Genomic DNA, 57,446 nt, shown 5'->3' with positions numbered 1-57,446 from the left:
CGTCGGTCATCAGGTCAGCGGCACTACTAACCAATGTGAGCGAACATAGAAGAAGCCCTAGCCAGAATTGCTTCATGGGCGCTCCACACCCAACTTACGCCACAGCACCTCGGGACAGATGTATTGCATTTCGCGGCGCGCGATATCAACTGCAACCTGGATGGTGTAGGCCCTGTTGATCTTCTGCCCAGTCAGTGCATCCGAAATCAGGTACTCAATCTTGAGGCGATTTTCCCACTCCACAATTTCGGCGCGAATGCGAACGCGCTGCCCATATTCGGTGGTCTTCACGTACTTGAGCCGCATGTCCACGATGGGCCAAGCAAAGCCCGAGTCGCGCATCTGCGGGTAGTCGTAATCGAACTTGGCCAACAATGCGCAGCGGGCCAATTCCAGATACTTCACATAATTGCCGTGCCAGACAATGTCCATGGGGTCCAGGTCATGGAAAGCTGGCGAGATTTCTATCGCATGGCTGAGGTCAGGGCGCATACAGGCTCCATGCTTCACCGCGTATCGCGTCCAAAAGCGCCAGCAGCTCCTTGTCCAACGCCCGATCTTCGACCACCAAGGGAATGCGCTCCGAAAGGTCGGCGTGCATACTTGCCAGTTGGGCTGGCAGGCTGGGGCCGTCATGATCCCGTTGGCGCAAAGCGACGCCTTGGCGCGCAGCGATCAGCATGGCTGCGATGACTTGCTCTGTCAGCTCCAGCACGCGCAAACAATCCCGCGCGGCAATGGTGCCCATGCTGACCTTGTCCTGGTTGTGGCATTCAGTCGAGCGGCTGAACACCGACGCAGGCATGGTCAGCTTCAAGGCTTCGGCAGTCCAGGCCGACACGCTGATCTGCAAGGCCTTCAACCCATGGTTGATGGCTGCACGCGGGCCAGTGGCACCCGACAGGTTGCTGGGCAAGCCGTGGTTGAAGCGCGTGTCGACCAAGAGAGCCAACTGGCGGTCCAGCAGATCCGCCACATTGGCCACCGCATTTTTCAGTCCATCCATGGCGAAGGCAATGTGACCGCCATAAAAGTGTCCACCATGCAGCACCCGCTCATTGTCCGCATCCACGATGGGATTGTCGTTGGCACTGTTGAGTTCGTTTTCAATTTGCGTTCTGAAGAATGGCAGTGCATCTTCCAAAACACCAATCACATGGGGCGCACAACGCAGCGAATACCGGTCTTGCAGGCGTTGCTCGTTTCGGCTGGGTTGGTCACTGGCGAGATCGGCCCGCACGCGCGCCGCAACGGCTTGCTGGCCTGCATGGGGTTTGACCGAGAAAAGCACCTCATCGAAGTGGTGGGCATTGCCAGCACTGGCCAATACGTTCAGCGCGGTTAGCCGGGTCGCCAACTTCGCAACATAGCTCGCGCGTTGCCAGGCCAGGCAGGCCAAGGCGGTCATTACAGCAGTGCCATTCATAATGGCCAGCCCCTCCTTGGGGCGCAACCGCAGGGGCGTGATATGCAACTCCTTCAGCACGTCGGCTGCAGGGCGTACCTTGCCGTCAAACAAGACCTCACGTTCACCACACAGGGCAGCGGCGAGGTAGGACAGCGGAGTCAGATCCCCGCTGGCACCGACCGATCCTTCGGCCGGAATCAATGGCAGCACATCGTGGCGCAGCAGCGCTTCGATCTGCTCCAACAAGCCTATGCTGACACCGGACATGCCGCGCGCCAACGACACCAGGCGTACCGTCAACACGGCACGCGTTTCCTGCGGCGTCAGCACTCGGCCAAGGCCGCAGCCGTGGTAGGCGTAGAGGTGGTGCGGCAGCTCATTGACCAAGGCCGGCGGAATACTGACGGTGCAGGAATCGCCATAGCCTGTCGTGACACCGTAGATGACACCATCTTCGGCCAACAGGCGGTCCAGGAACTCTGCGCCCCGCGCAATTCCGGTGCGGAACGCGGGCTGGGTTGACAGATGGGCCGAGCGATTGCGCTGCGCCAGGGCCACAACGTCTTCTATGCATAGACGGCTGCCGTCAAAAACTACGGTATCAGGCTTGGAGAGGGACATGGGTAGAGGAAGGAGTTTGATCCCAAAAAGGGAAGAAATTGAACCAGTCGTAAGGTGACTGCACCAGCAACTCTGTCAAGGTATCGACATAGCCCTGGGCATAAGCAGCCAACGCCGTATCCCGGTCCCGCCTGGGAAGGTGTACACGTTGCGCGAGTTGCTTGAAGTGCAGGTGGTACCCGTTTGCGGTGTGGATACAGCCCAACACGTAGACAGGGCATTGCAGCAAGTGGGCCAATACATAGGGGCCGATCGGCAACGGGGCGCGGTGCCCAAGGAAGCTCGCGTTCACCGTTTTACTGGCAAATACCGGCACCCTGTCACCCGCAATGGCGATGAACTCACCTGCCGCCACTTTTTCCGCCAGCAGAACAGCAGTAGCGGGGCCAACCTCTGTCACCTCGATCAATTGCAGATCATTACCAGGATTCAGTCGCTTGAGCACGCGGTTGAACTGCTCGGCGTGCCGTGTGTGGACCAGAACATTCAAGCGTATCAGCCCCTGCCCTTGCTCAAGGTTGCGACAAAGCTCCAGACACCCCATATGGGCAGTCACGATCAAGCCACCTTGACCTCGTTTCGCGTCCGCATAGACTGCCTCGCGGCCGGAGCTCATCACCTGATCCGCCGGATAGCGCCCCGATGCAGCCACCAGCTTGTCCAGCATGGTTTCAGCAAACAGTGCCAAATGTCGAATGCCATCGCGCCAATCAGGTTGTCGACCCAGGGCGCCGGTGTGCGTTTGCAGACGCGCCAAGTACTGCTGCGATGATTTGCGAACCAAGGCCCGCGTGAACCAATGGACCGCGACGACGGGATAGATACATATGCGAAACGGCCAACGCCCGAATAACCGGTGAATCCAGTAAAGGAGCCAAATACCGACAACAAAGGTGCTTTCGCCCATTTCGGCCCAATGGCGAGAGCTCTTTTCAGCCGCGGTTGTCATGCGCGCACCTTCCGCCAAAGCAGGACGGGCAGGCGCACCAGCATGCCGAAGAACAGCTTGGCATGCATGCGAGAGATCAATACGTTGTCCAACCAAACCCGGAAGTGGGATACGCCATCGCTGGGATAACTCACACGCGTGGGTTGGTTCACGACCCGAATGCCGCGCCAATACAACCGCACCAGTATTTCGACGTCGAAGTCCATGCGCCGCCCGATGGAAGTCGCGTCTATCAGCGCCACGGTGGGGAGCAGCGGGTACACCCTGAAACCGCACATGGAATCCCGTATGGCCAATGACAGGGTATTGATCCACACCCAGACATGCGTGAGGTAGCGGCCATATAGACGCCCCTTGGGCACGCTGTCGTCGTACACCGGGCAGCCGCAAATCACGCTGTCGGGATGCGCTTGAGCACTTGCCAAAAAAGCCGGGATGTCCTGCGCATTGTGCTGGCCATCTGCATCAATCTGCAGCGCATGGCTATATCCCCGCTGGAGGGCCAAGCGCAGTCCGGCCATCATGGCCCCCCCCTTGCCTTGGTTCACGGGCAAGCGGGTCAGGACAACGCGCTCGGGGTTGGCAGCGGCAATGCCTACCAGCACCTGCGCGCACCCAGCATCGCTGCCATCGTCAACCAAGACACATGGCAGGTCATTGGCGAGCAAGGCCTGCACGACGGCACCGACCGCCGCACCATGGTTGTAAACGGGAATCACCGCACAAATCTTCACAGCGCTGGCCCCAAAATGAAGCGGCCACTGGCATGTGCACCGGTTGCGGACCGCAGGGCAAAGCCCAGACGCCCACGCTCGGCGTCAAATTTCAGGGTCATTTCAACCGCCATGCCCGGCTTGATGACTTGCTGAAATTTGACAGTTTCCAAACCTAAAAATGTCGGTGGCAACTCAAAAAACTCACGTCCGAATAGCACCACCCAATCCAGTTGGGCGACACCCGGCAAAATCGGGGCTTCGGCGAAATGGCCGTCGAAGTAGGGAGACTTGCTTTCGATGTCGATCTGCAGAGTGACAGCATCTGTTGAGCGCGCAAGCACGCGCGCGTTGGGCCGCTTGGAGTCGAACAGCGCGAGTAGCGCAACCTCGGTGGTTTTGCCTTGGGTGTTGACCGGTAACGACGAGGGATACCGCCAGCGCCTGGGCAAGGCACTGGACTCCAGCATAGGCTCCAGCACGGCGCGTAGCTGCGCATTCAGCGAAAGCTTACCTCCTGGTTGGTTCAACAAAGCCATCCCCTGAGCGTTGGGAACCGCAACCACGAGTAATTGGGTACGTTGCACCACTTGCACCAGCACGCGCACCTCGGTGAGCAGACCAGACGCCAGCAGTGTGTGCTCGACCGCATTCAGTGAAACGCGTTTTTCCTCAATCTTGACGATGCGGTCGGATCGGCCCAGTAGCTCAAACCCATGTTCGACCAGACGCACCCGATCCGACATGCTTTGCCATCCCTGGGCATCGGTATGCGCCGAGCAGACCTGCAAAATTTCCTCACTCACTTTGATCGCCACGCCAGGAAGCGCTTGCCAGGCCCATGCACTTTCCGTCTGCCGTTGGCGCCAAGCCACGCCCCCGGTTTCCGAACTCCCGTAGACTTCAATCGGCACTTGACCCAAGGATTGCTGGCACAAAGGCAAAGCATCGTCAGGCAAAGGACCTCCCGAAGAGAAGACTGCGCGCAGCGCAGCTTTGTGCGCGGCCAAGGCCGAGTCGGAATCTGGCAGGCGCTTGAGATGAGCCGGACTCGCGATCAAGACCCGAGGCAAACCGTGGGCCAACTCTGCGGCAATGTCTTCCACAAATGCCAAGCGGCGGCGGGAAAAAGGGAGCCCGCACGCCAATGGCAGTAGGACCGCGAACAACAAACCATAAATGTGTTGGTGAGAGACCGTCGCACACACGCCGGCCTCACCAAAACGGTCGCCAAAACATTGCGCCAGCGCAACGACCTCGTCAAACAACTGGGACAACCGCTTGGGTATGGCGACCGGCGCCCCGCTGGAGCCGGATGTGTACACCACCAACTGCTGGGCTTGCCGATCGAGCTTCTGCCAAACGGGAACCTCAGCGCCAACGATGGGCTGCACGCAAGTAGCACCGGGGACGTCCCCCGCAAAGCCGTCAACCACCGATTCGGACTGCAGCTTTGCAATATTCGCTGGCAAAGCATCGGCCAGCAAAACCACAGTCTTTCGCGCCTGCCATGCCCCGAACAAGGCGGTCGCAAAGACATAGCTGTCCTGAAAATAGAACCCAAAGCCAGAACCACGGTGCATGGCAAACGCGCCATGCCACGCGGCTACATCCCGCTCGAATGTGCAGAAATCGACCGCCGCTAAACCGTCTAAAGCCACTGGGCACGCGCTCGCCCGCCCCTGGCGCAGCAAGTTGGCAAGGTCCAGAAACTCAAGCATGCGACGCCTTCGCCTTCACCCGCTTGCGAAGCAGCCATTCACCAACAAAAAGCGTTCCCATCAAGAGGTAACTGATCATGCCGTTGTAGATAGCCCAACCGGCATCCGATGCCCACACGGCTGTCATCAGCGAAACGCTGCCATTGAAGACGAAGAATCCACACCATACCTGCGTTACACGCCGCGTATAGGCCACTCCGGCCGCTGGCAAGTCTGGCTCATGCAAACGCGCCAAGCGTTCTATCACGGTCGGCGGATAGACGAGACTGATAGAAAACACGCACAGCAATGTGACACTGACAAGCACCGGGTACAGCTTCAACGGCATAGCTTGGTTGCCCCAAAAACTGAATGCTGCCAGCACCAAGGCCCCTGCGGCAGCGGCCATCCACACACGTTCGCGTCCAAAGGCTGCGCGCGTCAACGCCATGGCAACCAATAGCAAGGCCAACCATCGGGGTTCGATTCTTTGCCCCAAGCCGAAGTACACCAACACCGGGTAGGCTAATGTCAACAGTGTGAGCCCGAATGCCCGCATACGGATAGCTTAGGCTGAGGTCGCGCCATCCAACAAACCATGCACCGCATCGACTACATCCTGGAGTGTGCGAACCGATTTGAAGGCGTCGGGCTGCATGCGTTTGCCGACAATTGGTTTGAGCTTCACCAGCAGATCGACCGCGTCTATGCTGTCAATGTCAAGATCCTCGTACAGCCGTGATTCGGGTTTGATGCTGTCGCGATCGATATCAAAGGTATCTTGAAGGATAACGGCCAGGTGGTCGAATAATTCTTGCTTGGTCATAGTTGTGCTCTGGGGCGATGGATGACACCGGTTCAGTGTCGGTGAGTTGTATTCCTGGCTCTTCTTATTTGGTTCGCGCCGCGCCGACAAATGCAGCCAGTGCGCGTACGCTGGAGAAATGACGGCGCGTCTCCTGGGAATCGGCCGACATGCTGACACCGTAGCGCTTTTGCAAGGCGAGCCCCAACTCCAAAGCATCGATGGAATCCAAGCCCAACCCGTCCACAAACAAGGCCGCTTCAGGGTCAATGTCTGCGGGGTTGACGTCCTCCAAATTCAGCGACTCGATGACGAGTACGGTGATTTCCTGCTCAAGTGCCTGCATGGGACAAAGTCTCCGTTGAAAAATAGTGTTGAAGGTATTGGGTCAGATGGCGGGCCGCGATCGCTGCTTCACCATGCGCGCGCTCAATGAATGGGCCGACCTGTATCGCCTCTTGCACCGAGATCGTGAAATACATGCGTTTGTGCGGGACCCTCCACCAGGGCAGTCCTTTGGTCAAACTCAAGGGTTTACAGCTGATGGTGACGGGAGTGATGTCACAGGCGCCTCGCACGGCGATATTAGCGGCCCCGCGCTGCAATTTCATAGGCCCGTCGACGGGTGTGCGGGTCCCCTCAGGGAAGATGACCAAGCTATTGCCCAACTTGACGGATGCGATGCAATCCTGGATCAGATCGGCTCCCTCGTCATTGCAGATGTAATTTGTGGCACGTACTGGGCCGCGCGTAAAGGGGTTGCGCGCCAGACTGGACTTGACGACGCAGTCCGCATTGGGCAGCAAGGCGATCAAGAACACGACATCAATCAGGGTCGGATGGTTGGCCAATACCAGTTGCCCCTTGCCTCCCAGCCTCTCCAACCCATCAATACGGTAGCGCAATATCCCCAGAACCCGCATCAATTCAATGAAAGCGCGAAAAGCGTAATGGATGATCAGCCTGGCGTACCGAATGCGGCGAGTACGGTCTCGTACACAAAGCCCCAGCAGAGGAAATGCAATGACGCGCAACATCACACCGCCCACACCAAAGACACTGAAAGCAATGGCTGTTGCGACAATGCGCCAGCAACGGTCTACGCATTCAAGCATGGCGACTCCATTCCCAGCGCCGAGCGCCAACTGTGTGCACGTAGCAGTCATCGTTACTCGAAACCAGGAAGTTGAGGGCCGCGAGATCTGGAGGAAGAATCTCAGCGCTCTGCACTCCTTCCTCCTCCGTTGCCGGACCGGGCTCCAAGCTATAGCCGCCGTTCTCCGCCACACGCAAGCGGTAGGCCATAGCGCGCGCAAACTCCAAACCCTGGTGAAACACATCGTAAGGAGCAGGCAGGGGCTCGTCGTAAACCACAACCAGAACTTCGGACTCGCCATCCGCCAATAGCGCGAGTGCCTCCACAAAGGCTGCCTCAACGGTCTCTTCGCCTGCGGCAACGGCGGTGTAGGCCTCAGTGTGAACGTTGGCAATGGAATACAAGGCTCCAATGGCGTTGTGCACTGAGGTACTGAAAGCAGCGGGCGACAGAGGCTCTCCGGCAGCAAGCTGGCGCAGCAATTGAAGGGATCGATGGATATCACCGCGGCGCGATGCAAAGACAATCGGACACTGGGCACCATCACCTCGGCCCCAATAGGTTGCCTGCAGCGCCACTCGCCCCAGACGTTCCACTCGGCGCCGTATCATGGCGGGCATCTCGAGCAGGAGTGGTTCATCCTGCTGCGAGATAGCACAAGGCTGACGCAGCCATGCGCGCCATGCATCGTGGTCATTCAGACCCGGAGCCCAAGCAGCCCAATGTTCAACGGAAAACCGAATGGTCATGATTCGCGCAAATTGGAAAAATATAGTCAGCGCGAAGGGCATTGAAACCCGACCCGGGGCTCAAACCTACAGACACCTCACCTCGTATGTATGTCCCCTCAGACTAAGGGGCATTCTAGCAAATCGGTGTTGCACCGCACGCTTGGGTTACCGCTCTACACAGAGGGATGCGAGTGTGCTATCCATGAACTGATCGAGTTCTAAGGACATACGACCAAAGCAGATGCTTTGGCAGAAATCAATGGTCGGGGCGAAAGGATTCGAACCTTCGACCCTCTGGTCCCAAACCAGATGCGCTACCAGGCTGCGCTACACCCCGACAGCTAGTATTCTAACCGCATCAGAGCGTCGTCCTTTTCTGATCCGTAATATATTTGCTTTCCATTCCATTGGATACCCTCACAGCCATTCGCGATGTCCAACCCGCCCCCTACCTTGCCCTGGCTGGAGCCGGGCGATCCGTTTCCACAGGTCGCATCTGCCTGGGGGCAGGGGTCCGACGCACCGGGCCTGTTGGCAGCCGGTGGTGACTTGTCCGTTCATACCCTACGGGAGGCCTACGCCCACGGGATCTTTCCTTGGTTCAGCGAAGGCCAACCTAATTTGTGGTGGAGCCCCGACCCGCGCATGGTCCTACAGGTCGCGAACTTTCGCCTGCATCGCTCGTTGCGAAAGACCCTGAGCCGATTCAGCAAGGACTATCGATGTGAAGTGCGCTTTGACACCGCTTTTGCTAGCGTCATCGGGGCCTGCGCCAACACTCCGCGCAACGGCCAGCCTGGCACCTGGATTCTGCCCGGTATGGTTGCTGCCTACATCCAATTGCATATGGCGGGGTTCGCGCACAGTGTGGAAACCTGGGTGAACGGCAAGTTGGTTGGGGGCCTGTACTGTGTGGCACAAGGGCGCGCGGTATTTGGAGAATCCATGTTTGCGCACGCGCCGGATGCCTCCAAGATCGCGCTGGCAGCCCTTATCGGTTTTAGCCGCCATCAGGGCGTTGAACTCATCGACTGCCAGCAAAACACCGCGCACCTGGCATCCTTGGGCGCAGCCGAGGTACCACGTGCGGCATTTTTGACGCATATCCGCCGCGCCCAGACCGCGCCCGCATTGGATTGGCGCTTTGCCCCCCTATACTGGAATCACGTTTTGTCCGCCTGATGCACCCACCACCGTGACAGACCTCAAAGATTTCCCGCTTCAAACGCTGCAGTTTTATGCAACGGCACCCTATGACTGCAGCTACCTGCCCGACCGCCAGGCGCGCTCCCAGGTCGCAACACCCAGTCATCTGATCAACAACTCCACCTATTCAGAACTCGTCAGCAAAGGCTTCCGCCGCAGCGGCATGTTCACCTATCGCCCCTATTGCGATGGCTGCCAGGCCTGCACCCCCTTGCGTGTAATGTCCGATCGCTTCAAGCCCAATCGCAGCCAAAGGCGCGCGTGGAACAAACACCGTGACTTGCATGTACGGGTACTCAAATTGGGTTTTGTATCCGAACACTACGCCCTGTACCTTCGGTACCAAAACAGCCGGCATGCGGGCGGCGGCATGGACGAAGACAGTGTGGACCAATACACCCAATTCCTACTGCAAAGCAGGGTCAACTCTCGGCTGGTGGAGTTCAGGGAGTCCTCCTCAGATGGTAGCCCTGGAGCCTTGAAGATGGTCTCGATTCTGGATGTGCTGGACGACGGCCTGTCTGCGGTTTATACATTCTTTGAGCCCGACGAAGCCGCAAGTTTCGGCACATTCAATGTGTTGTGGCAGATCCAGCAAGCCCGACAGCTAGGACTAGCCTTTGTCTACTTGGGCTATTGGATACAAGACAGCCCAAAAATGAGCTACAAGGCGCGATTTGCGCCCATGCAGGTGTTACTGAATGGTAATTGGTGCGAGTTTGAGGTGATGCCGCGCGATAAGATAGCAGATTAAACCCGCACCATGACAAAACCCATTTCCGACATTCCCAGCAAGCCCACGGTCCAAGTCATTGAGCGCATGTTCACGCTCATTGACGTCCTGGCCTCGCGTGAGGACGCCATGAGTCTCAAAGACATCAGCGAAAAGGCTGGCCTGCACCCATCCACCGCGCACAGAATCTTGAATGACTTGGCGACCGGCCGCTTCGTAGACCGCACCCAGCCCGGAAGTTACCGGTTGGGTATGCGCTTGCTTGAGCTGGGCAATCTGGTCAAGGGGCGCCTGAATGTGCGCGATGCCGCCGTTGTGCCCATGCGCGAGCTGCACAAGCTGACTCAGCAACCGGTGAATCTGAGCGTGCGGCAGGGCGATGAGATTGTGTATGTTGAGCGCGCTTTCAGTGAGCGCTCAGGCATGCAGGTGGTCCGGGCCATTGGTGGGCGGGCCCCGCTGCATTTAACGTCGGTAGGCAAACTTTTTTTAGCGGCCGATGACCCACAGCGCATACGTGCCTATGCAGCGCGCACCGGCCTGCAGGGCCACACCAAGAACAGCTTGACGCAGTTGGAAACGCTGGAGCGGGAGTTGTCCAAAGTCCGCCAGTATGGCCAAGCTAGCGACAATGAAGAACTTGAGTTGGGCGTGCGCTGCATGGCAGCGGGCATCTACGACGACCAGGACAAATTGATCGCAGGCTTGTCCATATCCGCACCTTCGGAGCGCATGGAAGACAACTGGCTGCCCAAGCTGAAGGAAACCGCCCGACAAATTTCGGAAACGCTAGGACACAAACCCAGCGTCTGATAAAAAGCTGGGCTACCTTTGCTTTAGTTGGTGGCCACCCGCTGGTCCAAAACGGTGCTGGCTACCGGTGTGGCTTTTGGCACCGCTGCTGGAATGGACTCCACCCAGCGCCGGACACGTTCGGCATCCCCGATGCGACTCAATTTACCCGCCGAATCCAGAAACACCATAATGAGCTTGCGACCCGCCACTTTGGCTTGCATCACCAGGCACTGACCTGCCTCCGAGATATAGCCCGTCTTTTGCAGACCGATATCCCAAGCCGGGTTCTTCACCAGACGGTTGGTATTGTTGTACTGCAAGGTGCGCCGCCCCACCGCAACCTGATAACCCGTGGACGTGGACAACTCGCGCAGCGTAGGATCACCATAGGCAAAGTTCACCAAGGTTGCCAAATCACGGGCGCTGGATTGGTTCTTGCTGGAAAGACCTGTGGGCTCCACATAGTTGGTATCCATCATGCCCAGCGATTTGGCCCGTGCGTTCATCTTGCTGACAAACACCGGCAGACCACCGGGATAGCTGCGTCCCAGCGCATTGGCAGCGCGATTTTCACTGGACATCAGTGCCAAATGCAACAACTCACCGCGGCTCAACTCGGTGCCCACCTTCAACCGGGAAGAGCTGCCTTTTTCCTGATCGACATCGTCTTGGGTGATGGTGACCATTTCATCCATTGGTAGCTTGGCTTCACTGATCAGCAACCCGGTCATCAGCTTCGTGATAGAGGCAATCGGCAGCACAGCCAATTCGTTTTTGCGGAACAGCACCTCTTGGGTGTCTTGGTCGACCACCAGGGCCACGCTGGACTTCAGGTCCAAGGCGTCGTGCGCTCCATGCAAACCTGCCAATTGGCCGAATGATGGGGTCTTTGGCACGACAACTGCCGCTGCCCGGAAGGTGGCGTGCTTGCGAACCGCCTTGCCCTTGGAGGCCGCTTTCTTCGTGTGTTTGGTGGCAGAGGGGTGTTGAGCGACTTCCGCATGAGCCGACAAAAGCGCCAGCGACGACAAGATGGCAAGTACGCCAAAGCGGAAAAATAGTCTTTTCATGGTGTATCCCAACGGCAGCCCCTTGTGAGCGAATTAATTAGCTAATTCGATAGCCTGCAGATGGGAGTTTATACAAAAAAGTCGCGCAAGATCAAGTACTTGCGCGACAAACTTCAAGAAATAGATGGCTTATTGGGGCTTTCCCTAAGCTTAACCCTGCGCTGCGATGCTTTCAGCTTTGCTGTGCAGCTTGTTCAGCGCACTCAAATAGGCTTTGGCGGAAGCCACCACGATATCCGGGTCAGCCCCAACCCCATTGACAACGCGTCCGCTGTTTTGCAGCCGAACTGTGACCTCCCCCTGACTTTCTGTGGAGCCGCTGATGGCATTGACTGAGTACAGCACCATCTCGGCGCCGCTTTTGACATGCTGTTCGATGGCCTTCAGCGAGGCATCCACCGGCCCATTGCCGTCCGACGCGCCCGACACCTCCACGCCATCCACGGTGAACACGATGCTGGCATGCGGACGCTCACCGGTCTCGCTGTGCTGCGACAGGGACACAAAGGCGTACTGCTCCCTGACATGGCTGACGCTTTCGTCGCTGACCAGGGCTAGGATGTCTTCGTCAAAGATTTCACTCTTGCGGTCGGCCAGCTCCTTGAAGCGGGCAAACGCGGCGTTGACGTCCACTTCGCTTTCCAGTTGCACACCCAACTCCTGCAGGCGCTGCTTGAAGGCGTTGCGACCGCTCAGCTTGCCCAGCACGATCTTGTTGGCGGTCCAGCCCACGTCTTCGGCGCGCATGATTTCGTAGGTGTCGCGCGCCTTCAGCACGCCATCCTGGTGGATGCCGGAGGCGTGCGCAAAGGCATTGGCGCCAACGACCGCCTTGTTCGGTTGCACGACAAAACCGGTGGTCTGGCTGACCATGCGGCTGGCGGCCAAAATGTGCTGGGTGTCTATGCCCAGGTCCAACCCGAAATAGTCCTTGCGCGTCTTGACCGCCATGACGATTTCTTCCAGGCTGCAGTTGCCAGCCCGTTCGCCCAGGCCGTTGATCGTGCACTCCACCTGGCGTGCCCCACCAATCTTGACGCCGGCCAGCGAATTGGCCACCGCCATGCCCAGATCGTTGTGGCAGTGCACGGACCAGATTGCCTTGTCCGAATTGGGGATGCGCTCGCGCAGCGTCTTCATGAAGTTGCCATACAGCTCGGGAATCGCGTAGCCCACGGTGTCGGGCACATTGATGGTGGTCGCGCCCTCGTTGATGACGGCCTCCAGCACCCGGCACAAAAAGTCCACATCGCTGCGGTAACCGTCTTCAGGGCTGAACTCGATATCCTCCACCAAGTTGCGCGCGAAACGCACGGACTGCTTGGCCTGCTCAAACACCTGGTCCGGCGACATGCGCAGCTTCTTCTCCATGTGCAGCGCAGACGTGGCGATGAAGGTGTGGATGCGCGCGCGGTTGGCGCCCTTCAGGGCTTCAGCGGCCCGTGAAATGTCGCGGTCATTGGCGCGCGACAGCGAGCAAATCGTCGAATCCTTGATGTGGTTGGCAATGAGCTGCACCGCCTCAAAATCGCCGTTGGAGCTGGCAGCGAAACCTGCCTCGATCACGTCCACCTTCAGGCGTTCGAGCTGGCGGGCGATGCGCAACTTTTCGTCACGGGTCATGGACGCACCGGGGGACTGCTCACCATCGCGCAGCGTGGTGTCAAAAATGATCAATTTGTCAGCCATGTCGTAACTCCTGTGGATCTCTGAAATTGGGGGGACGGCTATTTGTGCAGACCGCGCTCGTCGGGTTCGTCAGTGGATGTGCTGATCACACTGGTCTGCTGGCCACGCGCCTTGCGCCGTGCGTAGACGATGTAACCACTCATACCGTACAGCACAAAAATGCCGAACATCACGGTGGGCGGGTCAATGGTCACGACTGCAAAGCCCAGCACAATCAAAATGGTTACCGCAAAGGGTACGCTGCGCTTCATCTGGATGTCCTTGAAGCTGTAGAACGGCACATTGGTCACCATGGTCAACCCGGCGTACAGCGCCAGCGCGAACATGATCCACGGCACAGACAATGCAATAGGACCTAACTCCAGCGTGCTGGTTCCCTTCAAGCCGTTTTCGGTCAGCAGCCAGATGAAGCCTGCAATCAGTGCCGCAGCGGCAGGAGACGGCAGGCCCTGGAAATAGCGCTTGTCGACAACGGTGGTGTTTACATTGAACCGCGCCAGCCGCAGCGCGGCGCAGGCGCAGTAGACAAAGGAAGCAATCCAGCCCCAGCGGCCCAGGCCCTGCAAGGCCCACACATACGAGATCAGGGCTGGCGCCGCACCAAAAGACACCATGTCCGACAGCGAATCCATTTGCTCACCAAAGGCGCTCTGTGTGTTAGTCATGCGCGCTACACGGCCGTCCAGGCTGTCCAACACCATGGCGCAAAAAATGCCGACTGCTGCCTGGTCAAACCGGCCATTGATGGCCATCACGATCGCGTAAAAGCCGCCAAACAGAGCGGCCAGCGTGAACAGATTGGGCAAAATGTAAATGCCCTTACGGCGCTTGCGCACCAAGACATTCACGTCATCCGCCGATGCGGAATCCGCGCCATCATGCATAAATTCTCCTAGCAAGACTCAAGCTTACAAGTGTAAGCCAGCGATGGCGGAATTCACCGCCAAACGCCGTAGCCAAAAATACAAAAAGGCCACCGAAGTGGCCTTTCCGTGCAAACCGCAAATGCATCAATTACGGGACTGGTCCACCAGCTTGTTCTTTGCGATCCAGGGCATCATCGCGCGCAATTGGCTGCCGACCTTCTCGATGGAGTGGTCAGCGGTGTTGCGGCGGCGGGCTGTCATGCTGGGGTAGTTCAAGCGGCCTTCCTGGATGAACATCTTGGCGTATTCACCGTTCTGGATGCGCTTCAGGGCATTGCGCATGGCCACGCGGGACTGGTCGTTGATGACTTCAGGGCCGGTCACGTACTCACCGTACTCCGCATTGTTGGAGATGGAGTAGTTCATGTTGGCAATGCCGCCTTCGTAGATCAGGTCGACGATGAGCTTCAGCTCGTGCAGGCATTCGAAATACGCCATTTCAGGCGCGTAGCCGGCTTCGGTCAGGGTCTCGTAACCCATCTTGATCAGCTCAACCGCACCGCCACACAACACAGCCTGTTCGCCGAACAGATCGGTCTCGGTTTCTTCCTTGAAGTTGGTCTCGATGATGCCGGCCTTGCCGCCGCCATTGGCCATGGCGTAGCTCAGAGCCAAGTCACGGGCCTTGCCGGACTTGTCTTGGTGCACGGCGATCAGGTGGGGCACGCCACCGCCTTGGGTGTACGTATTGCGCACGGTATGGCCAGGGGCCTTGGGCGCGACCATCCACACGTCCAGATCGGCGCGGGGCACGACCTGGTTGTAGTGCACGTTGAAGCCGTGGGCGAACACCAGGGACGCGCCTTGCTTCAGGCTCGACTCGATCTCTTTGTAGACGCCAGCAATGTTTTCGTCCGGCAACAGGATCATGACCACGTCGGCGGAGGCGACTGCCTCGTTGACTTCAGCAACCTTGAGGCCGGCCTTGGCGACCTTGTCCCACGATGCGCCGCCTTTGCGCAAACCGACCACGACCTTGACGCCGCTGTCGTTCAGATTTTGCGCATGTGCGTGACCTTGGCTGCCGTAGCCAATGATGGCAACGGTCTTGCCTTTGATCAGGCTCAGGTCGCAATCCTTGTCGTAAAAAACTTTCATTTCAAATCTCCTAAAAAATGGTTTGGCGAAATGCCCATCGACAGGCTCAGGGCGAACGGTGACCGTTGATCGCCACTAGCCAAGGTCCGTTCGCGTTGAGCCTGTCGAAACGCGCGCTCGGACCTGGGGAAAATCAGACTCGCAATATACGCTCGCCGCGACCAATGCCACTGGAGCCGGTTCGCACCGTTTCCAGGATGGCGGCACGCTCCAAGGCCTCCAGGAAGGCATCGTTCTTGGACTGGTCGCCCGTCAATTCGATGGTGTAGCTCTTGTCGGTGACATCGATGATGCGGCCGCGGAAGATGTCCGCCATGCGCTTCATCTCCTCACGCTCCTTGCCCACCGCACGCACCTTGACCATCATCAGCTCGCGCTCGATGTAGGAGCCTTCGGTCAGGTCGACGACCTTGACAACTTCGATGAGGCGGTTCAGGTGCTTGGTGATTTGCTCGATGACGTCGTCCGAACCCGTGGTCTGTATCGTCATGCGCGACAGGCTGGGGTCTTCAGTGGGGGCCACAGTGAGCGACTCGATGTTGTAGCCACGGGCTGAAAACAACCCAACGACACGGGACAGGGCGCCCGGCTCGTTTTCCAAAAGAACTGCAATGATGTGTTTCATGGTGATGGATTCCTCTTTTCGCCGCCCTCCCCCGCAACCGGTAAGTTGCGGGCTTGGCGGACAATAGATTCGTCTACTAAAACGCTAGCTTTTTGATAGCTAGCTACGCTTGTGTTACGAGGGCTAGAGCCTCAATGGGCTAAAGGTCTTCGCTACCCAGCAGCATTTCCGTGATGCCCTTGCCGGCCTGGACCATGGGGAACACGTTTTCGGTCGGGTCGGTGCGGAAATCCATGAACACGGTGCGGTCCTTGAGCTTGCGGGCTTCGCGCAACGCCGGCTCCACGTCCTGCGGTTTCTCGATCAGCATACCGACATGGCCATAGGCCTCGGCCAGCTTGACGAAATTGGGCAGCGCGTCCATGTAGCTGTGGCTGTAGCGGCCTTCGTATTCGACCTCTTGCCACTGGCGCACCATGCCCAGGTAACGGTTGTTCAGCGACACAACCTTGATCGGCGTGTTGTACTGCAGGCAGGTCGACAGTTCCTGGATGCACATTTGCACCGAGCCTTCGCCAGTGATGCAAAACACTTCGCTGTCGGGCTTGGCCATCTTGATGCCCATGGCATAGGGAATGCCCACGCCCATGGTGCCCAGACCACCGGAGTTGATCCAGCGGCGTGGTTCGTTGAACTTGTAATACTGCGCCGCCCACATCTGGTGCTGACCGACGTCGGACGTGATGTAGGTGTCCGCGTCCTTGGTCATGTTCCACAGGGTTTCGACCACGTACTGGGGCTTGATGACATCGCCCTTGCCCATGCTGTACTTCATGCAGTCGCGCTTGCGCCAGTCCTCAATGGTCTCCCACCAGGCGCCCAAGGCGTTGGAATCGGGCTTAGCGGACCCTTCTTTGATCATCGCGATCATTTCTGTCAGCACGTCCTTGACGTCGCCAACGATGGGAATATCCACCTTGACGCGCTTGGAGATGCTGGACGGGTCGATATCAATGTGGATGATCTTGCGTTCGTTCTGCGCGAAGTGCTTCGGATTGCCGATGACGCGATCATCAAAGCGCGCACCCACGGCCAGCAGCACGTCGCAGTTCTGCATGGCGTTGTTGGCCTCCACCGTGCCGTGCATGCCCAGCATGCCCAGGAACTTGCGGTCGGTCGCGGGATAGGCGCCCAGACCCATCAGCGTGTTGGTGACGGGGTAGCCCAGCATATCCACCAGCGTGCGCAGTTCGTTGGAGGCATTGCTCAGCAACACGCCGCCGCCGGTGTAAATGTAGGGGCGCTTGGCCGTCAACAGCAGTTGCAAAGCCTTGCGGATCTGGCCGCCGTGGCCCTTGCGCACCGGGTTGTAGGAGCGCATTTCCACCGAGGTGGGGTAGCCGGTATACGGCACCTTCTTGAAGGAGACGTCCTTGGGGATGTCGACCACCACAGGGCCGGGGCGGCCGCTGCGTGCGATGTGGAAGGCTTTTTTCAGGGTCTCGGCCAGGTCGCGGGCGTCTTTGACGAGGAAATTGTGTTTGACGACCGGGCGGGTGATACCCACTGTGTCGCATTCCTGGAAGGCATCCAGGCCGATGGCGTGTGTAGGCACCTGGCCGGTGATGATCACCATGGGGATGCTGTCCATATAGGCGGTCGCAATACCGGTCACGGCATTGGTCACACCCGGACCGGAGGTCACCAGCGCCACGCCTACATTGCCAGTGGCGCGGGCATAACCGTCAGCTGCGTGCACGGCGCCTTGCTCGTGGCGCACCAAAACGTGCTGGATGGTGTCTTGCTTGTAGAACGCGTCGTAAATGTGCAGTACCGCGCCGCCGGGGTATCCCCAGACATACTTGACGCCTTCGGCCTGCAGGGCTTTGACCAAAACTTCCGCACCGCGGAGTTCGAGCGTGCCGGACGATGCCCCTTGGGACTTGCTGGAGTGGGATGCAGCCGACGCCGAAGCGATTTCAGCTTTTGAAATTTCCATGATGAACCTTTGTGAATTTCTCTAACGAAAAACCTTGGGTGCCCCTTCGCTCAACTCTTGTGAAGCCGCGTCAGGACTTAAGATTTTGGCCATGAGCGCATTGAATGCTGCGCCGAACCAAAACCCGTTTGCCTTTTGAATGCAGTCGCCATTATGGCACCGAGTGGGTGACATTTGGTGCATTCCGCACAAAAGTTGGAAATGTAAATGCCATAATTCGACGGTATCCGCCGAGCAGGCAGCCATTTTGGCGACCCGGCATCCTTATTTTTTATTCCTCGGCTTAAAACTCTTGGCCTCTGAACGCGAACTATCTGATTTCTTGAAGAGCGTAGAAAAACGCGCTTTCAAGCGGTCCGTCTACCACGTTCGCAACGACGAATCGGCGCTGGACATCGTTCAGGACAGCATGATGAAGTTGGCGGAACACTATGGACACAAGCCCGTCGAAGAGCTGCCCATGCTGTTTCAGCGCATCCTGTCCAATTGCACATTGGACTGGTTTAGGCGCCAAAAGACGCAAAAAGCGCTGTTTTCGACGATGAGCGACTTCGAGTCCGATGACGATGCCGAGGGTTTTGACCTGCTGGAAACCTTGCACGCATCCGGCGACGGGGAACAAAACGAGAGTGCCGAGACTCAGACCGAACGGGCACAAACCTTGCGTGAGATTGAAATTGAGGTTCAACAGCTACCGGCGCGTCAACGAGAAGCCTTCTTGATGCGTTACTGGGAGGAGATGGATGTTGCTGAGACCGCGGCGGCTATGGGTTGCTCGCAAGGGAGTGTCAAAACGCACTGTTCCCGAGCCGTCCAAGCCCTGGGCAAAGCCCTGAGCGCTAAAGGAATAAGACTATGACAACACGAGACCCCAACCAAAACCTCAGCCAACAGGACCGCCTGGGGCGCAACATTGCTGCACGCCTGTCAGATAGCACCCAGGGGTTGCCCAACGATATTTCCGAACGCCTGAAGGCCGCACGCATGCAAGCCTTGGCCAAACGCAAAGTTGTGGTCAAGCTGCAAACGGCCAGCAGCGTCAACGTGCAAGGCGGCGCCGCAACGCTGAACGCGGGTGACTTTGACGGTGGCCTGTGGAGCCGTTTGGGTGCCGTGATTCCCCTGCTGGCACTGATCGCCGGCCTGTTGACGATTACCGTCGTGCAAGAGCAACAGCGCGCCAGCGAAATCGCCGACGTGGATGTGGAATTGTTGGCCGACGAACTGCCTCCTGCCGCCTATACCGATCCGGGCTTTGTGCATTTCCTGAGCATCAACCGCCGCGACTAGTGTTTTTTTGAGACCCATGCCCGTTACTGACCTGTTCGCCTCCATTCGACAACGCCTCTCGCTTCGCCAGGCTATTCTTGGATGCGCGCTGATCGGTGCCGTGGGTCTTGCGGTCGGTCAAGCCGTCGGACAGGCGATGGCCCCGGCCACCAAGCCGTCTGCGCCTCCCTTGGTGACCAAGCCAGCAGGCCCCCAGTGGCAAGAATTGACTGCCGCGCAAAAGCAAATCCTGAAACCTTTGACTGCGACCTGGGACAGCCTGAGCGGTGGTCACAAGAGCAAATGGATTGCACTATCGCAAAACTATGCCACCCGTTCCACTGCCGAGCAGGAAAAAATGCAGAGCCGCATGGTGGAGTGGGCCAGTCTGACACCCAGCCAGCGCGAGCGGGCACGCCTGAATTTCGCCGAAACCAAAAAAGTGTCCCCTTCAGAGCGGGCTGCCGAGTGGGAAGCCTACCAAAACCTCAGCAAGCAAGAGAAGAGCAACCTTGCAAGCAAGAGCAAGACCAAGCCCACCGGTGCCGCGCTCGCGGTGACACCCGTTCCGTCGAGCAAGCTGACACCCGTACCCATTACGCGCCATACGTCGCCCGACGATGCGGCCGCGTCTGCGGTCAAGCCCCGCATTGATCCCAATACGCTGTTGCCCTTGCCGCCACCGCCCGCACCGGTAGCCGCTGCCCCTGCTCCAGCGCCTGTTGTCGCTCCGGCAGCGCCAAGCCCATCCGTGCCAGCGGTCAACGCCGACTCCATTTCTCCCAATTAAGCCGCGGCAGCACAATCCCCTGCGCCCTCGCAGGGCTTGCCGTAGTCTCACCGACCTACAATCGCCGTCGGTCTGATATCCCATCACCATGCACACTGAAATAAACACCCCGGGTTTGTGGCGCCGTATGGCGTGCTGGCTATACGAAGGCATGCTGATGTTTGGCGTCGTTTTCCTGGCCGGCTACTTGTTTGGCACGTTGAGCCAAACCCGCAACGCCATGGACAACCGTAACGCACTGCAAGCCTTCCTCTTTGTGATTTTTGGCATCTACTTTGTGTGGTTCTGGGCCAAGGGGCAAACCTTGGCCATGAAGACCTGGCACATCCGCATCGTGGACAAAGACGGCAAGGCCATTACCCAAGTCCGTGCGCTGGGCCGTTACGCGCTGAGTTGGATTTGGTTCTTGCCACCGCTGGCGGCCATGGCACCCTTTCAATTGGGTGGCGGTGAATCAGCCGTCATCATCATCGGCTGGATTGCCGTCTGGGCCCTGCTGAGCCGCTTCCACCCACAAGGCCAGTTCTGGCACGACGCCTGGGCCGGCACACGCCTGATCAGCTCACAGCCATTGAGCCGTTAAACCAGACCCAAAACCGTGAAATCCAATTCCCCTACCGCCATCGCTACCGTCAACCCGCAAAAAGACCGCAAAGGCCTGAACCGCGTCTGGCACGCTGCCGGCTACTCCATTGCCGGGCTGCGCGCGGGCTGGCAGGAGACCGCCTTCCGCCAGGAGGCGATCGCGGCCATCGTTTTGGTGCCACTGGCCTTTTTGCTGGGTAAAACATGGGTGGAGACGGCACTACTGGCGGCCAGCGTGGTGCTGGTGATGGTGGTGGAATTACTCAATACCGCGGTGGAAACAGCGATCGACCGCATTGGCCCCGAGTGGCACGACCTCTCCAAACGCGCCAAGGACATGGGCAGCGCGGCCGTGCTGCTAAGCCTGTTGGTTTGCGCAGGAATCTGGCTGACGGCACTGGCTCAACGCTTTCTGGCATGAGCGCCCCGGCCTTTTCACTCTGTGTCTACTGCGGCTCGCGCCCCGGTAGCAATCCCGCCTATATGGACGTGGCGCGCGAGGTCGGCCGCTGGATTGCGGGGCACGGCGGCCAGCTGGTCTATGGCGGTGGGCACAACGGCCTGATGGGTGCGGTGGCCAATGCCACGCTGCAGGACGGTGGCCGTGTGGTGGGCATCATCCCGCAGGCGCTGGTGGACAAGGAATGGGCGCACCAGGGATGTACCGAGCTGCATGTGGTCGACACCATGCACGACCGCAAGCGCATGATGGCTGAGCGAGCCGATGCCTTTCTGGCCCTGCCTGGCGGTATCGGTACGCTGGAGGAATTGTTTGAAGTCTGGACCTGGCGACAGTTGGGCTACCACGAAAAACCCGTCGGCCTGCTCAATACGGCGGGGTACTACCAGGGGCTGATGGACTTCATCGGCACCGCAACCACCCAGGGCTTTATGAGCGAGTGGCAAATGGGATTGGTTCGCATGGGCGACACGCCACAGATGCTCTTACCCGAACTGGTGCAGGCTGCGGGCCTGGTACCGGCCACACGCCTGGAGAATATCTAGGGCCTAGATGGCCGATTCGTCCTGCTCACCGGTGCGGATGCGCACGACGCGCTCCACGCTGGTGACAAAGATCTTGCCATCGCCGATCTTGCCAGTGTGTGCTGCCTTGACGATCGCGTCCACGCAGCGGTCCACGTCTTCGGTCTTCACGACCACTTCCACTTTGACCTTGGGCAGGAAGTCCACCACGTATTCAGCGCCGCGATACAGCTCGGTGTGCCCCTTTTGGCGGCCAAAGCCCTTGACCTCGGTCACGGTGAGCCCCGTCACACCACACTCGGCCAAGGCCTCGCGCACTTCTTCCAACTTGAACGGTTTGACGATGGCGGTGATTTGTTTCATGGTGGCTCCAATTGATCAGTTGAGGACAGAGCTTGCTTCGCTGCGGTCTGTCCCGCAAAGTCTCACGCTCTGAAGCGGTTGGTAATAGGATACCGCCAATCCTTGCCAAAGCTGCGGTGGGTCACTCTAATCCCGACCGGGGCCTGGCGGCGTTTGTATTCGTTGAGCTTGATCAGGCGCGTGACCTTCTCCACATCGGCCCGCTCAAACCCGGCGGCGATGATGGCCTCGATGCTCTGATCGTTCTCCATGTAGCGGTCGACGATGGCGTCCAGCACCTCGTAGGCCGGCAGGCTGTCCTGGTCCTTTTGGTCGGGGCGCAGTTCGGCGCTGGGGGGGCGGGTGATGATGCGCTCGGGTATCGGGTTCATACCCGTGCCATACGGATCGTTGGCATTGCGCCAATGCGCCATCTTGAACACCAGCGTCTTGGCCAGGTCCTTGATGACGGCAAAGCCGCCGGCCATGTCGCCGTACAGCGTGCAGTAGCCGGTGGCCATTTCGGATTTGTTTCCCGTGGTCAGCACGATGCTGCCAAACTTGTTGGACAGGGCCATCAGCAGCGTGCCGCGGATGCGGGCCTGGATGTTTTCTTCCGTCGTGTCTTCGGCACGCCCGGCAAAGTCGGCTGCCAAAGACGCCTTGAAGGCCTCGAACTGCGGCACGATGGAAATCTCGTCGTAGCGCACGCCCATGCGTTGTGCCATCTCACGGGCGTCCAGCCAGCTGATATCGGCTGTGTAGGGCGACGGCATCATCACCGCGCGCACTTTGTCGGCGCCCAGTGCATCGACCGCAATCGCCAGCACCAGCGCCGAATCGATACCACCGGACAAGCCCAGCAGTGCACCAGGGAAGCCGTTTTTGCCCACGTAGTCGCGCACGCCCAGCACCAAAGCGTCCCACAGGTCCTGCTCCGGTGTGCGAACGGGCTCCACGGTTGCTTCTATTTTGATAGCACCATATGTAGATTTCACGAGGGCTACTAAGCTATTTTCCTTGAAGCTAGGAGCGCGGCCGGCCAATGTACCGTCGGCATTCAACGCAAAAGAATGGCCTTCAAACACCACCTCGTCCTGCCCGCCCACGATGTGGGCATAGACCAACGGCAGGCCGGTCTCCTGCACACGCAGGCGCATGGTGTCTTCGCGTTCATAGCCTTTGCCCACATGGAAAGGCGACGCGTTGATGACGGCCAGCATCTGCGCACCGGCTTCCTTGGCCAGGCGTGCGGGCTCTTCAAACCAGGCGTCTTCGCAGATCAGCAAGCCCATACGGATGCGCTGACCCTCGGCACCCGCTTCGAACACGCATACGCCGTCACCGGGCGTGAAATAGCGCCGCTCATCAAACACCTGGTAATTGGGCAGTTCGCGCTTGGCATAGGTGGCAATCACCTGGCCTTCGCGCAGCACGCTGGCGGCATTGAAGCGCCGCTGCACCGCCGTGGACCGCGTGCGGCTGTCGCCCCCGGTGGGGTGGCCAACCACGACCGCCATGTCTTTTAACCCGGCCAGAGCATGGGCCACCTTTTTCACGGCATCATCACAGGCATGGATAAACGCCGGGCGCAGATACAGATCTTCGGCGGCATACCCGCAAATCGACAATTCGGGGGTCAGCAGCAGGCGCGCGCCATCGGCATAAGCGGCCTGAGCTGCGGTGATGATCTTTTGGGCATTACCCTCCAGATCACCGACGATGAAATTGAGTTGCGCGACGCACAGTTTGAGAGTCATGAACCAGGAATATTTTGTTAATTGCCGCCCCAGCGGAGCGCGCCCTGCGCACAAGGTGCGCCTTGGCTGAGGATTATGTCATTCGGGTGCTGAACACGCCGCAGGACGTGGGCGCCACGGCGTGGGATGCACTGCTGCAGACCCAGCCCAACCCCAGCCCCTTCATGCGCCATGCCTACCTGGCCGCACTGCACGCCAGCGGCAGCGCCGCGCCCGCCACAGGCTGGACGCCGCACTTCATCACGCTGAACATCGGCAACGAACTGGTTGCCGCCTGCGCCCTGTACGAAAAAATCCACTCCTACGGCGAGTATGTGTTCGACTGGGCCTGGGCCAATGCCTACGCCCAGCACGGCCTGCCCTACTACCCCAAGGCAGTAGCGGCCGTGCCCTTTACACCCGTGCCCGGTGCGCGGCTGATGGCACGCGACGCTGCGGCACGCGTGGCGCTGGTGCAGGCGATGGTGGCCTGGTGCGATCAACGTGGCATGTCATCCCTGCATCTGCTGTTTGCGAATGAAGACGACGCGGCGGCCTGTGAGCAGGCAGGCCTGATGCTGCGCCACACGGTGCAGTTCCATTGGAAGAATACCGAGCCTGGCTATGCGGACTTCGAAGCCTTTCTGGCCTCACTGTCGCAGGACAAACGCAAGAAGATCCGGCAAGAGCGCCGCAAGGTCGCTGATGCCGGCGTCAGCTTCCGCTGGTCCCTGGGGCGCGACATATCACTGTCCGACTGGAACTTCTTTTACCGCTGCTACGAGCGTACCTACCTCGAACACGGGAACGCGCCCTACCTGAGCCGCGACTTCTTCGCCCGCATGGCCAGCACCATGCCGGAACACTGGCTGCTGTTCATCGCTGAGCGCGATGGCAAGGCAATTGCTAGCAGTTTGATAGCACTAGACGAATATTCCACGAGGGCTAGCAGCGATATTCTCGAAGGAGACTGGGCGCCAGCGTGTTCTGCGCAGGTCAAGGAGGAGCCCGCACAGCGGGCGGGGCCAACGGATGTGGGGGAGCAGAAGACCCTGGCACCCAGTCTCCGAAGCGAAACCACCAAGGTAGCCTACGGCCGCTACTGGGGCGCCCTGGAGCGCGTGGACTGCCTGCACTTCGAAGCCTGCTATTACCAGCCGCTGCAATGGTGCATAGAACACGGCTACCAGCGTTTTGAAGGCGGCGCCCAAGGCGAACACAAGATGGCGCGCGCCCTGCTGCCCGTCAAGACCACCAGCGCCCACTGGCTGGCGCACCCAGCGTTTGCAGATGCAGTGGCGCGGTTTCTGGAGCGAGAGGACCAGGGCATCAGCAATTACCTGGAAGATTTGCGGCAACGTAGCCCGTTCCGGCAAGAACCCACGGGCTAAGCGCCTGGCACAGCCTTAGGCTTGGCGACGCGCCCATGCCGGCTGCACCATGCGGCCCCGACGCCAAGCCAGCAGCACCATCACGGCGCTGGCCAATACAACAAAGGCCAGGTCAACCGCCGAGCCCTCTACGCCGTAGGCCCCTCCGGTCAGCCAGTCCGGGCCGCCGAGTTCCGTCACCAACAAGCCCGTCTTTACCTGGTGCCCTGAAACCGCCAGCGAAAAGATGCCGTCCTGAAAGAAGTTCCATCCCGCGTGCAAGGCCGCACACAGCCACAGACGCCCCGTCAGCAAAAAGGCTGCGCCAAAAAACACCCCCGCCACCGCGGTGTCGGCAATGCCCAGCGCCGAGACATGGTCATTGAACATATGCATGGCACCAAACACCAGACCCGATGCCAGTAGCGCCAGCCAACTGCCAATCGATTCCTGCACGACCCGGAAGAAAATGCCTCGCATCGCCACTTCTTCGATCAACCCCACCGTGATATGCATGAGCAGCGGCAGGATGATGAGACCACTGCTGGGCGCGAATGACAAAGCGCGCAACCCACCCAGTGCCGCAATACCAACCAACGAGATGCAGACCATGAACCCGCCCAGCAAAAACCCTAGGCTGTACTCCTGCAAGGCACCTTTGAACGCCAGCTCAGACACCGCGCGTTTCTCCACCTTGATGACATAAAACGCATACGACAGGCAACCCATGCAGGCACCCAACAACTGCCCCATGCGCGAGAACAGCTTCTCGGTAAAAAAGTGGGTGGCGCCGGCCTGTATCAGCAGGAATGGCACCATAAAAAATACAAGGGCCAGCACGATACGGGTCAGTGGAAAGCGCAGGATGCGAAGCGATAGCGGCGCAGCCGCAGAGCCGCCTGGGTAAGTCGCAGTGGTCATGTTGTCTCTCAGTGAAAGGGGTGAAGATCGGGGTTCAGATGCAATCTGATGGGCGCGACTGTAGTGCCGCCCGCCCTAGTAGAACCAGAGCCATGCGACAGAGTGCAGGAGGCGGGGTATAGCCCGCAGATATTTACCCGCCCCAGTTTCCACGCACGGCGATCTCTACACCAGCTTTTCTCAACAGCAAGGTGAGACTCGGGTGAAAAAGCACCTCTTCCGATATGTAATGACCTTTTCCGCCTAGCGTGACGCCGTGCGCGACTCCACCAGACGCATTGATGCTATCAATGAAACGGCTGGTGCGAGGCCAAGGGTCTAGCTCGCCTTGGATTGCAAGAAACTCCAATCCCGATTGGGCCACCTCCACCTTGTGCGGTGCCTGCCCAGAGATAGCAACCGCAATACTTACCAACGGACCAAAACGGCTGACTACTTCGCACACACCCGAGCCACCCAAGCTATAGCCGATCAGCGCAAGCTGCCGTGGCCTTTTGGTCGTAGCCTCAATCAACAATGCAAGCCGGTCAGGGCTCCATTCGGTCTCGGCTTCGAGTTGCGGACAAATCACGGGGCAATTGACGGATGCTTCGGATCGTGCCAAAAGAGCAGGCAGACCATACCGCTTGACCAAGGACAGGTCCGCGCCGCGTTCACCGCTGCCATGCAGGTAAACCACGACCGCATCGGCTACTTGAGTAGCGCGCGGAAGAAACTCAAGAAAACGAAACCCCGATGCGGGATCCAGGCGGTGGTGCTCGAACATGTCGGCTAGCTTAGCCAATTTCTTCTGCACTTCACATTCAGCGCAGGAAACTGCGCGAACGACTGTTCTTGCAAAAGAGTCGCATCCAGGGCCCCAGGCCCCTGCTGGCAAAATCCCTCCCCATGCACGCCCCCACGCCGGACAGCCCCGCCCCCATCACCCACTACGAAAACTTTCCGGTTGCCTCCTGGTTGTGCCCCGCACACTTGCGCGCGCCTATTGCCGCCATTTACCACTTTGCCCGCACGGCGGATGACATTGCCGACGAGGGCGACGCTACTGCGCAGCAGCGGCTGGACGAGTTGCATGCCTACCGCCTAGACCTGGAAAGCACCTGCGTTGCTGCCGAGACCCCGAAAGCCGGCAACACACCAACCAGCACCCGCTGGCCCCAGGTCTTTGGCCCACTGCAGGTCGCGCTACGCGACCACCACCTGCCACCCCAACTGTTGCACGACCTGCTAGACGCCTTTGTGCAGGACACGCGCAAGTCCGCCGCGGCCGAGGGCTACGCCGACCAGGCCGAGCTGCTGGACTACTGCCGCCGCTCGGCTAACCCGGTGGGGCGCCTGCTGCTGCATCTTTACGGCGTGGTCGATACGCTGTCCCTGCAGCGCAGCGATGCCATCTGCAGCGCCCTGCAGCTCATCAACTTCTGGCAGGACCTGAGCGTGGACATTCCCCGCGGCCGCTACTACCTGCCGCACGAGGACTGCACGCGCTTCGGCGTGACGCAGGCCGACATCCTGGCACAGCGCCAAAACTCAAATGCTACGCAATTGATAGCACATTGCGTCCAATCGGCGAGGGCTAGCATGGTATTTGGCTCAAGCCTTGTCCACCAGATACCCGGTCGCGCGGGTTGGGAGTTGCGCCTGGTGGTGCAAGGCGGCCTGCGCATACTGGATCGCATAGAAGACCTGCACTACGCCACGCTGAACCAGCGGCCCACGCTGCGCTGGTGGGATTACCCAGTCATGCTGTGGCGCGCGATCTGGATGTAGCGCGCACCAACCGTGGGGCAGACGGTTCGATTCATAGAACTGTCTTATTGGACCTCTAGCATCGCGGCCAATCTTCAACGACAGGCCCCTTCGGGCCACACCCACGCCAGTCTGCCCAGCACATGCATCGCACTTTCTATCTGCTCCTGATCGTGCAATTCATCTCCACCATTGCAGACAATGCCTTCCTCATCGTCGCCATTGCCCGTGTCATCGAACTGGCCGCCGCGGACTGGGTCACGCCCATGCTCAAGATCGGCTTCACGGTGTTCTACGTGGTGCTGGCGCCCTTTGTCGGACCGCTGGCCGACGCCATCCCCAAGGGCCGTGTCATGCTGCTGGCCAATGCGCTCAAGGTGGGCTCGGTGGCCCTGCTGCTCATCGGCGTAGACCCCGTACTGGCCTTGCTGTTCGGCGGCCTGGGCGCCTCCATCTACGCGCCAGCCAAATACGGGCTGATCACTGAGCTGCTGCCCGCCCAAGACCTGGTGCGCGCCAACGGCTTCTTTGAAAGCACCACCGTCAGCGCCGTCATCTTTGGCACCGTGCTGGGTGGCCTGCTGATCAGCCCCCTGATGCCGCAGTGGGAGTGGCCTGCCTTGACCACGGCCTTAAACACGACACAGGGCACGCCCACGCGCCTGCTGGCGGGCATGCTGTGCCTGCTGGCCCTGCATGCGCTGGCGCTCGGCCTTACGCTGGGCGTGGCCGACAGCGGCAAGCGCTACCCCCACCACTCCTTCCACCCGGTGCAAGTGGTACGCCGCTTCTTCCAGGAGAACGCCACGCTGTGGCGTGACCCCATGGGTGGGGTCTCCATGTCGGTCACCACGCTGCTGTGGGGCGTAGGAGCCACGCTGCAACTCATCGTGCTGCGCTGGGCCAACGAGGCGCTGGGCCTGAGTCTGGCCCAGGGCGCCTACCTGCAGGGCGTGACGGCCTTCGGCGCCATTGCCGGTGCGGCCCTGGCCAGCCGCTATGTGGCCCTGCACCAAGCCATCCACGTGCTGCCCTTAGGCCTGGTCATGGGCCTGCTGTTTCCGGTGATGCTGGCCGTGCATTCGGTTGAGGTCGCAGTCGTGCTACTGATACTGCTGGGCACGCTGGCGGGTTTCTTCATCGTGCCCATGAATGCCTTGCTGCAGCACCGTGGCTGCAGCCTGCTGACGGCAGGGCGCTCCATTGCCGTGCAGGGCTTCAACGAAAACGCTGGCATGCTGGTGATGCTGGCCGTCTATGCGGCAGCCACTGCGGCGCAGCTGTCACTGCACACACTGATCTGGAGCTTTGGCCTGCTGGTAGCCGGCTGCATGGCCTTTGTAATAGCCAGCCAGTACCGCGCACAGTTTCACCGCCGAGCCACGCCAAGGTAAACCACGCTATATCTCGGGGGAGGCAACAAATCCGCGCCGGGCCGCCCCAAGCGGATTTAGCCCCTTGAGGGGGCAGCGACCCGCGCAGCGGTGGAGCGTGGGGGCTCATAGTCTTAAAAGTGTCAAGAAAGCATCATCAAACTGTTATCTGCGCTCGGTAGCCTCAGGGGCGTGAACCATCCAAACGAACTCCTGGTCGAATCCTTCGCCGAGCGCGCGCCCAGCCTGCGCATCGCCGTCGTGACCGAAACCTTCCCACCCGAGGTCAATGGCGTGGCCATGACACTGGGGCGTCTGGTCGATGGCCTGCTGCAGCGCGGGCATGCGGTGCAGGTGGTGCGACCGCGCCAGGCCAAGGAGAGCCCGCTATCCAACCGCGAAGGGCTGGACGAGGTGCTGTCGCGCGGCGTGCCGGTACCGGCTTATGGTGAGTTGCGCTTTGGCCTGCCGTCCAAAAACCGCCTGGTCAAGCTGTGGAGCGAAAAGCGCCCCGACATCGTGCACGTGGTCACCGAAGGCCCGCTGGGCTGGTCGGCCGTGGCGGCGGCACGTGCGCTGCACCTGCCGGTCACCAGTTCCTTCCACACCAATTTCCAAAGCTACTCACAGCACTACGGCATAGGCCTGTTCAAGAAGACGATTGAAGGTTATCTGCGCAAGCTACACAACCGCACCCAGGCCACACTGGTACCCACCACAGCCATGGTGTCGGAGTTGCAGGCCCGGGGTTATCACAATGTCAGCCTGATGTCGCGCGGCGTGGCCATCGACCAGTTCAGCCCGAGCAAGCGCTCGGCTGAGCTGCGCCGCAGTTGGGGTGTGGCGGACGATGCCTTGGTGCTGATGCATGTAGGCCGCCTGGCCAAGGAAAAGAACATTGCGCTGGTGGTGGCCGCCTTTCGCGCCATACGGGCACGGGTGCCCACCGCCAACATGGTGTTTGTCGGCGATGGCCCCTTGCGGAAGCAGTTGCAAGAGACCTGCCCCGAGGCGATCTTTGCCGGTGTGCGCAAGGGCGAAGACCTGGCGCAGCACTACGCCTCGGGCGATGTGTTTCTCTTCCCCAGCCTGACCGAAACCTTTGGCAATGTGGTGCCCGAGGCCATGGCCAGCGGCCTGGCAGTGCTGTCGTATGCGCATGCCGCCGCCAAGGAGCTGATCGTCAGCGGTAGCAATGGCGTGCTGGTGCAGAGCACCGAGGAGCTGGATTTCATCGATGCCGCCGTGGCCCTGGCGGCAGATGCCCAACTGGTGCAGCAGCTCAAGCAGGCCGCAGCCCCCAGCGTGGCCCATCTGGCCTGGGATGCCGTCTACGACAGTTTTGTAGAAACCTTGTCGGGCGTGTTGGAGCGCCACGGCCGCCAGTTTGGCCCGGCCCGCGCGCCCAAGGCGGTGGCCACTCCGCTCAAGCACTCCAGCGCATAAGGGCCTGGCCCATGCGCACGTGGTCCCCATCGGCCAGGCCCTCGCAGAGATCGAAACCCTTGGGCGCCAACACAATGATGGTGGAGCCATGCTGAAACCAGCCCATCTCCTGCCCCTTGCTGAAAGGCGCGTCGCAGGCCACGGTCTGGGGGCCTTGGTAGCGCAGGTGGAACAGCACATCCAGAAAGTGCAGTCGGATACTGGCCACCAGAATCGCCGCCACCGGCACCAGCGCCACGCGCTGGCCTGCACAGGGGCCGTCACCACCCAGCCGGGTGCGGATAAAGGCCCGCTCGTTTTTGCAAAACAGCTTTTCCACGCGGCGCAGTGCGATGGGGTTGACGTTCCAGGTGTCGCCGGAGAAGTAGCGCACCCGCTCCACCGTGCAGTCATAGGGCGCATGGAAGCGGTGGTACATGCTGGACGTCAGCCGCAGCGTCACAAAGCTGCCGTCACGCCAATCGTCAATCACCTCTTGCTCACCCAGCAGGTCTTGCAGCGTGTACGGAAAACCCTTGGCTTGGAAGATGCGCGTGCCCTCTATGGCCCCGTGCGCGCCAATGATGGCGTCCACCGGGCTGCTCATTACCTGCGGGTCCATGGCCAGCGGGCGCAAGCCGGGTTTGAGTTCGCGGGTGAAGCAGTCGTGCATGCTGGTGAAGCGGGGCTTTTGGGCCTCGCTCAAGTCCAGCGCCGAGAAAAACTTCCAGGTGGCAATGGACAGATCGCGCACCCAGGGCTGCTCGATCTTGCTGAACCAACCCATGAATTGCGTCAGCCAGCGCCGCGGCAGGCGGTTGGTCAGCAAAAAGTTGATGTCTTCCTGGCCCAGGATGGCCTGTATGCGCTGGCGCAGGCTCCTGCTATCGCTCTTCTTTTCTTGTCTTGCAATGTTTGTCATGAGAGGTGTTTCCTGTGGATGAATTGATAGGTTTGAATACAGTCTTGGTCTACGGCGTCAGCACCGCCGCCTTCGTGCTGGGTCTGCAGCGCATACGCCAGCGCGCCGAGTTGTCGCTGGCCAAGCACCGCTCGCTGGCGGGCCACCCGCGCATGGCGCGGCGCGTGGCGGCCCTGCTGCCCAGCTACCGCTATGGCGAAGACAAAGCCTTTGCGGTGGACGGCGCTCCGGCCGACGTGGTGGCCCAGCGGCGCAAGGCTTTTGACGCCCTGGTGGCCGAGATCGGCCAGCGCTTCCCCAAAAGCCTGCAGGTCAGTGCCGACGTGGCCGGCAGCCTGCCTGACCTGCAATTTGTCAGTGCCTACCGCATTCCATTTCAGTTCCGCGAACTGGTGGAGCGGGGCCTGAAGACGGGCTCGTTCGTGCAGTCCACCAGCGGCGTGACCATCACGGACCTGGACGGCAACCGCTTCTACGACCTGGCAGGCTCGTACGGCGTTAATCTGCTCGGCAACGACTTCTACAAAGCCTGCATCGCCCAGGGGGCTGAAACGGTGAAAGAACTGGGCCCCGTGCTGGGTGCCTACCACCCGGTGGTAGCCGACAACGTGGCACGGCTCAAACGCATCTCGGGCATGGACGAAGTGTCCTTCCACATGTCGGGCACCGAGGCCGTGATGCAGGCCGTGCGCCTGGCCCGCTACCACACGGGCCGCAACAAGATCGTGCGCTTTTGCGGCTCGTATCACGGCTGGTGGGGCGATGTACAACCGGGCATTGGCAACCCCGTCACCGAGCGCGATACCTTCACGCTGAAAGAGATGGGCGCCGCCACGCTGCGCGTGCTGCGCAAGCGCAAGGACATCGCCTGCGTGCTGGTCAACCCCTTGCAAGCCCTGCACCCCAATGCCGCAGCCCCCGGCGATTCGTCGCTGCTGAACAGCGCGCGCAAGGCCCACTTCGACCGTGCGGCCTATACAGCGTGGCTGCAAGAGCTGCGCGCCATTTGCGATGCAAAATCCATCGCGTTGATATTTGACGAGGTGTTTGTCGGCTTCCGCCTGGCACCGGGCGGCGCGCAAGAATACTTCGGCGTGCCCGCCGACATGGTCACCTATGGCAAAACCCTGGGCGGCGGCCTGCCCATTGGCGTGGTCTGCGGCAAGCGGGCCTGGATGCAGCGCTTCAACACAACGGCCCCGGCCGACATCTGCTTCGCGCGCGGCACCTTCAACTCGCACCCCTATGTGATGGGCGCGATGAACGCCTTCCTGCAAAGCCTCGACAAGCCGGAAATCCAGGCCTTGTATGCCAAGCTGGATGCCACGTGGGACGGCCGCGCCCAGGCGCTGAACCTGCGTTTGCAACAGGCCGGCGTGCCGGTGCAGGTGGCAAACCTGTCGTCGATCTGGACGGTTTTGTACACGCAGCCCGCCTGCTACAACTGGTTGTTTCAACACTATTTGCGCCTGGAAGGCTTGGCCTTGAGTTGGGTGGGCACGGGCAGGATCATCTTCAGCTTGAACTACACCGATGCAGACTTCGACGCAGTAGCCGATCGCTTTGTGCGTGCCGCCCAGAAGATGCAGCAAGACGGCTGGTGGTGGAGCGATGCGGCGTTGAGCAACCCCTCGATCCAGCGGCGCATACTGCGAGAGATGTGGAAGGCGAAGACGTCCTAGCAGACTTCGAAACAACGGCCCCGTACGAGGGCCGTTGCTGGTATTCACAGGATAGAAAAACTCAGGCCTGGTGAATGCCCTTGCGCGGCTCTATCAACTCGCCGCGCAGCAAGGCCAGCGGCGCCTTGTGGTACAGATAGATGTCGTGAAAAGGATCGGTCAGTATCTTGGTCATCCACACCAGGCCCGACATCACGTCCCTTAAAAAGAACAGGTGCACAGTACGGAACAGCAGGCCACCCACACCAATCCACAGCCAGACCATGCCGGTGTTGTGCAAAAAGCCGTCCACTCCAGTGCGAGCCTCCAGCAGGCCGAAGAAGCTGGGGTCCAGCATCAGCACCAGGGGACATGCCGCCCAGATGGCCAGCAGCATGATCTTGCGGCGCAGGTTGTAGCCCACCTTGATGGCCTCCTTGTGCTCTTGCGTGGCCTGGTTGACCTCGTCATAGCCCAAGGGTTCGAAAAAGAAGTGCCCGGACTGGCGGGTCGTCATGGACACCAGCCAGGCGATCAGCGCGGCCACGGCCGGGTCCTTGAACAGCATGGCGTAGGCCACGACGAAGCTGATGGCGCTGACCAGGTGCAAGGACTGGTTGATGCGGCTGTGGTGGTAATAGCGGTGGTCGTCCCAACGCTGGATGGCTAGTTGCTTGAAGAATTCAGACATAGATGGTTCGCTCCTCTGCGCGCCAATTTAGTGGCGCTATGTGGCGGTGATGTGACAAGGCAAGTGACACTTCCGTGAAACGTTGCCCCCACGCTCCACCGCTTCGCGGGTCGCTGCCCCCCAAGGGGGCGCGTTTGGCAAAACCCCAAGTCCAAACCTTGGGGCGGCCCGGCGGTGAAACCCCGTGCGGACTCCCAGCCCATGCTAGCGCCCAATGGCCAGGTATTCAATCCCCATGCCACGCACCAGTTGCGGGTCATAGAGGTTGCGGCCATCAAACACCACGGGCTGCTTCAGCGTGGCCTTGATGGCGTCGAAATCGGGGCTGCGGAACTCTTTCCACTCGGTGACGATGACCAGCGCATCGGCGCCGGCCAGACACTCGGTCTGCGACGTTGCGAAGCGCAGGTGGGGCTCGTTGCCATAGATGCGGCGTGTGGCGTCCATGGCAACCGGATCGTAGGCGGTGATGGTGGCCCCCGCTGCCAGCAAGTCGTTGATGACGGCCAAGCTACTGGCCTCGCGCATATCGTCGGTATTGGCCTTGAAAGCCAGGCCCCACAGCGCAAAGTGGCGGCCCTGCAGGTTGTTGCCAAAGCGCGCCTTGACCTTCTTGCCCAGCACATGTTTTTGCGCCTGGTTGGCCAACTCGACCGCGTTGAGCACCTTCAATTCGATATCCGCAGCGTGGGCCGCGGAGTGGATCAGGGCCTTCACATCCTTGGGGAAGCAAGACCCGCCATAGCCCGCACCCGCATACAAGAAGTCGTAGCCGATGCGAGGGTCACTGCCTATGCCCTTGCGCACGCTCTCGATGTCGGCGCCAATTTTCTCGGCCAGATTGGCCAGCTCGTTCATGAAGCTGATGCGCGTCGCCAGCATGGCATTGGCGGCGTACTTGGTCAGCTCGGCGCTGCGGATGTCCATCAGCACCATGCGCTCGTGGTGGCGCTGGAAAGGGGCGTACAAGGCGCGCATGTTCAACGCAGCCTGCTCGTCCTCATAACCCAGCACGATGCGGCCGGGGCGCATGAAGTCGTCAATGGCGGCGCCCTCTTTCAGAAACTCGGGATTGGAGACCACGCTGAAGGGCGTGTCTACACCGCGGGCCTTCAGCTCCTGCTGGATGGCGGCCTTGACGGCGTCGGCCGTGCCCACCGGCACCGTGCTTTTGTCGACCACCACCTTGTAGTCGTTCATATAGCGGCCGATATTGCGCGCGGCCTCCATCACATAGTGCACATCGGCGCTACCGTCTTCGCCCGGTGGCGTGCCCACGGCGATGAACTGCACGGTGCCAAAGTGCGTGGCGACCTGCACATCGCTGGTGAAGTGCAAGCGCCCGGCGCTGGCGTTACGGCGCACCATGTCCTGCAGGCCGGGCTCGTAGATGGGTATCTCGCCCTCCTGCAGGCGGCGGACCTTGTCGGCGTCGGTGTCAAAACACATCACGTCGTTGCCCACTTCGGACAAGCAGGTTCCGGTGACCAGGCCGACATAGCCCGTTCCGATGACAGAAATTTTCATATGCGTGGCTTCCTTGGAAAACCTTCCCAGTCTGTCCATGCATTGCGAAACTTTTGTGACGCCCCTGCTGTGTGAAAACTGTCTTGGATTTGTCACAAAAATGTCTTGCTCTGCGCGCAAGCTCAGTGCCTTTGCCACTCCGCAACGAGGCCGCCATGCCACTCGACACCCTGCCCCAACAGCAAGCCCACGAAGACCTGATACGCCGCATCCGTGAAGACGTCATGGATGGCTACGACGAAGAATTTGAGATGGAACTGGAGGACCGCAGCATCGAGGAACTGGCGGCCACCGGTGTGCGCAGCGATGCCGAGCGTCTGGCCCGGCGCCAGTACTTCAGGGATCTGTTTCGCCTGCAGGGCGAACTGGTCAAGCTGCAGGACTGGGTGGTGCATAGCCGCCACAAGGTGGTGATTCTGTTTGAAGGCCGCGACGCCGCGGGCAAAGGCGGCGTCATCAAGCGCATCACCCAGCGGCTCAACCCCCGCGTGGCCCGGGTGGCAGCCCTGCCCGCCCCCAATGACCGCGAGAAAACGCAGTGGTACTTCCAGCGCTATGTGTCGCACCTGCCGGCCGCGGGCGAGATCGTGCTGTTCGACCGCAGCTGGTACAACCGCGCCGGTGTGGAGCGGGTCATGGGCTTCTGCAACGACGACGAATACGAGGAGTTCTTCCGCACCGTGCCCGAGTTCGAAAAAATGCTGGTGCGCTCAGGCATACAGCTCATCAAATACTGGTTCTCCATCACAGACGAAGAGCAGCATTCGCGCTTTTTGGGCCGCATCCACGACCCGCTGAAGCAATGGAAACTCAGCCCCATGGACCTGGAATCCCGCGCCCGCTGGGAAGACTACACGCGGGCCAAGGAGGTCATGCTGGAGCGCACCCACATACCCGAGGCGCCCTGGTGGATCGTGCAGGCCGTGGACAAGAAGAAAGCCCGCCTGAACTGCATCCACCACCTGCTGGAGCAGATTCCCTACCAGGAGGTGGAGCAAGAATCAGTCGAACTGCCCCCGCGGGTGCGCCATGACGACTACATGCGCCGCCCCGTCCCCACCGAGATCATCGTGCCCGAGCGCTACTGAAAGCCATACCGACAGCCTGCCAAGGCTGACATTTACCGAAATATTTTTACTTTTGTAAACGGTATATATTGTTTATACCGTTGACAAAAACAGGGCATTAGGCGCAATATCGCGGCCTGATGTCGACCGAGCTTTTTCTGTGGTGGGTTTTGCTGTGTGGCGTGAGCTTGGTCAATGTGCTGGGCCTGTCTTTGTCGGCCCCAGCGCTGAAGAAGCGCCACCCCGCCCTGCCCCCCGATGTATACGCCAAGCGGCGGCTGCAATTCATCTTGTCGGCCGGCTACGTGCTGGGCTGCGCCTACCGTTCGGCGCTGCCGGTATATGACGTGCAGCGCCTGTGCCTGGTCGATTCGTGGATGTCCAGCGTCATCGTGGGCCGCAGCGTGGCCACACTGGCCGAGCTGTGCTTTGTCACGCAGTGGGCGCTGCTGCTGCACGAGACCGCGCAGGCCGCAGGCAGCAAGGCGGGCAAGGCCATCGCATGGGCCATCGTGCCGCTGATCGCGGTGGCCGAAACCTTCTCCTGGTACTCGGTGCTGACCACCTCCAACATCGGCCATGTGGTGGAGGAATCGCTGTGGGGCATCAGCGCCGCGCTGCTGGTGCTGGGCCTGGTTGCCATCTGGCCGCGCTGCACACGTGCCCTGCGCCCTTATCTCTTGCTGTGCGGCGTGACCGCGGTGGCCTATGTGGTGTTCATGTTCATGGTCGACGTGCCCATGTACTGGGCGCGCTGGGTGGCCGACGAGGCCAGTGGCCGCCACTACCTGAGCGTGCTGCAGGGCGTGGCCGATGCCTCTGGGCGCTGGGTGGTGTCGCACCGCTGGCAAGATTGGCAGAGCGAGATCGCCTGGATGACGCTGTATTTCAGTGTGGCCGTGTGGTTCAGCATTGGGCTGATCCACGCGCCGTTTTTGGACCGCTTCGCGGTGAACGGTTCGCGCCAAGCAGCCTGAACCCGTACCGCCGCGCAATCTGCCGGCCACCCTCGGAAAGCCGGGCCATGGATGTAACAATACAGGCCATGACCCCTGCGCAATACGTTCAAGACAAAGCCGCCGCATCCGGCAGCAGCTTTTACTACGCTTTTTTGTTTCTGCCCGCGCCCAAGCGCGCCGCCATCACTGCTTTTTATGCCTTCTGCCGTGAAGTGGACGACGTCGTGGACGACATGGTGGACGCCAGCGTGGCCCAGACCAAGCTGGCCTGGTGGCAATCCGAAGTAGCCAAGGCCTATGCCGGCCAGGCCAGCCACCCGGTCATGCAGGCGCTGATGCCGCTGGCCGCTGAATTCAAGATCGAGCAGCGCCACCTGCAAGCCGTCATCGAAGGCTGCCAGATGGACCTGCAACAGACCCGTTACCTGGACTACCCCGGCCTGCAGCGCTACTGCCACCTGGTGGCCGGCGTGGTGGGCGAGGTGGCGGCCGGCATCTTCGGCCAGACCCAGGCACAGACCACAGCCTACGCCCACAAGCTGGGCCAGGCCCTGCAGATGACCAACATCATCCGCGACGTGGGTGAAGACGCCATGCGCGGCCGCATCTACCTGCCGGTGAATGAGCTGCAGCAGTTTGACGTGAAGGCCCATGAAGTCCTGAAACGCACCTACTCCGACAAATTCACCGCGCTGATGCGCTTCCAGGCCCAACGTGCCCACAGCCTGTACGACGAGGCCCTGGCCCTGCTGCCCGCGGAAGACTTCCGCGCGCAAAAGCCGGGCCTGATGATGGCCAGCATCTACCGGGCGCTGTTGCGCGAGATCGAGGCCGACAACTTCCAGGTGCTGCACCAGCGCATTCGCCTCACGCCGCTGCGCAAGATGTGGCTGGCGTGGAAGATGCAAGCATTGGGCAGATTTTGAGAGTCGCGATCGTCGGCGCCGGTTGGGCCGGCATGGCCGCGGCCGTGGCCGCTTGTGCGCAAGGCCACACCGTCACCGTCTTCGAAGCCTCCCGCACACTGGGCGGCCGCGCACGGGCTTTGCAGGGCACGCTGCCAGACGGCACGCCGGTCACGCTGGACAACGGCCAGCACATTCTGATCGGTGCCTATACCGAGACACTGCGCCTGATGCGCCTGGTGGGCCTGGACCCGGACGCCCTGCTGCTGCGCCAAACCCTATCCCTGCCTTTCCCTGATGGCTCTGGTTTGCAAACGCCCGCCTACGCCAAGCACTGGCCCGCGCCATTCGACGCGATAGCAGCCATTGCCACGGCGCGAGGCTGGTCTTGGGGCGAGCGCTGGTCGCTGATACGGGCCTCGCTCGGCTGGCAGATCCGGGGCTTCGCCTGCGCGCCCGAGCTATCGGTCGCAGCTCTTTGCAAGGGCATGGCGCCCCGCGTGCTGCAAGAGCTGATCGAGCCGCTGTGCGTATCCGCGCTGAACACGCCTGCTGACCAAGCCAGTGCCCAGGTTTTCCTGCGGGTCATGAAGGACGCGCTGTTTGGCGTACGCGGTGGCTCCCATCTGCTGCTGCCCCGCACCGATTTGAGCGCGCTGTTCCCCGCCGCCGCCGCGCGGTGGATCGCAGGCCGCGGTGGCCAGGTCCACCTGGGGCAGCGCGTAGGCGGCCCGCGCTGGCAGGCGCCGCACTGGCTGCTGGACGGCGAGGCGTTTGACCGCGTCATCTGGGCAACGTCTTCGTCTCATGCGGCGCTAGCCCTCACAGAATCTACACAGGACGCTCCTGAATTCGTAGCAACCCAATTGCGAAGCTGGGTTGCCACCGCCTCAGCCTTGCGCTTTGAGGCCATCGCCACCGTCTACGCCTGGGCACCCCAGGCCCGTCTGCCCCATCCCATGCTGGCCCTGCATAGCACTGCCACCGCACCGGCCCAGTTTGTATTCGACCGCGGCCAGTTGGACGGCCCGCAAGGTCTGCTGGCCTTTGTGGTCAGCGCCAGCGATGGTGGCCGTGAAGAGCTGCAGGCCGCGGTGCTGCAGCAGGCCAAAGACCAACTCGCCGCCTTGGGCCTACCCGCGTTGCAGCCCGTGCAGACTGTGGTTGAAAAGCAGGCCACCTTTGCCTGCACACCGGGTCTGCAGCGACCAACCCAGCAAATTGCACCTGGCCTGCTGGCCGCCGGCGACTACGTGCAAGGCCCCTACCCGGCCACACTGGAAGGCGCAGTGCGCGGCGGCTGGGCGGCGGGATATTTGCCCTAGACCAAGCTTTGCGCTGACTATTTGCACGCATCGCACTGCGCACTGTGTCGGGCGGGCCCCGTTGTGGCAGCGCAATGCGCGTGCGCAGCGCCATCGTAAGGGGTATATGTTCGTTCGCCACGAAGTTAACGGGCTGGTGATACCGCAAGCCCGGTCATAATCTAATCACACAAATTGGTGAAGCTTTCAACCCCTATCGCGACCGCCTCAGCAGATGGTTCAGTCCAGCATGGTTTATCGGCCGCGGGAGGCGTTCTTGGTTTCTACGAGCATTGCAGCGCGGCGGACAAACGCTAATCGTTAGGCCTCACATGCCCAGTTCGAATCCTCCCTTCTTCTTTCCCGCAACACAAAGCGTAGACCGCAGGCTCGGCGACACCTTCGGTTTTATCTGGGCCAGCTATGCTGGGCTCCGAGAGCTCTGGTGGCAGGTGCGTGGATTCCAATCTCAGTTCCCAGACCAACACATTGACGACATCAAGTCAAAGTTCCTTTCCGGTTTAACCTTACCGGGGGGCATTGATCTGCGCCGAACATGCTTGGAAACCGATTGGGCTATCCACGAGGAAGAGTTTGCCAAGTGGATACTCTTTGAATCATGTACTCTCTACGAGAGTTGGGCGGAGAAGGTCTGTTCAGATCTTTTTACGCCAACTGCCGCAGACTCTCACGCAAAAGCACTTCAGTTCCCAACCGGAACGAACAAGAAAGGCCGAAGAACGGGTTTCCGCAATGCAGTTGATGCAGCGAACATTGCAACCTCGAGTCTAATGAAGACCGAATTCCTCCCAAAACTCAGTTCTTCAAAACTCAATCGTTGGACAACGATTGAAGAGCACTTGCTTGCGTATAGATACTTCAAGGAGTGCAGGAACTCCATCATTCACTCGGACGGCATCGCAGACCAAGATATGGTTGATCTCCACGCGACCTTGCTGGCCGCCCAATCAAGCAGTTCTACGCCCTTCCGAAAGCCATTCACTCTGCCACCACCAAACGTTGGGACTTCGATTCCGCTCCACGTCAAAGACTGCATCTTGTTCGCGACTGTGGTGAGACATTTGATCTGTACTTTTGACGCGGCTCTTTGCGTCGCGGCAGCGAATGAGCGGAGTCTGGAAGTGCGACTCAGGGCGGCTCGCGCGCTGAGCCCTGCACTTATGAATCTTCCTGGTGATCCCGTTAAACGCACGCAACGAGTCAGGAGACTGTTAGCGGCAGCACGAGTGCCGGAACCAGTCAGCATTGCAAACGTTGAAGCGTGGATGGTCATTCAGAGGGTAATCTGAACCGTGTGTGTGTGTGAGGCCAACCCCTTCGCTCAACCGAACTCACTCCGGTATGTGGCCAAAGGGACTGAATGAAATGGCAGGCCTTTGGCCAAATACTGCAACGATCAGGATAGCTCAAGCGTAAGGAAGCTTCGAAGTAGCACGAAGGTCGCCTTGTCGTCCAGAACCAGTATTGCACCTCCCCTCAAAGCACCCCACTCCAAGGCAAACGGCGTGGCGCGCTGGCCAACAAACCAGCCCTAAGTTGCTGCCGCGGCGACTCTAACCCCCTCCCCATTGCGTATCATTGGCCGTCCTCAGGAGTCGCCCTTCCATGCACATCGCCGTCAAAATCGCTGCCGCCACCGTCACCGCCGCCATCCTGGTCGTGGGGGGCGCGGCCGCTTGGCATATCCACACCAAACAACCGCAGCGCAGCGGCACGGTGGCGCTGAAGCAATTGCAGGCGCCCGTCAGCGTAGCGTATGACGAGCGCGGCGTGCCCCACATCAAGGCCAGCAACGAGATGGACCTGTACCGGGCACTGGGGTATGTGCATGCGCAAGACCGCCTGTTCCAGATGGAGATGGTGCGCCGCCTGGCCCGCGGCGAGCTGGCCGAGGTACTGGGGCCCAAGCTGCTGGATACCGACAAGCTGTTTCGCACCCTGGGCATTCGCGCCAAGGCCGATGAGATGGCCAGCAAGCTGAACCCCGCCAAGCCCGCCGACATGGCGCTGATTTCCTACCTGGACGGCATCAACCAGTTCCAGAACACGCACCCCGTGCCGCTGGAATTCGAAATCCTCAAGATACCGAAGCGCCCCTTTACGCCGCAAGACACCTTTGCGGTATCGGGCTACCTGGCCTACAGCTTTGCCCAGGCCTTCAAGGCCGAGCCGGCGCTGACCCATATCCGCGACGAGCTAGGCCCCGACTACCTACGCATCTTTGACCTGGACTGGCACCCTGAAGGTGTTGTGCAACCCCAGGCAAAGACCGCCACATTGACTAGGCCCGGCAACGCTTCCACCAAGCTGGCCTTGGACCGTAAGGACTGGGCCGGCCTGCAGCAACTGGCGCAACTGAGCCAGGACGCACTAGAGACCGCCGGCGTGCCCGCCTTTGAGGGCAGCAATGCCTGGGCCATATCGGGCAAGCGCACGGCCAGCGGCAAGCCGCTGTTGGCGGGCGACCCGCACATCGCGTTCTCCACGCCCTCGGTGTGGTACGAGGCGCACCTGACCGCACCCGGCTTTGACCTGTATGGCCACTACCAGGCGCTGAACCCCTTTGCGCTGCTGGGCCACAACGACAAGTTTGGCTGGAGCCTGACCATGTTCGAAAACGACGATGTGGACCTGGTGGCCGAGAAGCCCAACCCCGCCAACCCCAACCAGGTGGCCATCAAGGGGCAGTGGGTGGACCTGACCACCCGGACGGAGACCATCAAGGTCAAGGGCGAGGCCGATGTCACGCTGACACTGCGCCGCTCGCCGCACGGCCCCATCATCACCGACGCCTTCAAGGACAACTTTGGCAAGACCCCCATTGCCATGTGGTGGGCCTTTCTGGAAACCGAGAACCCGGTCATGGACGCCTTCTACGAGCTCAACCGCGCCGACACCCGCGACAAGGCCCGCCGCGCGGCCGAGAAGATCCACTCCCCTGGCCTCAACATCATGTGGGCCGCCGCCAGCGGCGATATTGGCTGGTGGGCCGCGGCCAAGCTGCCCATACGCCCCGCGGGCGTCAACCCCAGCTTCATCCTGGACGGCAGCACCGACCAAGCCGACAAGAACGGCTTCTACAACTTCAGTTTCAACCCCCAGGAAGAAAACCCGGCGCGCGGCTACATCGTGTCGGCCAACCACCAGCCCAAGCCCGCCAGCGGTGTGCCTGTGCCCGGCTACTACTGCCTGCCCGACCGTGTGCAGCGCTTGGATGGCGCGCTGAGCGACCCCGACAAGAAATGGGACTCTGCCGCCGCCCGCGCCCTGCAACTGGACAGTGGCAACGGCTATGGCCCGCGCGTGCTCAAGGACCTGATGCCCATACTCAAGGCCGTCACCACCGATCCGTATGAAAAGGCCTTTCTGGAGCCACTGGACCTGTGGGACGGTGACTACAGCCGCGAAAGCATGGCCGCGTTGCTGTTCACGCAGCTGATGTACGAGCTGGCCCATGCCGCCATGGCCGACGAGATGGGCGAAGTGCAGTTCAAGAACCTGCTGCGCACCTTTGCACTGGACAGCGCCCTGCCCCGCCTGGTGACCGACGCCAACTCTCCCTGGTGGGACAACGTGGACACCAAGAAAAAAGAGAACCGCTTCGAGACCGTGCGCATCGCCTGGGTCAACACCATCAAGCACCTGGAGTCTGTCTATGGCAAAGACCTGTTGAAGTGGAACTGGGGCACGGCCCACACGCTGACCCATGCCCACCCGCTGGGCCAGCAAAAGCCGCTGGACCGCATCTTCAACGTAGGCCCTTTCCGCGTACCCGGTGGCCGTGAGACGCCCAACAACCTCAACATCAACATGGGCCCTGCGCCGTGGGGCGTGCGCTCCGGCCCGTCCACCCGCCGCGTCATCGACTTCGCCCAGCCCGACAAGGCCGTGGGCATCAACCCCGTGGGCCAAAGCGGCGTGCTGTTCGATGCCCACTACGATGACCAGGCCGAGATGTTTGTGTCGGGCCTGTACCGGCCCATGCACCTCAGCCCGGCGGACGTGAAGGCCAGCACCAAGAGCACGCTGACGCTGACACCCTGATCGACTCTCCGTTTACCGACTACACGCACGTTCATCACCATGCCCTTTGCTGCCGAACCCCCATACAGCCACGGCCAGGCGCCCCGCACCGCCGTGCTGTATTGCAACCTGGGCACACCGGACGAGCCCACGCCCAAAGCCGTGCGCAGCTACCTGAAGGAGTTTTTGAGCGACCACCGCGTCGTGGAAATTCCCCGCCTGCTGTGGATGGCCATCCTGCATGGCTTCATCCTGCGCACGCGCCCCGCCAAGTCAGCCGCCAAATACGCCAGCATCTGGACGCCCGAGGGCTCGCCGCTGAAGCTGTGGACCGAGAAGCAATCCAAGCTCTTGCAAGGCTGGCTGGGCCAGCGCAACCATGCCGTCAAGGTGCGCTATGCCATGCGTTACGGCAGCACGTCCATCGCCTCGCAGCTGGATGCGCTCAAAGCCGATGGCGTGACCCGTGTGCTGGTTGTGCCCGCCTACCCGCAGTACAGCGGCACCACTACGGCCAGCGTGTTCGATGCCGTCTACGCCTGGGCCGCGCGCACCCGCGCCGTGCCTGAGTTGCGTTTCGTCAACCACTACCACGACCATCCGGACTACATCGGCGCGCTGGCCTCCAGCATCCAGCGCCACTGGAAGGAGCACGGGTGCCCCGAGCAATTGCTGATGAGCTTCCACGGCGTGCCCGCACGCACGCTGGCGCTGGGTGACCCCTACCACTGCGAGTGCATGAAGACCGCCCGACTGCTGGCAAGCAAGCTGGGCCTGACCAAGGAGCAATACAAGGTCAGCTTCCAGTCCCGCCTGGGCCGCGCCAAGTGGCTGGAGCCCTACACCGAGCCCACGCTGATCGCCATGGCCCGCGCCGGCGTCAAGCGTGTGGACGTGGTCTGCCCCGGCTTCACCAGCGACTGCCTGGAGACGCTGGAAGAAATCAGCATGGAAGCCCGCGCCGCCTTTCTACTGGCCGGCGGCAAGACCTTCCACTACATCCCCTGCCTGAACGACGACCCCGAGTGGATCACCGCGCTGTGCAACATCAGCGAGCGGCACCTGGCGGGTTGGGACACACAGGATGAGCCGGATGCGGCGGCAATGGCGACATCACGGATTGCGGCTTTGGGGATGGGGGCTAAGCAGTAAGTGCGATGCAGCAAGTACGATGCTATTGATTTGCTAGCTACATACACTTATTTGGTGAGGGCTAGTGGCCATTTTTTCGCAACGGCTCTGCTGAAAAACCCACTTTGGGTATAAATTAGCCTTTTATCCAAAGCACACCCGGTTACGCCCCATCTCCTTGGCCCGATACAGCAAATCATCGGCCTTGCTGAGCATGGCGTGCACGGTTCCGGCGGCCACGTCGGCGCACAAGCCCATGCTCATGGTCACGCGCAGGTCGGGGTGCACATTGGTCCACGGAAAGCTCTCGATCACCTGGCGCAGCTTGTCGCACAGCGCGGCGGCCTGGGGTAGCGGTGTCTCCGGCAGGACGAAGACGAACTCCTCACCGCCGTAGCGGGCCACCACGTCGGAGATGCGCATGTGGGTGCGCAGAATCTCGGCAATCTGCTTGAGCACCACATCACCAGTGGCGTGAGAATAGGTGTCATTGATGCGCTTGAAGAAGTCGATGTCGCCCATGACCACGGTCATCGGGTGGGCGTGGCGCACCGATTGCTCGAACAGCTGCTGCGCCTGCTCGTCGAAGTGGCGCCGGTTGTAGAGGTTGGTCAACGCGTCGCGGATGCTCATTTCCTTCAACTGGTTGGCCTGCTCCAGAATCGTTTGGTTGGACTGCTGCAGCGCCTCGTGGCTCTGGGCCAGCTCTTCGCTCATGGTGTTGAAGGCCGTGGCCAACGTGGCAATCTCGCCGCCACCACCCTGCACCGCCACCTTTTGCCGCAAGGCGCCCACGCGCATGGCCTTGACGGCGCCGGTCAGCTGCCGCAGCGCTGCGCTCAGGCCATTGCCCAGCAGCAGGCCCAGGCCCAGCGCCAGCACGGTGGCTGCGGCTGCGCCATAGGCCAGGGCTCCGCGCATGGCGGCCAGGTATTCCAGGTCTTGCTTGCCGGGGGCCAGCACGCCCTGGGGTGAGATGTAGGCCTCAACCTTGTCGTTGACGATGATTGGGATGGCATCGCGCTGCATCTCGGGCGGCGCGATGCTGTCGTGTGCATATTCACCGGCGCCCAGCAGGATGTGGTACTGACTGTCCATCAAGATGAAGCGAAACGGCGGATCGCCGCCGCCCCGCCGCGGACCGCCACCCTCGGGACCGCCATCAGGCCCGGGTGGTGGAGGCCGGTCATCTCCGGCCCGTCCCTCGGGACCCGGCCGACGGTCATCGCGTGGTGGTGGCGGGCGAGTGCCCTCTTGGTCGGGGGGGCCATCGGGACGCGGCGGCGGTTGCCAGTCCTGGCGCTGCGCTTGGGGGCGCTGCGCTTGGCCCTGCTGGCCATTGGGCCCCTGCTGCTCCATGAACTGGCGAAACGGCATCACCGCACTGGCGGCCTGCCAATTACCGTACTTGGTCAGGTATTCGGTGACGGCCGACTTGAAATGCATGCTAGCCTGCTGACGCCGCAGCGAATCGAACTTGTTGGTCAACTGCACATAGGCCACACCGCCCACCAGCGCCACCGAGGCCAAGCTGCTGAACAGCAGCGCCAGTACGAATTTGAGGCGTAAGGACATAGATCTCCCATTGTGGCGAAGACGCCGACAAGAGAATCAGCGTCTAGCCATTTTAGAGAGATGGTGGTGGGCGAAAGGCCCACTTTCAACAGAAAAGACGCAACCTGCGATGGCGTGAGATGATCAAGCAGACTGCGGCTTGAGGCTGCGGATGGGGCCAGCACGTTCCTCGATCTGGTGCTCCACCTCGGCACGCAGCCCCATCGCAAAGCCCACTTCAGCCACCACAAACAGCGGGCCGATGATCAGGCCCATCAGGTCATCCACGAAGGCCGGCTTGCGGCCCTCGTAGGCATGACCGACAAACTGAAACGCCCAGCCGACCACAAACATGCCGATGCCGCTGCCCAGCCAAACCGCGGTGCTCTGGGCGGCCATGGCATAGCCTGCCCACACAGACAGGGCCATCAGCACCGCCATGACCAGGCCAAAGCGCAGGTCCAGCAAAAAGTAGTACAGCACGGTGATGCCGGTCAGCACCAGGGCGGGGGTCAGCAGCACCCCGCCGATGTCCACGCCGGGGCGTGACAGCAGGATGGCGATGGAGACCACAATCATGGGGATGCCGACCAGGTGGGTGGCGATGTTGCGGCGGTCGCGGTGGTAGGTGGCGTATTGGGCCAGTTGGTCTACGAGCGTTTTCATGGTGGTGGCATCTCTTCCTTAAACGTGGACACCGAGATCATCCTTGGAAGCCCCGCCCAAAACTGTCGGGTAGCAGACACTCGGGCCTAAAACCCAGAGCCCGCCGCCTCCACCACCTGGCGCAGGCCATCGAAATCGACGATTTCGATGGCATTGCGCTGCAGGCGTATCAGGCCCTGCTGCTCCAGGTTCTTGAGGATCTGGTTGCTGGTCTGGCGGCTGATGGCCAGCAGGCGCGACAACTGCTCTTGCGACACATGCAGCACCCGCTTGCGCAGCGCCGCGTCGTGGCGGCCGCCATAGCCCTCGGCCATCCACAGCAGCCGGCGTGCCAGCCGCACGGGGGCCGGCAGCATGGCCGTCTCTTCCACCAGTGCGAACAGCAGGCGCAGTTTGTGGCTCATCAGCAGCGCCAGCTCGCGCCAGCAGGCCGGGTGCGCGTCCAGCAACTGCACCATGGCCGGCTGGGGCACCTGCAGCACCACGGTGGGGCCGTCGGCGGCCGCGTCGTGCGTGCGGCTTTGGCGGTCGAAGATGGCGATTTCGCCAAACCAATCCGGCGGCTCGATCAGGGTCAGCACGGCTTCTTTGGTGTTGTCCGCCGTGCCGCCCACGCCAGATACCTGCACCATGCCATCCAGCACGGCATACAGGCCGCAACACGGGTCACCGCGGGAGAACAGGCGTTCGCCAGCGGCGAGCTTGCGCACTACCGCCGCATCCAGCAACTGCTGCTGGAACAAGGGCGATATCTGCTGAAACCACTTGCCCTGCATCAGCAGCTTGGCGTAGGCCTGCGCGCCGCTGGGTGCGGGCGTGTCGGTGGTGGGCTTGCTGGGAAGGCTCACGACACAGCGCTACCAAATAGATAGCTGAATGCACTTATTCCACGGGGGCTAGCGGCATATTCTTCCAACTAGCCTTTCCATACAAACGGAAACTTGAGCTGCTTCACAAATCCATCGGGCACATAGTCGCCCAGCACGCCATAGCGCTCGGGCCACAGCTTGGTGCTCTTGACCGCCGTGCCAAACAGGTAGTCGATAAAGGCGAAGTGGGCGGCGTAGTTGCGGTCCAGCGCCTCCTGGTCCTGGCTGTGGTGCCAGTGGTGGAAATTGGGGGTGACAATCACATAGCGCAGCGGCCCCAGGCGCACGCTGACATTGGCATGGTTGAACACTGCCTGGAAGCCGACAATGACGATATAGGTGTCGATGACATCCTTGGAGAAACCCAGCACAAAAATCGGCGCCAGCACCAGCGTGCGGGTGATGATGAGCTCCAGAATGTGCTGGCGCGAGCCGGCCATCCAATCCATGTGCTTGGCGCTGTGGTGCACCGCGTGCAGCCGCCACAGCCAGGTCTCGTGGTAGGCGCGGTGCGTCCAATACTGCACCAGGTCCGCCACCAGCACGATCAGGAACACGGCCACGAAGAACGGCAGATCACGCACCCAGGCTTGTATGCCGTCTTTGGCGGCCCAACCAAACAGCTTGTGCACCAACAGGTTGGTGGCCAGCATGATGAAGCCCACGATCATGTGGTTGACGATGAAGTGGTTGAAGTCGGTCTGCCACTCGGGGCGGAACACAGGCTGGTCTTTACGCAGCGCAAACAGCTTTTCCACAAAGATAAAGATCAGCGATGAGCCCAGCAGGTCCAGGATGAACCAGTCCAGACCGATGTAGGGTGTGTTGTCGGCAAAGTCGTTGACCGGCACCTTGCTGCCACCCAAGATCGCCGTCAACACCACCAGCAGAAACGCAAAGCCGGACAACCACCGCGCGCGGTTGAACAGCACATTGACCAACGACATGCCACCCGCCAACACCATGGACACGAACATGATAGTGCGTATCACCTCCACGTCATAACTCTTGCGCAGCTCGGGCGTGGTCAGGTACTGCGGAAAGTGAAAGGCCAGCACGCCCAGGAAGCACAGGATGCCCAAAGAGAGTGCGATCACCCCGGTGATCAGGCCATTGCCCTTTTCGAGCCTGCCATGACTCTCGGTCAGGTCATTGAGTTTTTTCAGCATGGTTTCCTCCACCGTCGTTTTTTTGCAGATGGGCCGGAGTATCTCAAACTTAAGGGAGGCTGAAGCAAGGCCTTCGCCACGGGTAAGCCCTAATGTGCCCGCACCGACACCCGGGATTCGGCACCCCGGAAATAGCGATACTTGCTGCACTTTTCCACACTAGGCACCCTGCGCATGCGCTCCACCAAAAAGCTATTGTTCGTCGTGTTGTGTTCAGCATGGGCCGGCCTGATGGCCAGCGCCGCTGAACCGCTACCCAAATCCGCCGTGCCCGACCCGCTGAAGTCGTGGATTCCGTGGGTAATGCATGGGCAGGAGATGCTGGCCTGCCCCCAGGCCTACAACGACGAAGGTGCCCGGGCCTGCGTGTGGCCTTCACGTCTGGAGCTGAACACGACGCGCAGCGGCGCGCAGTTCCGCTTCGAGGTGCAGGTGTTTGGTGCCGCTGCCTTCGTGGACTTGCCAGGCGAACCCGGCAAGTGGCCGCAGATGTTGAAGACGAATGGCCAGACGTTGGCTGTGGGCAGCCGAGACGAGCGTCCGGTGGCCCTGTTGGCACCCGGCAGCCATGTGATCACCGGCACCCTGCCATGGACCGAGATGCCGGAAGACCTGCAACTGCCCCGCGAAACCGGCGCCCTGCAGTTGCGCATGGATGGCAAGCCGGTCCAGCGCGCGGCTGATACGGACGGACGCCTGTGGCTGCAGGCTGCCAAGGAGCAAACGCAGGCATCGGATGCGCTGACCATACGCACCGCGCGCCTGGTAGACGACGCCATTCCGCTGCGGGTCACCACCCACTACGACCTGGCCGTCTCTGGCAAGCCGCGCGAGATTCAGTTGCCCATGGCACTGTTGCCGGGCTTTGTGGCAGAGAGCCTGGACAGCGCTCTGCCCGCACGCCTGCACGAAGACGGACAACTGCGCCTGCAGGTTCGCCCCGGCAATTGGACGGTGGAAATCACCGCCCACCGCATGGCGCCCACCGCCGCACTGGCACTGCCCCCAGGTCTGCCCGACGAGATATGGTCCTTTGCCGCCCACAACGACCTGCGCGTGGTCAGTGTGGAGGGCGTTGGCACGATTGACCCCAAGCAAGCACCCATCCCTGACCCGTGGCGCAGCTTCCCGGCTTTTGCCATCAAGGCTGGGCAGGCCTTGAAGCTGGTGGAGTCGCGCCGTGGCAACCCCAACCCTGCGGCCGACAAGCTGACACTGGATCGCCAGATTTGGTTGGACTTTGACGGCAAGGGCTACACCATGCAAGACAGTTTTGCGGGCACGCTGTCGCGCACCTGGCGCCTGGAAATGGCCGCACCCGCCGTGCTGGGCCACGTGGCGGTGGACTCCGAGGACCAACCCGTCACGCGCCGTGCCGGTGCCCAAGGTGACGGAGTGGAGGTGCGCCGAGGCCAGGTCTCGATGCTGAAGGCCGATAGCCGCCTGGAAGGTGATGCCCGCACCCTGCCAGCAACCGGGTGGATGGTGGACGTGCAATCCGCGTCGGTCGACCTGAACCTGCCACCCGGTTGGCATTTGCTGCATGCCAGCGGCGTAGACCGCGCTGCTGGCTCTTGGGTGGATGGCTGGACGCTGTGGGATTTCTTCGTGGTCTTGCTGAGCACCTTGGCCGCCGCCAAATTGCTTGGGCCCAAAGTCGGGGCGATGATGGCCCTGGCCCTGGTTGCCACTGCCCATATGGACTGGGCACCCCGTGATACCTGGGTGGTTTTGCTCGCACTGCTGGCGCTGACACGCGTGTTGCCCCGGGGCAAGCTGCTGTCTTGGGCCACTTGGGGTAGCCGCGTTTGCGCGGTGGCCATCGCGCTGTGCTTGCTGCCGCATGCCATTGAGCAAATTCGTCTGTCGGTATATCCGGCTCTGTACCCCGCGTCTGTATCCATGCCCGAAGACCGTGTCACGGCACACGACACCATGCGCAAGAGAGCGCCGGAGGCCGTGGTGATCCAGGAAGCCATCGCCCCGCCACCCGCACCTGCGGCAGCACCTGCGCCCGCCGGTGTACCGATTGCGCCAAGGGTTGATGCCCCGCCCCCTCCTCCGCCTAAGCAAATCAAGCCAATGGAAAGAATGATGGGCGGTGTGTCCTCCACAGTCAGTGCGCCCAGCGTGGACCTCAACCAACCGGTGAACAACGCCACGCTCGGCGATGTTGACCCCAACGCCAAGGTACAAACCGGCCCCGGCCTGCCAACCTGGAACTGGGCATCGCACCACCTCAGTTGGCAGGGCCCTGTGCTGGCTACACAAAGCCTGAGCCTCTACCTGCTACCACCGGCGGGCGTTGTGGCGCTGCGCCTGGGCGGATTGGCCTTGCTACTGGCGGTCTTCTGGTTCGTGGTGAAGGCATTGCCTGCCAGACCTAAAGACGAGGCCGCGTCTGAGCCCTCCTCCACGGTGCCGGCCCACGCGCTGTCCCTACTTGTCGCAGCCGTGCTGACCGTCTTTGCAGCCAGCACGCCCACGGACGGCTGGGCCGCACCACCTGCGGAGCAAACGCCATCGGGCCAGGGCCTGCCCGACGCTACCTTGCTGAGCGAACTGCGCAGCAAGCTGACGCCTGCGCCCGCCTGTCTGCCCCAGTGCGCCGACATCGCACGCCTGCGCGTAGAAGCCCGCGGCGCGCAAGTGCAGTTGCGCTTGGATGCGCATGCCCTGGCCGACACCATGCTGCCGCTACCCGGCCAGGGTGGCAATTGGCGGCCTACCGTCATCACCAGCGACGGCAAGCCGGCCATCGTGCGGCGCGATGACAGTGGCGCACTGTGGCTGGCCGTGCGGGCCGGCGTTACACCCGTGGTTCTGGCGGCCGATGTGGGCGACGCCACGACTGTAGAAATTGCACTCCCCATGCCAGCACGTGAAGTGACTGCCGCAACCGAAGGCTGGACGCTCAGCGGTCTGGACGCGCGCGGCCTGTCATCCGGCGCCTTAAGCTTGTCGCGCAGCGCCGTGGGCACCAATGCATCCAAAGATGGCACGCAACGCGATGGTCTGCCCGCCTTCGTGCAAGTGCAGCGCAAGCTGCGCCTGGGCTTGCACTGGACGGTGAATACGCAAATCAGCCGACTGACCAGCAGCCATGCGCCGGTGCGCGTGAAGGTCCGCCTGCTGCCCGGAGAATCGGTCAACAACGAAACGGTGCGTGTGGAAGACGGCTATGCGCTGGTGCAATTGGGCTCCGAAGACTCGGCCGCATTCACCAGCAGCCTGAAGGAGAGCCCACGCCTGCAACTGACCAGCGGGCAAGAGAGCAACCAAGTCGAACGTTGGTTGCTGCAGCCATCCGCCCAGTGGCGCGTGCAATGGAGCGGCATAGCCCCCGTGCAATACCTCGACCCCGGCGCGCAAAGCCTGGCGCCGCAGTGGCAGCCGTGGCCTGGCGAGAGCGTGACGCTGGATATCACCAAACCGGTAGGCAGCGCAGGCCAGACTCTGACCATCGATAAGCAAAATATCAGCATGACGCCCGGCCTTCATGCCACCGAAGTGGTGGCCTCGGCCACGCTGCGCACCAGCCAAGGCGGCAACCACCGCATCCAGCTGCCAGCCGAAATTGAGTTCCAGGGCCTGAGCGTGGATGGCGTCAACCAACCCATACAACCCCAAGGCCGCCAACTCTCCATACCGCTGGCACCAGGGGCACATACCCTGCAGATCGATTGGCGCGAGCCGCGTGGCATTGGCTGGCGGTTTGTATCGACGCCATTGGCTCTGGGCGCTACCGGTGTCAATGCGTCCACAGAAATACACATGGGTCCTGAACGCGTGGTGCTGGCCGTGGGTGGGCCTCACATGGGGCCGGCTGTGCTGTTCTGGGGTGTGCTGGTGGCGCTACTGGGCGTGGCTGTGGCTTTGGGTAGGACACGGCACACGCCACTGGGTATTGGCGCCTGGTTTCTGTTGAGCGTGGGCTTGGCGCAAACAACGCTGTGGGGCGCCGTAGTCGTTGTGGCATTCTTCTTTGCGTTGGCGGCACGGCGTGTGCCGCGCCCACCCATTCCGCCAACCGCAGGCTGGTTGCGGCGCAATGCGTTCAACCTGGGTCAGGTCGCCCTGGTGGTGTGGGCCATCGTCTGCACATTCTTTGTGTTTGACGCCGTGCGGACCGGGCTATTGGGTTACCCCGACATGATGGTCAGCGGCAACGGCTCCAGCGCGGCCAGCCTGCTGTGGTACCAGGATCGCTTTGCTGTGCAGCCTGAAGCCACCTGGGTGCTGTCCATACCCGTTCTGGCCTATCGCCTGCTGATGCTGGTGTGGGCGCTGTGGCTAGCTGCATCGGTTGTCCGATGGGCCAAGTGGGCGTGGGAGTCGTTCAGCCTGGGGGGTTATTGGTGCAAGCGCCAGAGCGCGCCGCAAGAGTTGCAGGAGAGTGAGCAAGAAGAAGTGCCCGCCCAAAACTGAAGGTCTGGGCATGACACGTGCTGCGAAAGAAACTATGGCAAACTTTGCGATCGATCATCTCAACAGGAGGACTTTCCCATGGCTTTGCGCATCAACGACGTCGTTCCCAATTTCACCGCGGATACTGACCAGGGACCGATCACATTCCATGACTGGATCGGCTCGGGTTGGGCCATCTTGTTCTCCCACCCCAAGGATTTCACCCCCGTTTGCACCACCGAGTTTGGCGCGGTCGCCCAACTGGCCGATGAATGGGCCAAGCGCGGCACCAAGGTCATTGGCGTGTCGGTGGACGGCGTAGCAGCGCACCAGAAGTGGAAGACCGATATTGAAGGCTTCTGCGGTGCCAAGGCGGGTTTCCCCATCATCGCGGACGAAGGCCTCGCCGTATCCAAGGCTTTTGACATGCTGCCTGCTGAGGCCTATCTGCCGGATGGCCGCACCGCCGCCGACACCGCCACCGTGCGCTCGGTGTTCATCATCGGCCCAGACAAGAAGCTCAAGCTGTCCATGACCTACCCCATGTCGGTGGGCCGCAATTTCGCCGAAGTTCTGCGCGCGCTGGACGCCCTGCAACTGACCTTCAACGTACCCCTGGCCACACCCGCCAACTGGGCCGTGGGCCAGGACGTCATCGTTGCCTTGGCGCTGAACGATGACCAGGCGCGCGAGAAGTACGGCAGCATCGACATCAAGCTGCCGTATCTGCGCACGACCCGCGCCCCCCGGTAGTGCGCGCTTGCAGCCAGGAGGAGGAGGACGCACTCCGCGCGCTGGTGGATTTTGGCGAGCGCCATCCGCGCTTGCTGGTATTGACCGGCGCCGGCTGCAGTACGGAAGCGGGCATACCGGACTATCGCGATGCCAGCGGTGCGTGGAAGCGCAATGAGCCCATGCGCTACCAGGTGTTTGTGGCCGACGCGCTGGCCCGCAAGCGCTATTGGGCGCGCAGCATGCTGGGCTGGCGCACCATGCGCAATGCCCGCCCCGCGGCCGCCCACCGGGCGCTGGCGCGGCTGGAGGGCGCGGGCCGCATCGCACTGCTGGTGACGCAAAATGTGGACGGCCTGCACCATGCAGCGGGCAGCACCCAGGTGGTGGACCTGCATGGCCGCATAGACACCGTGTGCTGCCTGGCGTGCGGCGTGCGCTCACCGCGCCAAGCGCTGCAGGACGCGCTGGTTCAACGCAACCCAGAGTGGCTGGCACGTGATGCCGCCAGTGCCCCGGACGGTGACGCCGATCTCGAGGCGCAAGACTTTGCGCCATTTGATGTTCCCTCCTGCGCCCTGTGCGGCGGCATGCTGAAGCCCGACGTAGTGTTCTTTGGCGAGAGCGTGCCACCCGCGCGCGTAGCCACTGTGCGCACGGCGCTGGCCCAGGCCGATGCCCTGCTGGTGGCCGGATCGTCGTTGATGGTGTATTCCGGCTACCGCTTCGTCGAGGAAACCGTGGCTGCGGGCAAGCCGGTAGCAGTCGTCAACATCGGTCGCACCCGGGCCGACGCCGTGTTGACCCTCAAAGTGGAGCACGAGGTGGGGGCCGCGTTGGAAATGCTGGCCGCGCGGATGGGTGTTTGAAAGACGCAGTGCGGCTTGCTACTACTTAAATAGCAAATTATTAAGCACTGACGAGGGCTACAGGCCAATTTAACTCCGGGGTTCTTTCAAAATACCTGTATTGGGTATTTTTAACGCTCTGCCCCTTCAATAAACCCCGCCACACACTCCAACTGCGCCGCCACATTCAAGGCTGGCGCATGGCCGCAGTCGGGCACCTCCACTGTCTGCAAGCGCCCCGCGGCACCCGGGCCGCGGTGGCGCATGGCTTCAATGGTTTCGGGCAAGACCAAATCCGAGTCGACTCCGCGCAGGCTCAGTACCGGGATCTGCAGCGCGTCGTAGTGCTCCCAGATGCGATAGTCGTCCGGGTGGCTGATGAATTGCTGCACCATGGCCGGGTCGTAGTGCGGGGTCACGCGGCCGTCGGGCAGGCGGCGCGTCGACGTTTCGGTCAAGCGGCGCCACTGCGCGTCGCTCAGCCAGCCATAGGGTTGGTAAACCTGGCGGAAAAAGACTTCCAACTCCAGCACGCTGCCAAACGCCGGCGGGTTGCCGGCATAGGCGCGGATGCGGGCGATGGCCGGTGCGGCCAGCTCGGGTGCGTTGTCGTTCAGCGTCAGGCTGACGATGCGCTGGGCCATCGACGGCTGCTGCAGACCCGCCGCGCAAACGGTGCCAATGGCGCCGCCCATGGAGGTGCCTACCCAGTGCGCGCGGCCAATGCCCAGTTGGTCGAACAGATCGGTAGCAATGCGAGCGTAGTGCGCCAGGCAGTAGTCCCTATCGGGGTTGTTGCTCCACTGGCTAAAACCCCGGCCTATGGTGTCGGGGCAGATCACGCGGTAGCGCGGGCTCAGGTGCTCGGCCAGTTCATCCATGTCGCGGCAGGTGCGCGCCAAGCCATGCCAGGCGATGACGACAGGCGCATCGGCCGCGCCCCACTCTGTGTAGTGGATTTCTTGGCCGGCGCAGCGCAGGTAGTGGGACGAAAAGACCATAGGCTTGGGTGACAGTTGGTTTGACTAACTAACGGAGCAACTTCCCCGAGGCGCCGATGACGGTCACCTCCACAAAGCGGGAGCCCACGCGGTTGGTGCTGGAGTAGTTGACCCGCGTGCCACCCAGGTCGAAGTTGTCCATGCCCTCCAGGGCCCTGACCAGCTTGGCGCGGGTGGGTGCCGGGCCGGCACGGCGCAGGCCTTCGACCAGCACCTTGGCACCCAGAAACTCTTCAAAGCTGGTGTAGCTCAGCGGCTGGCCACCGCCGTACTTGCGCATCAATGTCTGGTACTCGCGCACCACCGGCTTGTTGGCGCCAAAGGGGTATGGCACCACCTGCGTAATGCCCAGGCCGTGCACGGCCTTGAGGCCAGCCAGCTTGACCAGTTCGGCCGGGTCCACCACCGAGATGTTGTACAACTGCCCGCCCCCACCCGCCGCGCGGTACTGCTTGGCAAAGGCGGCCGTGGAGCGATTCACCGAGACCATGATGGTGGCCTGGGGATCGGCGGCCTTGACCTTTTGCACGGCATCCTGCACATCATCGGTATTGCGCTCGTACGAGGCGGCCACAACCAGCTCCAGGTTGCGCTTGGCCACGGCGGCCTCTACCCCCGCCAGGCCGGCCTTGCCGAAGGCATCGTTCTGGTACATGACGGCGATGCGCTTCATGCCCAGCGTAGCCATCTGGTAGACCATGTGCTCGGTCTCATCCACGTAGCCCGCACGCACATGGAAGATGTAGGGGTTGAACGGGCTGCGCAGCGCCTCGCCCCCGGTGTAGGGCGCGACCAGCGGCGCACCGCCCACATCCAGAATGCCGTCCGACAACAGCTTGGACACATTGGCCGTGCCGGCAAAACCGAACAAGGCCACCACCTCGGGGTTGAGCAGCGCTTCTTGCGTCAGGCGCGCGGTCTCGTCGACCTTGTAGCCGTCGTCCAGCACGGTGTGCTTGATCTGGGCGCCGTGCACACCGCCGTGCGCATTGACCCAGTCGAAGTAGATTTTCCCGCCCAGCACCATTTGCTTGCCGGTACTGGCCAGCACGCCGGTAAGTGGTGCCACTTGCACCACGGTGATATCTGCCGCAGGGGCAGTTGGGGCCGCACACGCCAGGCTGCCGGTGCCCAAAAGCACCAACACCACCAGCGCGTGCTGCATCTGTCGAACCAGTCCGAAAGGGGTAAGCATGGTTGTACCTCAGTATGTTGCTTGTACTTAGTTGGGTACGTTCAGCGACGTGCCGGCAAAGCCGATCTGGTCCGCAGACGCGGGCGTCGCCGCTATGGCCGGCACATTGGCGGCCGTGATGGCGGGCGCCGCGCCGGGCGTGC

At 61.2% G+C, this 57,446-nt stretch carries 55 protein-coding genes and 1 tRNA gene (1 of these 56 running past the window's edge); 24 read left to right on the top strand and 32 right to left on the bottom strand.

Annotated features, from left to right (window positions below):
- From AC07OO_RS21390 to AC07OO_RS21335, 12 genes are all read right to left on the bottom strand, one after another.
- On the bottom strand, positions 1-10 hold the beginning of the coding sequence (locus AC07OO_RS21390) for an outer membrane lipoprotein carrier protein LolA (protein WP_495084173.1). 530 nt of this gene lie to the left of the window's left edge; only the first 10 of its 540 coding nucleotides appear in the window; its start codon is at positions 8-10; its stop codon lies off the left edge, out of view.
- A 62-nt stretch (positions 11-72) separates the two neighbouring features.
- Positions 73-492, bottom strand: coding sequence for an acyl-CoA thioesterase (locus AC07OO_RS21385; RefSeq protein ID WP_495084172.1), 420 nt, complete (start codon positions 490-492; stop codon positions 73-75).
- The gene (locus AC07OO_RS21380; RefSeq protein ID WP_495084171.1) at positions 482-2,029 is read right to left on the bottom strand and encodes an HAL/PAL/TAL family ammonia-lyase; all 1,548 of its coding nucleotides are present in this window, start codon (positions 2,027-2,029) and stop codon (positions 482-484) included. Before AC07OO_RS21380 ends, AC07OO_RS21385 begins: the two co-directional genes overlap by 11 nt.
- Positions 2,010-2,978: a lysophospholipid acyltransferase family protein gene (locus AC07OO_RS21375; protein ID WP_495084170.1), complete on the bottom strand. Its 969-nt coding sequence runs from the start codon at positions 2,976-2,978 to the stop codon at positions 2,010-2,012. Before AC07OO_RS21375 ends, AC07OO_RS21380 begins: the two co-directional genes overlap by 20 nt.
- Positions 2,975-3,697, bottom strand: coding sequence for a glycosyltransferase family 2 protein (locus AC07OO_RS21370; protein WP_495084169.1), 723 nt, complete (start codon positions 3,695-3,697; stop codon positions 2,975-2,977). The genes AC07OO_RS21375 and AC07OO_RS21370 overlap by 4 nt, the downstream gene beginning before the upstream one ends.
- A gap of 11 nt (positions 3,698-3,708) precedes the next feature.
- Positions 3,709-5,385 (bottom strand): ApeI family dehydratase, encoded by a 1,677-nt coding sequence (locus AC07OO_RS21365; RefSeq protein WP_495084168.1) that lies wholly within the window; start codon positions 5,383-5,385, stop codon positions 3,709-3,711.
- Between the two features lie 19 nt (positions 5,386-5,404).
- On the bottom strand, positions 5,405-5,926 hold the full coding sequence (locus AC07OO_RS21360) for a COG4648 family protein (protein WP_495084167.1): 522 nt from the start codon (positions 5,924-5,926) through the stop codon (positions 5,405-5,407).
- A 33-nt stretch (positions 5,927-5,959) separates the two neighbouring features.
- Positions 5,960-6,217 (bottom strand): acyl carrier protein, encoded by a 258-nt coding sequence (locus tag AC07OO_RS21355; protein WP_495084166.1) that lies wholly within the window; start codon positions 6,215-6,217, stop codon positions 5,960-5,962.
- A 64-nt stretch (positions 6,218-6,281) separates the two neighbouring features.
- Positions 6,282-6,542 carry a phosphopantetheine-binding protein gene (locus AC07OO_RS21350; protein WP_495084165.1) on the bottom strand — a complete coding sequence of 87 codons (261 nt, stop codon included), beginning with the start codon at positions 6,540-6,542 and terminating at the stop codon, positions 6,282-6,284.
- The gene (locus AC07OO_RS21345; protein WP_495084164.1) at positions 6,529-7,311 is read right to left on the bottom strand and encodes a lysophospholipid acyltransferase family protein; all 783 of its coding nucleotides are present in this window, start codon (positions 7,309-7,311) and stop codon (positions 6,529-6,531) included. The genes AC07OO_RS21350 and AC07OO_RS21345 overlap by 14 nt, the downstream gene beginning before the upstream one ends.
- Positions 7,304-8,083 carry a beta-ketoacyl synthase chain length factor gene (locus tag AC07OO_RS21340; RefSeq protein WP_495084163.1) on the bottom strand — a complete coding sequence of 260 codons (780 nt, stop codon included), beginning with the start codon at positions 8,081-8,083 and terminating at the stop codon, positions 7,304-7,306. The genes AC07OO_RS21345 and AC07OO_RS21340 overlap by 8 nt, the downstream gene beginning before the upstream one ends.
- A 200-nt stretch (positions 8,084-8,283) precedes the next feature.
- Positions 8,284-8,360, bottom strand: a tRNA-Pro gene (locus AC07OO_RS21335).
- Between the two features lie 95 nt (positions 8,361-8,455).
- Between AC07OO_RS21335 and aat the strand changes: the two genes are divergently transcribed.
- Genes aat through AC07OO_RS21320 form a run of 3 tightly spaced genes read left to right on the top strand, consistent with a single transcriptional unit; the run spans position 8,456 to position 10,775 of the window.
- On the top strand, positions 8,456-9,205 hold the full coding sequence (gene aat / locus AC07OO_RS21330; RefSeq protein ID WP_495084162.1) for a leucyl/phenylalanyl-tRNA--protein transferase: 750 nt from the start codon (positions 8,456-8,458) through the stop codon (positions 9,203-9,205).
- 13 nt (positions 9,206-9,218) lie between these two features.
- On the top strand, positions 9,219-9,983 hold the full coding sequence (locus AC07OO_RS21325; RefSeq protein WP_495084161.1) for an arginyltransferase: 765 nt from the start codon (positions 9,219-9,221) through the stop codon (positions 9,981-9,983).
- A gap of 9 nt (positions 9,984-9,992) precedes the next feature.
- Positions 9,993-10,775: an IclR family transcriptional regulator gene (locus AC07OO_RS21320; protein ID WP_495084160.1), complete on the top strand. Its 783-nt coding sequence runs from the start codon at positions 9,993-9,995 to the stop codon at positions 10,773-10,775.
- 23 nt (positions 10,776-10,798) lie between these two features.
- Here the strand turns inward: AC07OO_RS21320 and AC07OO_RS21315 are convergent, their stop codons facing one another.
- The 6 genes from AC07OO_RS21315 to AC07OO_RS21290 form a co-directional block, all read right to left on the bottom strand.
- On the bottom strand, positions 10,799-11,827 hold the full coding sequence (locus AC07OO_RS21315; protein ID WP_495084159.1) for a serine hydrolase: 1,029 nt from the start codon (positions 11,825-11,827) through the stop codon (positions 10,799-10,801).
- A 150-nt stretch (positions 11,828-11,977) separates the two neighbouring features.
- Entirely contained in the window at positions 11,978-13,516 is a 1,539-nt protein-coding gene (locus tag AC07OO_RS21310; protein WP_495084158.1) for a 2-isopropylmalate synthase, read from the bottom strand.
- A gap of 38 nt (positions 13,517-13,554) precedes the next feature.
- Positions 13,555-14,400: a CDP-diacylglycerol--serine O-phosphatidyltransferase gene (pssA, locus tag AC07OO_RS21305; RefSeq protein WP_495084157.1), complete on the bottom strand. Its 846-nt coding sequence runs from the start codon at positions 14,398-14,400 to the stop codon at positions 13,555-13,557.
- Positions 14,401-14,526: 126 nt separating this feature from the next.
- The gene (gene ilvC, locus AC07OO_RS21300; protein WP_495084156.1) at positions 14,527-15,540 is read right to left on the bottom strand and encodes a ketol-acid reductoisomerase; all 1,014 of its coding nucleotides are present in this window, start codon (positions 15,538-15,540) and stop codon (positions 14,527-14,529) included.
- A 133-nt stretch (positions 15,541-15,673) separates the two neighbouring features.
- The gene (ilvN, locus tag AC07OO_RS21295) at positions 15,674-16,165 is read right to left on the bottom strand and encodes an acetolactate synthase small subunit (protein ID WP_209396191.1); all 492 of its coding nucleotides are present in this window, start codon (positions 16,163-16,165) and stop codon (positions 15,674-15,676) included.
- A 139-nt stretch (positions 16,166-16,304) separates the two neighbouring features.
- The gene (locus AC07OO_RS21290) at positions 16,305-18,104 is read right to left on the bottom strand and encodes an acetolactate synthase 3 catalytic subunit (protein ID WP_495084155.1); all 1,800 of its coding nucleotides are present in this window, start codon (positions 18,102-18,104) and stop codon (positions 16,305-16,307) included.
- A gap of 292 nt (positions 18,105-18,396) precedes the next feature.
- Between AC07OO_RS21290 and AC07OO_RS21285 the strand changes: the two genes are divergently transcribed.
- The 6 genes from AC07OO_RS21285 (at position 18,397) to AC07OO_RS21260 (ending at position 21,753) form a co-directional block, all read left to right on the top strand.
- A complete protein-coding gene (locus AC07OO_RS21285) occupies positions 18,397-18,963 on the top strand; it encodes an RNA polymerase sigma factor (protein ID WP_495084450.1) in 567 nt (188 codons plus the stop codon).
- A complete protein-coding gene (locus tag AC07OO_RS21280; protein ID WP_495084154.1) occupies positions 18,960-19,394 on the top strand; it encodes a DUF3619 family protein in 435 nt (144 codons plus the stop codon). The genes AC07OO_RS21285 and AC07OO_RS21280 overlap by 4 nt, the downstream gene beginning before the upstream one ends.
- Positions 19,395-19,410: 16 nt before the next feature.
- Complete coding sequence (locus AC07OO_RS21275) at positions 19,411-20,163, top strand: DUF3106 domain-containing protein (protein WP_495084153.1); 753 nt, start codon at positions 19,411-19,413, stop codon at positions 20,161-20,163.
- Between the two features lie 88 nt (positions 20,164-20,251).
- Positions 20,252-20,746 (top strand): RDD family protein, encoded by a 495-nt coding sequence (locus AC07OO_RS21270; RefSeq protein ID WP_495084152.1) that lies wholly within the window; start codon positions 20,252-20,254, stop codon positions 20,744-20,746.
- 15 nt (positions 20,747-20,761) lie between these two features.
- Positions 20,762-21,169, top strand: coding sequence for a diacylglycerol kinase (locus AC07OO_RS21265; protein ID WP_495084151.1), 408 nt, complete (start codon positions 20,762-20,764; stop codon positions 21,167-21,169).
- The gene (locus AC07OO_RS21260; RefSeq protein ID WP_495084150.1) at positions 21,166-21,753 is read left to right on the top strand and encodes an LOG family protein; all 588 of its coding nucleotides are present in this window, start codon (positions 21,166-21,168) and stop codon (positions 21,751-21,753) included. The genes AC07OO_RS21265 and AC07OO_RS21260 overlap by 4 nt, the downstream gene beginning before the upstream one ends.
- Positions 21,754-21,756: 3 nt before the next feature.
- Here the strand turns inward: AC07OO_RS21260 and AC07OO_RS21255 are convergent, their stop codons facing one another.
- Entirely contained in the window at positions 21,757-22,095 is a 339-nt protein-coding gene (locus AC07OO_RS21255; protein ID WP_305648139.1) for a P-II family nitrogen regulator, read from the bottom strand.
- 62 nt (positions 22,096-22,157) lie between these two features.
- Positions 22,158-23,834: an NAD+ synthase gene (locus tag AC07OO_RS21250; RefSeq protein ID WP_495084149.1), complete on the bottom strand. Its 1,677-nt coding sequence runs from the start codon at positions 23,832-23,834 to the stop codon at positions 22,158-22,160.
- 62 nt (positions 23,835-23,896) lie between these two features.
- On the opposite strand from AC07OO_RS21250, the gene AC07OO_RS21245 reads away from it, so the two are divergent.
- Positions 23,897-25,204, top strand: coding sequence for a GNAT family N-acetyltransferase (locus AC07OO_RS21245; protein WP_495084148.1), 1,308 nt, complete (start codon positions 23,897-23,899; stop codon positions 25,202-25,204).
- A 15-nt stretch (positions 25,205-25,219) separates the two neighbouring features.
- On the opposite strand, the gene AC07OO_RS21240 is transcribed toward AC07OO_RS21245, so the two are convergent.
- Together AC07OO_RS21240 and AC07OO_RS21235 are read right to left on the bottom strand one after the other, a co-directional pair.
- Entirely contained in the window at positions 25,220-26,104 is an 885-nt protein-coding gene (locus tag AC07OO_RS21240; protein WP_495084147.1) for a CPBP family intramembrane glutamic endopeptidase, read from the bottom strand.
- A gap of 133 nt (positions 26,105-26,237) precedes the next feature.
- Positions 26,238-26,900: a hypothetical protein gene (locus AC07OO_RS21235; RefSeq protein ID WP_495084146.1), complete on the bottom strand. Its 663-nt coding sequence runs from the start codon at positions 26,898-26,900 to the stop codon at positions 26,238-26,240.
- 92 nt (positions 26,901-26,992) lie between these two features.
- Here AC07OO_RS21235 and hpnC point away from each other — a divergent pair, with 92 nt between their 5' ends.
- The 3 genes from hpnC (at position 26,993) to AC07OO_RS21220 (ending at position 30,672) form a co-directional block, all read left to right on the top strand.
- A complete protein-coding gene (gene hpnC, locus AC07OO_RS21230) occupies positions 26,993-27,874 on the top strand; it encodes a squalene synthase HpnC (RefSeq protein ID WP_495084145.1) in 882 nt (293 codons plus the stop codon).
- Between the two features lie 122 nt (positions 27,875-27,996).
- Positions 27,997-29,247, top strand: coding sequence for a lysophospholipid transporter LplT (lplT, locus tag AC07OO_RS21225; protein ID WP_495084144.1), 1,251 nt, complete (start codon positions 27,997-27,999; stop codon positions 29,245-29,247).
- A 171-nt stretch (positions 29,248-29,418) separates the two neighbouring features.
- Positions 29,419-30,672: a glycosyltransferase family 4 protein gene (locus AC07OO_RS21220; protein WP_495084143.1), complete on the top strand. Its 1,254-nt coding sequence runs from the start codon at positions 29,419-29,421 to the stop codon at positions 30,670-30,672.
- On the opposite strand, the gene asd is transcribed toward AC07OO_RS21220, so the two are convergent.
- The gene (gene asd, locus AC07OO_RS21215; protein ID WP_495084142.1) at positions 30,653-31,573 is read right to left on the bottom strand and encodes an archaetidylserine decarboxylase; all 921 of its coding nucleotides are present in this window, start codon (positions 31,571-31,573) and stop codon (positions 30,653-30,655) included. The genes AC07OO_RS21220 and asd overlap by 20 nt on opposite strands.
- A gap of 32 nt (positions 31,574-31,605) precedes the next feature.
- On the opposite strand from asd, the gene AC07OO_RS21210 reads away from it, so the two are divergent.
- Positions 31,606-33,255 carry an aminotransferase class III-fold pyridoxal phosphate-dependent enzyme gene (locus tag AC07OO_RS21210; RefSeq protein ID WP_495084141.1) on the top strand — a complete coding sequence of 550 codons (1,650 nt, stop codon included), beginning with the start codon at positions 31,606-31,608 and terminating at the stop codon, positions 33,253-33,255.
- Positions 33,256-33,316: 61 nt separating this feature from the next.
- Here AC07OO_RS21210 and AC07OO_RS21205 read toward each other — a convergent pair whose 3' ends face one another.
- On the bottom strand, positions 33,317-33,925 hold the full coding sequence (locus tag AC07OO_RS21205; RefSeq protein ID WP_495084140.1) for a hypothetical protein: 609 nt from the start codon (positions 33,923-33,925) through the stop codon (positions 33,317-33,319).
- A gap of 204 nt (positions 33,926-34,129) precedes the next feature.
- Entirely contained in the window at positions 34,130-35,452 is a 1,323-nt protein-coding gene (locus tag AC07OO_RS21200) for a UDP-glucose dehydrogenase family protein (RefSeq protein ID WP_495084139.1), read from the bottom strand.
- A 155-nt stretch (positions 35,453-35,607) separates the two neighbouring features.
- Here AC07OO_RS21200 and ppk2 point away from each other — a divergent pair, with 155 nt between their 5' ends.
- From ppk2 to hemH, 7 genes are all read left to right on the top strand, one after another.
- Positions 35,608-36,540, top strand: coding sequence for a polyphosphate kinase 2 (ppk2, locus tag AC07OO_RS21195; RefSeq protein WP_495084138.1), 933 nt, complete (start codon positions 35,608-35,610; stop codon positions 36,538-36,540).
- A gap of 119 nt (positions 36,541-36,659) precedes the next feature.
- Positions 36,660-37,496, top strand: a complete 837-nt coding sequence (locus AC07OO_RS21190) for a hypothetical protein (protein WP_495084137.1) — start codon at positions 36,660-36,662, stop codon at positions 37,494-37,496.
- A 68-nt stretch (positions 37,497-37,564) separates the two neighbouring features.
- The gene (hpnD, locus tag AC07OO_RS21185) at positions 37,565-38,404 is read left to right on the top strand and encodes a presqualene diphosphate synthase HpnD (protein ID WP_495084449.1); all 840 of its coding nucleotides are present in this window, start codon (positions 37,565-37,567) and stop codon (positions 38,402-38,404) included.
- Positions 38,401-39,708 carry a hydroxysqualene dehydroxylase HpnE gene (gene hpnE / locus AC07OO_RS21180; RefSeq protein ID WP_495084136.1) on the top strand — a complete coding sequence of 436 codons (1,308 nt, stop codon included), beginning with the start codon at positions 38,401-38,403 and terminating at the stop codon, positions 39,706-39,708. The genes hpnD and hpnE overlap by 4 nt, the downstream gene beginning before the upstream one ends.
- Positions 39,709-40,019: 311 nt before the next feature.
- The gene (locus AC07OO_RS21175; protein ID WP_495084135.1) at positions 40,020-40,997 is read left to right on the top strand and encodes a hypothetical protein; all 978 of its coding nucleotides are present in this window, start codon (positions 40,020-40,022) and stop codon (positions 40,995-40,997) included.
- A 316-nt stretch (positions 40,998-41,313) separates the two neighbouring features.
- Positions 41,314-43,752 carry a penicillin acylase family protein gene (locus AC07OO_RS21170; RefSeq protein WP_495084134.1) on the top strand — a complete coding sequence of 813 codons (2,439 nt, stop codon included), beginning with the start codon at positions 41,314-41,316 and terminating at the stop codon, positions 43,750-43,752.
- 39 nt (positions 43,753-43,791) lie between these two features.
- The gene (hemH, locus tag AC07OO_RS21165; RefSeq protein ID WP_495084133.1) at positions 43,792-44,883 is read left to right on the top strand and encodes a ferrochelatase; all 1,092 of its coding nucleotides are present in this window, start codon (positions 43,792-43,794) and stop codon (positions 44,881-44,883) included.
- A gap of 123 nt (positions 44,884-45,006) precedes the next feature.
- Here hemH and AC07OO_RS21160 read toward each other — a convergent pair whose 3' ends face one another.
- The 4 genes from AC07OO_RS21160 to AC07OO_RS21145 form a co-directional block, all read right to left on the bottom strand.
- Positions 45,007-46,437, bottom strand: coding sequence for a GGDEF domain-containing protein (locus AC07OO_RS21160; protein WP_495084132.1), 1,431 nt, complete (start codon positions 46,435-46,437; stop codon positions 45,007-45,009).
- Positions 46,438-46,560: 123 nt separating this feature from the next.
- On the bottom strand, positions 46,561-47,082 hold the full coding sequence (locus AC07OO_RS21155; RefSeq protein ID WP_495084131.1) for an Mpo1 family 2-hydroxy fatty acid dioxygenase: 522 nt from the start codon (positions 47,080-47,082) through the stop codon (positions 46,561-46,563).
- Between the two features lie 86 nt (positions 47,083-47,168).
- A complete protein-coding gene (locus AC07OO_RS21150) occupies positions 47,169-47,858 on the bottom strand; it encodes a Crp/Fnr family transcriptional regulator (protein ID WP_495084448.1) in 690 nt (229 codons plus the stop codon).
- Positions 47,859-47,998: 140 nt separating this feature from the next.
- Positions 47,999-49,120 (bottom strand): sterol desaturase family protein, encoded by a 1,122-nt coding sequence (locus AC07OO_RS21145; protein WP_495084130.1) that lies wholly within the window; start codon positions 49,118-49,120, stop codon positions 47,999-48,001.
- Positions 49,121-49,294: 174 nt separating this feature from the next.
- Here AC07OO_RS21145 and AC07OO_RS21140 point away from each other — a divergent pair, with 174 nt between their 5' ends.
- From AC07OO_RS21140 to AC07OO_RS21130, 3 genes are all read left to right on the top strand, one after another.
- Positions 49,295-53,548: a hypothetical protein gene (locus AC07OO_RS21140; RefSeq protein WP_495084129.1), complete on the top strand. Its 4,254-nt coding sequence runs from the start codon at positions 49,295-49,297 to the stop codon at positions 53,546-53,548.
- A gap of 78 nt (positions 53,549-53,626) precedes the next feature.
- Positions 53,627-54,280, top strand: a complete 654-nt coding sequence (locus AC07OO_RS21135) for a peroxiredoxin (RefSeq protein WP_495084128.1) — start codon at positions 53,627-53,629, stop codon at positions 54,278-54,280.
- Positions 54,280-55,128: an NAD-dependent protein deacetylase gene (locus AC07OO_RS21130; RefSeq protein WP_495084127.1), complete on the top strand. Its 849-nt coding sequence runs from the start codon at positions 54,280-54,282 to the stop codon at positions 55,126-55,128. Before AC07OO_RS21135 ends, AC07OO_RS21130 begins: the two co-directional genes overlap by 1 nt.
- A 110-nt stretch (positions 55,129-55,238) precedes the next feature.
- Here the strand turns inward: AC07OO_RS21130 and AC07OO_RS21125 are convergent, their stop codons facing one another.
- From AC07OO_RS21125 to AC07OO_RS21115, 3 genes are all read right to left on the bottom strand, one after another.
- A complete protein-coding gene (locus AC07OO_RS21125) occupies positions 55,239-56,108 on the bottom strand; it encodes an alpha/beta fold hydrolase (protein ID WP_495084126.1) in 870 nt (289 codons plus the stop codon).
- A 28-nt stretch (positions 56,109-56,136) separates the two neighbouring features.
- Positions 56,137-57,303: an ABC transporter substrate-binding protein gene (locus AC07OO_RS21120; RefSeq protein WP_495084125.1), complete on the bottom strand. Its 1,167-nt coding sequence runs from the start codon at positions 57,301-57,303 to the stop codon at positions 56,137-56,139.
- A gap of 27 nt (positions 57,304-57,330) precedes the next feature.
- Positions 57,331-57,446: 3-hydroxybutyrate oligomer hydrolase family protein (locus tag AC07OO_RS21115; protein ID WP_495084447.1), on the bottom strand; the 116-nt coding region annotated here is incomplete at its 5' end.

The organism is Rhodoferax sp. GW821-FHT07G04, from assembly GCF_059418585.1.
Note: the sequence above shows the minus strand (reverse complement) of the source record. Positions and strands in the feature narration are given on the sequence as shown.

Bases quoted from the DNA above. Each gene is read 5' to 3' on its own strand.
- AC07OO_RS21385 (WP_495084172.1), bottom strand. From the start codon at position 492: ATGCGCCCTGACCTCAGCCATGCGATAGAAATCTCGCCAGCTTTCCAT.
- AC07OO_RS21380 (WP_495084171.1), bottom strand. From the start codon at position 2,029: ATGTCCCTCTCCAAGCCTGATACCGTAGTTTTTGACGGCAGCCGTCTA.
- AC07OO_RS21375 (WP_495084170.1), bottom strand. From the start codon at position 2,978: ATGACAACCGCGGCTGAAAAGAGCTCTCGCCATTGGGCCGAAATGGGC.
- AC07OO_RS21355 (WP_495084166.1), bottom strand. From the start codon at position 6,217: ATGACCAAGCAAGAATTATTCGACCACCTGGCCGTTATCCTTCAAGAT.
- AC07OO_RS21350 (WP_495084165.1), bottom strand. From the start codon at position 6,542: ATGCAGGCACTTGAGCAGGAAATCACCGTACTCGTCATCGAGTCGCTG.
- AC07OO_RS21345 (WP_495084164.1), bottom strand. From the start codon at position 7,311: ATGCTTGAATGCGTAGACCGTTGCTGGCGCATTGTCGCAACAGCCATT.
- AC07OO_RS21340 (WP_495084163.1), bottom strand. From the start codon at position 8,083: ATGCCCTTCGCGCTGACTATATTTTTCCAATTTGCGCGAATCATGACC.
- aat (WP_495084162.1), top strand. From the start codon at position 8,456: ATGTCCAACCCGCCCCCTACCTTGCCCTGGCTGGAGCCGGGCGATCCG.
- AC07OO_RS21320 (WP_495084160.1), top strand. From the start codon at position 9,993: ATGACAAAACCCATTTCCGACATTCCCAGCAAGCCCACGGTCCAAGTC.
- AC07OO_RS21315 (WP_495084159.1), bottom strand. From the start codon at position 11,827: ATGAAAAGACTATTTTTCCGCTTTGGCGTACTTGCCATCTTGTCGTCG.
- AC07OO_RS21310 (WP_495084158.1), bottom strand. From the start codon at position 13,516: ATGGCTGACAAATTGATCATTTTTGACACCACGCTGCGCGATGGTGAG.
- pssA (WP_495084157.1), bottom strand. From the start codon at position 14,400: ATGCATGATGGCGCGGATTCCGCATCGGCGGATGACGTGAATGTCTTG.
- ilvC (WP_495084156.1), bottom strand. From the start codon at position 15,540: ATGAAAGTTTTTTACGACAAGGATTGCGACCTGAGCCTGATCAAAGGC.
- ilvN (WP_209396191.1), bottom strand. From the start codon at position 16,165: ATGAAACACATCATTGCAGTTCTTTTGGAAAACGAGCCGGGCGCCCTG.
- AC07OO_RS21290 (WP_495084155.1), bottom strand. From the start codon at position 18,104: ATGGAAATTTCAAAAGCTGAAATCGCTTCGGCGTCGGCTGCATCCCAC.
- AC07OO_RS21280 (WP_495084154.1), top strand. From the start codon at position 18,960: ATGACAACACGAGACCCCAACCAAAACCTCAGCCAACAGGACCGCCTG.
- AC07OO_RS21275 (WP_495084153.1), top strand. From the start codon at position 19,411: ATGCCCGTTACTGACCTGTTCGCCTCCATTCGACAACGCCTCTCGCTT.
- AC07OO_RS21270 (WP_495084152.1), top strand. From the start codon at position 20,252: ATGCACACTGAAATAAACACCCCGGGTTTGTGGCGCCGTATGGCGTGC.
- AC07OO_RS21260 (WP_495084150.1), top strand. From the start codon at position 21,166: ATGAGCGCCCCGGCCTTTTCACTCTGTGTCTACTGCGGCTCGCGCCCC.
- AC07OO_RS21255 (WP_305648139.1), bottom strand. From the start codon at position 22,095: ATGAAACAAATCACCGCCATCGTCAAACCGTTCAAGTTGGAAGAAGTG.
- AC07OO_RS21250 (WP_495084149.1), bottom strand. From the start codon at position 23,834: ATGACTCTCAAACTGTGCGTCGCGCAACTCAATTTCATCGTCGGTGAT.
- AC07OO_RS21240 (WP_495084147.1), bottom strand. From the start codon at position 26,104: ATGACCACTGCGACTTACCCAGGCGGCTCTGCGGCTGCGCCGCTATCG.
- hpnC (WP_495084145.1), top strand. From the start codon at position 26,993: ATGCACGCCCCCACGCCGGACAGCCCCGCCCCCATCACCCACTACGAA.
- lplT (WP_495084144.1), top strand. From the start codon at position 27,997: ATGCATCGCACTTTCTATCTGCTCCTGATCGTGCAATTCATCTCCACC.
- asd (WP_495084142.1), bottom strand. From the start codon at position 31,573: ATGACAAACATTGCAAGACAAGAAAAGAAGAGCGATAGCAGGAGCCTG.
- AC07OO_RS21205 (WP_495084140.1), bottom strand. From the start codon at position 33,925: ATGTCTGAATTCTTCAAGCAACTAGCCATCCAGCGTTGGGACGACCAC.
- AC07OO_RS21200 (WP_495084139.1), bottom strand. From the start codon at position 35,452: ATGAAAATTTCTGTCATCGGAACGGGCTATGTCGGCCTGGTCACCGGA.
- ppk2 (WP_495084138.1), top strand. From the start codon at position 35,608: ATGCCACTCGACACCCTGCCCCAACAGCAAGCCCACGAAGACCTGATA.
- AC07OO_RS21190 (WP_495084137.1), top strand. From the start codon at position 36,660: ATGTCGACCGAGCTTTTTCTGTGGTGGGTTTTGCTGTGTGGCGTGAGC.
- hpnD (WP_495084449.1), top strand. From the start codon at position 37,565: ATGACCCCTGCGCAATACGTTCAAGACAAAGCCGCCGCATCCGGCAGC.
- AC07OO_RS21175 (WP_495084135.1), top strand. From the start codon at position 40,020: ATGCCCAGTTCGAATCCTCCCTTCTTCTTTCCCGCAACACAAAGCGTA.
- AC07OO_RS21170 (WP_495084134.1), top strand. From the start codon at position 41,314: ATGCACATCGCCGTCAAAATCGCTGCCGCCACCGTCACCGCCGCCATC.
- hemH (WP_495084133.1), top strand. From the start codon at position 43,792: ATGCCCTTTGCTGCCGAACCCCCATACAGCCACGGCCAGGCGCCCCGC.
- AC07OO_RS21160 (WP_495084132.1), bottom strand. From the start codon at position 46,437: ATGTCCTTACGCCTCAAATTCGTACTGGCGCTGCTGTTCAGCAGCTTG.
- AC07OO_RS21155 (WP_495084131.1), bottom strand. From the start codon at position 47,082: ATGAAAACGCTCGTAGACCAACTGGCCCAATACGCCACCTACCACCGC.
- AC07OO_RS21150 (WP_495084448.1), bottom strand. From the start codon at position 47,858: ATGCAGGGCAAGTGGTTTCAGCAGATATCGCCCTTGTTCCAGCAGCAG.
- AC07OO_RS21145 (WP_495084130.1), bottom strand. From the start codon at position 49,120: ATGCTGAAAAAACTCAATGACCTGACCGAGAGTCATGGCAGGCTCGAA.
- AC07OO_RS21140 (WP_495084129.1), top strand. From the start codon at position 49,295: ATGCGCTCCACCAAAAAGCTATTGTTCGTCGTGTTGTGTTCAGCATGG.
- AC07OO_RS21135 (WP_495084128.1), top strand. From the start codon at position 53,627: ATGGCTTTGCGCATCAACGACGTCGTTCCCAATTTCACCGCGGATACT.
- AC07OO_RS21125 (WP_495084126.1), bottom strand. From the start codon at position 56,108: ATGGTCTTTTCGTCCCACTACCTGCGCTGCGCCGGCCAAGAAATCCAC.
- AC07OO_RS21120 (WP_495084125.1), bottom strand. From the start codon at position 57,303: ATGCTTACCCCTTTCGGACTGGTTCGACAGATGCAGCACGCGCTGGTG.